The 56,687-nt window shown below is 69.2% G+C and carries 51 protein-coding genes and 6 pseudogenes (2 of these 57 running past the window's edge); 31 read left to right on the forward strand and 26 right to left on the reverse strand.

Features of this window, described 5'->3' with window-relative positions; all coding sequences use genetic code 11:
- Positions 1-925 carry the 3' portion of an MFS transporter gene (locus ACFW48_RS13140; protein WP_386313659.1) on the forward strand. Its footprint begins 263 nt before the window's first position, so only the last 925 of its 1,188 coding nucleotides appear in the window; its start codon lies beyond the left edge, outside the window; it ends in the stop codon at positions 923-925.
- A 143-nt stretch (positions 926-1,068) separates the two neighbouring features.
- Positions 1,069-1,386: pseudogene (locus ACFW48_RS13145) on the forward strand (transposase); the annotation flags it as partial.
- Between the two features lie 39 nt (positions 1,387-1,425).
- Here the strand turns inward: ACFW48_RS13145 and ACFW48_RS13150 are convergent.
- Positions 1,426-2,010 carry a TetR/AcrR family transcriptional regulator gene (locus ACFW48_RS13150; protein WP_386313661.1) on the reverse strand — a complete coding sequence of 195 codons (585 nt, stop codon included), beginning with the start codon at positions 2,008-2,010 and terminating at the stop codon, positions 1,426-1,428.
- Between the two features lie 23 nt (positions 2,011-2,033).
- On the opposite strand from ACFW48_RS13150, the gene ACFW48_RS13155 reads away from it, so the two are divergent.
- Positions 2,034-2,303 carry an antibiotic biosynthesis monooxygenase gene (locus tag ACFW48_RS13155; RefSeq protein WP_386313663.1) on the forward strand — a complete coding sequence of 90 codons (270 nt, stop codon included), beginning with the start codon at positions 2,034-2,036 and terminating at the stop codon, positions 2,301-2,303.
- Positions 2,304-3,181: 878 nt separating this feature from the next.
- Positions 3,182-5,014, forward strand: a complete 1,833-nt coding sequence (locus tag ACFW48_RS13160) for a cholesterol oxidase substrate-binding domain-containing protein (protein ID WP_386313665.1) — start codon at positions 3,182-3,184, stop codon at positions 5,012-5,014.
- 191 nt (positions 5,015-5,205) lie between these two features.
- Here the strand turns inward: ACFW48_RS13160 and ACFW48_RS13165 are convergent, their stop codons facing one another.
- The 3 genes from ACFW48_RS13165 to ACFW48_RS13175 all read right to left on the reverse strand — a co-directional run bounded on the left by ACFW48_RS13165 (position 5,206) and on the right by ACFW48_RS13175 (position 7,427).
- On the reverse strand, positions 5,206-5,427 hold the full coding sequence (locus tag ACFW48_RS13165) for a hypothetical protein (RefSeq protein WP_386313667.1): 222 nt from the start codon (positions 5,425-5,427) through the stop codon (positions 5,206-5,208).
- A gap of 222 nt (positions 5,428-5,649) precedes the next feature.
- Positions 5,650-6,582: an alpha/beta fold hydrolase gene (locus ACFW48_RS13170; RefSeq protein ID WP_386313988.1), complete on the reverse strand. Its 933-nt coding sequence runs from the start codon at positions 6,580-6,582 to the stop codon at positions 5,650-5,652.
- A 275-nt stretch (positions 6,583-6,857) separates the two neighbouring features.
- Positions 6,858-7,427, reverse strand: coding sequence for a hypothetical protein (locus tag ACFW48_RS13175; RefSeq protein WP_386313670.1), 570 nt, complete (start codon positions 7,425-7,427; stop codon positions 6,858-6,860).
- Positions 7,428-7,515: 88 nt separating this feature from the next.
- Between ACFW48_RS13175 and ACFW48_RS13180 the strand changes: the two genes are divergently transcribed.
- The 4 genes from ACFW48_RS13180 (at position 7,516) to ACFW48_RS13195 (ending at position 10,113) form a co-directional block, all read left to right on the forward strand.
- Entirely contained in the window at positions 7,516-8,106 is a 591-nt protein-coding gene (locus ACFW48_RS13180) for a TetR/AcrR family transcriptional regulator (RefSeq protein WP_386313991.1), read from the forward strand.
- Positions 8,107-8,454: 348 nt separating this feature from the next.
- Positions 8,455-8,790 (forward strand): ArsR/SmtB family transcription factor, encoded by a 336-nt coding sequence (locus ACFW48_RS13185; protein WP_386313672.1) that lies wholly within the window; start codon positions 8,455-8,457, stop codon positions 8,788-8,790.
- Positions 8,791-9,471 (forward strand): cation transporter, encoded by a 681-nt coding sequence (locus ACFW48_RS13190; protein ID WP_386313675.1) that lies wholly within the window; start codon positions 8,791-8,793, stop codon positions 9,469-9,471. It begins immediately after the preceding gene.
- 219 nt (positions 9,472-9,690) lie between these two features.
- Positions 9,691-10,113 carry a hypothetical protein gene (locus ACFW48_RS13195; protein ID WP_386313678.1) on the forward strand — a complete coding sequence of 141 codons (423 nt, stop codon included), beginning with the start codon at positions 9,691-9,693 and terminating at the stop codon, positions 10,111-10,113.
- Between the two features lie 71 nt (positions 10,114-10,184).
- On the opposite strand, the gene ACFW48_RS13200 is transcribed toward ACFW48_RS13195, so the two are convergent.
- Both ACFW48_RS13200 and ACFW48_RS13205 read right to left on the reverse strand, forming a co-directional pair.
- Complete coding sequence (locus ACFW48_RS13200) at positions 10,185-10,955, reverse strand: TrmB family transcriptional regulator (protein WP_386313681.1); 771 nt, start codon at positions 10,953-10,955, stop codon at positions 10,185-10,187.
- A gap of 384 nt (positions 10,956-11,339) precedes the next feature.
- Positions 11,340-12,056: a TetR family transcriptional regulator gene (locus ACFW48_RS13205; protein ID WP_386313683.1), complete on the reverse strand. Its 717-nt coding sequence runs from the start codon at positions 12,054-12,056 to the stop codon at positions 11,340-11,342.
- A 260-nt stretch (positions 12,057-12,316) separates the two neighbouring features.
- Between ACFW48_RS13205 and ACFW48_RS13210 the strand changes: the two genes are divergently transcribed.
- From ACFW48_RS13210 to ACFW48_RS13230, 5 genes and pseudogenes are all read left to right on the forward strand, one after another.
- Positions 12,317-13,600 carry an MFS transporter gene (locus ACFW48_RS13210; RefSeq protein ID WP_386313686.1) on the forward strand — a complete coding sequence of 428 codons (1,284 nt, stop codon included), beginning with the start codon at positions 12,317-12,319 and terminating at the stop codon, positions 13,598-13,600.
- A 49-nt stretch (positions 13,601-13,649) separates the two neighbouring features.
- Positions 13,650-15,431: a glycoside hydrolase family 3 protein gene (locus ACFW48_RS13215; RefSeq protein ID WP_386313689.1), complete on the forward strand. Its 1,782-nt coding sequence runs from the start codon at positions 13,650-13,652 to the stop codon at positions 15,429-15,431.
- A gap of 106 nt (positions 15,432-15,537) precedes the next feature.
- A complete protein-coding gene (locus tag ACFW48_RS13220) occupies positions 15,538-16,629 on the forward strand; it encodes a 5'/3'-nucleotidase SurE (RefSeq protein ID WP_386313691.1) in 1,092 nt (363 codons plus the stop codon).
- A gap of 22 nt (positions 16,630-16,651) precedes the next feature.
- Positions 16,652-18,133, forward strand: a complete 1,482-nt coding sequence (locus ACFW48_RS13225) for a carboxylesterase/lipase family protein (RefSeq protein ID WP_386313694.1) — start codon at positions 16,652-16,654, stop codon at positions 18,131-18,133.
- 60 nt (positions 18,134-18,193) lie between these two features.
- Positions 18,194-18,625 (forward strand): annotated as a pseudogene (locus tag ACFW48_RS13230) (glycoside hydrolase family 3 N-terminal domain-containing protein); the annotation flags it as partial.
- A gap of 15 nt (positions 18,626-18,640) precedes the next feature.
- On the opposite strand, the gene ACFW48_RS13235 reads toward ACFW48_RS13230, so the two are convergent.
- Positions 18,641-21,085, reverse strand: a complete 2,445-nt coding sequence (locus ACFW48_RS13235) for a polysaccharide lyase 8 family protein (RefSeq protein WP_386313696.1) — start codon at positions 21,083-21,085, stop codon at positions 18,641-18,643.
- Between the two features lie 234 nt (positions 21,086-21,319).
- On the opposite strand from ACFW48_RS13235, the gene ACFW48_RS13240 reads away from it, so the two are divergent.
- The 5 genes from ACFW48_RS13240 (at position 21,320) to ACFW48_RS13260 (ending at position 27,194) form a co-directional block, all read left to right on the forward strand.
- Positions 21,320-22,432 carry a substrate-binding domain-containing protein gene (locus tag ACFW48_RS13240; protein ID WP_386313698.1) on the forward strand — a complete coding sequence of 371 codons (1,113 nt, stop codon included), beginning with the start codon at positions 21,320-21,322 and terminating at the stop codon, positions 22,430-22,432.
- 166 nt (positions 22,433-22,598) lie between these two features.
- Positions 22,599-23,915, forward strand: coding sequence for an ABC transporter substrate-binding protein (locus ACFW48_RS13245; RefSeq protein WP_386313701.1), 1,317 nt, complete (start codon positions 22,599-22,601; stop codon positions 23,913-23,915).
- Between the two features lie 329 nt (positions 23,916-24,244).
- Entirely contained in the window at positions 24,245-25,165 is a 921-nt protein-coding gene (locus ACFW48_RS13250) for a carbohydrate ABC transporter permease (RefSeq protein ID WP_386313703.1), read from the forward strand.
- A gap of 44 nt (positions 25,166-25,209) precedes the next feature.
- On the forward strand, positions 25,210-26,118 hold the full coding sequence (locus ACFW48_RS13255) for a carbohydrate ABC transporter permease (protein WP_386313994.1): 909 nt from the start codon (positions 25,210-25,212) through the stop codon (positions 26,116-26,118).
- 95 nt (positions 26,119-26,213) lie between these two features.
- The gene (locus ACFW48_RS13260) at positions 26,214-27,194 is read left to right on the forward strand and encodes a hydroxyacid dehydrogenase (protein WP_386313997.1); all 981 of its coding nucleotides are present in this window, start codon (positions 26,214-26,216) and stop codon (positions 27,192-27,194) included.
- 236 nt (positions 27,195-27,430) lie between these two features.
- Here the strand turns inward: ACFW48_RS13260 and ACFW48_RS13265 are convergent, their stop codons facing one another.
- The 5 genes and pseudogenes from ACFW48_RS13265 to ACFW48_RS13285 all read right to left on the reverse strand — a co-directional run.
- Positions 27,431-27,580: a hypothetical protein gene (locus ACFW48_RS13265; RefSeq protein WP_386313706.1), complete on the reverse strand. Its 150-nt coding sequence runs from the start codon at positions 27,578-27,580 to the stop codon at positions 27,431-27,433.
- Positions 27,581-27,679: 99 nt separating this feature from the next.
- Positions 27,680-28,180 (reverse strand): hypothetical protein, encoded by a 501-nt coding sequence (locus tag ACFW48_RS13270; protein ID WP_386313708.1) that lies wholly within the window; start codon positions 28,178-28,180, stop codon positions 27,680-27,682.
- 343 nt (positions 28,181-28,523) lie between these two features.
- The gene (locus ACFW48_RS13275; protein ID WP_386313710.1) at positions 28,524-28,655 is read right to left on the reverse strand and encodes a hypothetical protein; all 132 of its coding nucleotides are present in this window, start codon (positions 28,653-28,655) and stop codon (positions 28,524-28,526) included.
- Between the two features lie 173 nt (positions 28,656-28,828).
- Complete coding sequence (locus ACFW48_RS13280; protein ID WP_386314015.1) at positions 28,829-28,954, reverse strand: hypothetical protein; 126 nt, start codon at positions 28,952-28,954, stop codon at positions 28,829-28,831.
- A pseudogene (locus ACFW48_RS13285) lies at positions 28,947-29,093 on the reverse strand (MarR family transcriptional regulator); the annotation flags it as partial. The gene ACFW48_RS13280 and the pseudogene ACFW48_RS13285, both read right to left, overlap by 8 nt.
- A gap of 792 nt (positions 29,094-29,885) precedes the next feature.
- On the opposite strand from ACFW48_RS13285, the gene ACFW48_RS13290 reads away from it, so the two are divergent.
- On the forward strand, positions 29,886-30,224 hold the full coding sequence (locus ACFW48_RS13290; RefSeq protein WP_386313713.1) for a MerR family transcriptional regulator: 339 nt from the start codon (positions 29,886-29,888) through the stop codon (positions 30,222-30,224).
- Positions 30,225-30,231: 7 nt separating this feature from the next.
- Here ACFW48_RS13290 and ACFW48_RS13295 read toward each other — a convergent pair whose 3' ends face one another.
- From ACFW48_RS13295 to ACFW48_RS13315, 5 genes are all read right to left on the reverse strand, one after another.
- Entirely contained in the window at positions 30,232-30,690 is a 459-nt protein-coding gene (locus tag ACFW48_RS13295) for an FhaA domain-containing protein (protein ID WP_386314000.1), read from the reverse strand.
- A 668-nt stretch (positions 30,691-31,358) separates the two neighbouring features.
- The gene (locus ACFW48_RS13300) at positions 31,359-31,715 is read right to left on the reverse strand and encodes an STAS domain-containing protein (RefSeq protein WP_386313716.1); all 357 of its coding nucleotides are present in this window, start codon (positions 31,713-31,715) and stop codon (positions 31,359-31,361) included.
- 133 nt (positions 31,716-31,848) lie between these two features.
- On the reverse strand, positions 31,849-32,607 hold the full coding sequence (locus ACFW48_RS13305; RefSeq protein WP_386313719.1) for an IclR family transcriptional regulator: 759 nt from the start codon (positions 32,605-32,607) through the stop codon (positions 31,849-31,851).
- Between the two features lie 434 nt (positions 32,608-33,041).
- Positions 33,042-33,281 carry a helix-turn-helix domain-containing protein gene (locus ACFW48_RS13310; RefSeq protein ID WP_386313722.1) on the reverse strand — a complete coding sequence of 80 codons (240 nt, stop codon included), beginning with the start codon at positions 33,279-33,281 and terminating at the stop codon, positions 33,042-33,044.
- A gap of 788 nt (positions 33,282-34,069) precedes the next feature.
- Positions 34,070-34,447, reverse strand: coding sequence for a MerR family DNA-binding transcriptional regulator (locus ACFW48_RS13315; RefSeq protein ID WP_386313724.1), 378 nt, complete (start codon positions 34,445-34,447; stop codon positions 34,070-34,072).
- A gap of 76 nt (positions 34,448-34,523) precedes the next feature.
- On the opposite strand from ACFW48_RS13315, the gene ACFW48_RS13320 reads away from it, so the two are divergent.
- Positions 34,524-35,252, forward strand: coding sequence for an SDR family oxidoreductase (locus tag ACFW48_RS13320; protein ID WP_386313726.1), 729 nt, complete (start codon positions 34,524-34,526; stop codon positions 35,250-35,252).
- 36 nt (positions 35,253-35,288) lie between these two features.
- Here ACFW48_RS13320 and ACFW48_RS13325 read toward each other — a convergent pair.
- From ACFW48_RS13325 to ACFW48_RS13335, 3 genes and pseudogenes are all read right to left on the reverse strand, one after another.
- Positions 35,289-35,585: pseudogene (locus ACFW48_RS13325) on the reverse strand (transposase); the annotation flags it as partial.
- Positions 35,582-35,794 carry a hypothetical protein gene (locus ACFW48_RS13330; RefSeq protein WP_386313729.1) on the reverse strand — a complete coding sequence of 71 codons (213 nt, stop codon included), beginning with the start codon at positions 35,792-35,794 and terminating at the stop codon, positions 35,582-35,584. The gene ACFW48_RS13330 and the pseudogene ACFW48_RS13325, both read right to left, overlap by 4 nt.
- 711 nt (positions 35,795-36,505) lie before the next feature.
- A complete protein-coding gene (locus ACFW48_RS13335; RefSeq protein ID WP_386313731.1) occupies positions 36,506-37,045 on the reverse strand; it encodes a PadR family transcriptional regulator in 540 nt (179 codons plus the stop codon).
- Between the two features lie 110 nt (positions 37,046-37,155).
- Between ACFW48_RS13335 and ACFW48_RS13340 the strand changes: the two genes are divergently transcribed.
- The 5 genes from ACFW48_RS13340 to ACFW48_RS13360 all read left to right on the forward strand — a co-directional run bounded on the left by ACFW48_RS13340 (position 37,156) and on the right by ACFW48_RS13360 (position 42,073).
- A complete protein-coding gene (locus tag ACFW48_RS13340) occupies positions 37,156-38,544 on the forward strand; it encodes an MATE family efflux transporter (protein ID WP_386313734.1) in 1,389 nt (462 codons plus the stop codon).
- Between the two features lie 457 nt (positions 38,545-39,001).
- A complete protein-coding gene (locus ACFW48_RS13345) occupies positions 39,002-39,433 on the forward strand; it encodes a hypothetical protein (protein WP_386313737.1) in 432 nt (143 codons plus the stop codon).
- A gap of 358 nt (positions 39,434-39,791) precedes the next feature.
- A complete protein-coding gene (locus tag ACFW48_RS13350) occupies positions 39,792-39,920 on the forward strand; it encodes a PmrA (RefSeq protein WP_386313739.1) in 129 nt (42 codons plus the stop codon).
- 247 nt (positions 39,921-40,167) lie between these two features.
- Positions 40,168-41,076 (forward strand): zinc-binding dehydrogenase, encoded by a 909-nt coding sequence (locus ACFW48_RS13355; protein WP_386313740.1) that lies wholly within the window; start codon positions 40,168-40,170, stop codon positions 41,074-41,076.
- Between the two features lie 79 nt (positions 41,077-41,155).
- Positions 41,156-42,073, forward strand: coding sequence for a cupin domain-containing protein (locus ACFW48_RS13360; protein ID WP_386313743.1), 918 nt, complete (start codon positions 41,156-41,158; stop codon positions 42,071-42,073).
- A 79-nt stretch (positions 42,074-42,152) separates the two neighbouring features.
- Here the strand turns inward: ACFW48_RS13360 and ACFW48_RS13365 are convergent, their stop codons facing one another.
- The 3 genes and pseudogenes from ACFW48_RS13365 to ACFW48_RS13375 all read right to left on the reverse strand — a co-directional run bounded on the left by ACFW48_RS13365 (position 42,153) and on the right by ACFW48_RS13375 (position 45,157).
- Entirely contained in the window at positions 42,153-42,494 is a 342-nt protein-coding gene (locus ACFW48_RS13365) for an NUDIX domain-containing protein (RefSeq protein ID WP_386313745.1), read from the reverse strand.
- A gap of 433 nt (positions 42,495-42,927) precedes the next feature.
- Positions 42,928-43,227 (reverse strand): annotated as a pseudogene (locus tag ACFW48_RS13370) (NUDIX domain-containing protein); the annotation flags it as partial.
- A gap of 46 nt (positions 43,228-43,273) precedes the next feature.
- Positions 43,274-45,157 carry an ATP-binding cassette domain-containing protein gene (locus tag ACFW48_RS13375; protein ID WP_386314002.1) on the reverse strand — a complete coding sequence of 628 codons (1,884 nt, stop codon included), beginning with the start codon at positions 45,155-45,157 and terminating at the stop codon, positions 43,274-43,276.
- 412 nt (positions 45,158-45,569) lie between these two features.
- Here ACFW48_RS13375 and ACFW48_RS13380 point away from each other — a divergent pair.
- Positions 45,570-45,888, forward strand: a pseudogene (locus ACFW48_RS13380) (IS5/IS1182 family transposase); the annotation flags it as partial.
- Between the two features lie 136 nt (positions 45,889-46,024).
- On the opposite strand, the gene ACFW48_RS13385 reads toward ACFW48_RS13380, so the two are convergent.
- Positions 46,025-46,954 (reverse strand): NAD-dependent epimerase/dehydratase family protein, encoded by a 930-nt coding sequence (locus tag ACFW48_RS13385; RefSeq protein ID WP_386313748.1) that lies wholly within the window; start codon positions 46,952-46,954, stop codon positions 46,025-46,027.
- A 26-nt stretch (positions 46,955-46,980) separates the two neighbouring features.
- The gene (locus tag ACFW48_RS13390) at positions 46,981-47,952 is read right to left on the reverse strand and encodes a ScbA/BarX family gamma-butyrolactone biosynthesis protein (protein ID WP_386313751.1); all 972 of its coding nucleotides are present in this window, start codon (positions 47,950-47,952) and stop codon (positions 46,981-46,983) included.
- Between the two features lie 530 nt (positions 47,953-48,482).
- Here ACFW48_RS13390 and ACFW48_RS13395 point away from each other — a divergent pair.
- Both ACFW48_RS13395 and ACFW48_RS13400 read left to right on the forward strand, forming a co-directional pair.
- Positions 48,483-49,139 carry a response regulator transcription factor gene (locus tag ACFW48_RS13395; RefSeq protein WP_386313754.1) on the forward strand — a complete coding sequence of 219 codons (657 nt, stop codon included), beginning with the start codon at positions 48,483-48,485 and terminating at the stop codon, positions 49,137-49,139.
- A gap of 124 nt (positions 49,140-49,263) precedes the next feature.
- Positions 49,264-49,923: a ScbR family autoregulator-binding transcription factor gene (locus tag ACFW48_RS13400; protein WP_386313757.1), complete on the forward strand. Its 660-nt coding sequence runs from the start codon at positions 49,264-49,266 to the stop codon at positions 49,921-49,923.
- Positions 49,924-50,002: 79 nt separating this feature from the next.
- On the opposite strand, the gene ACFW48_RS13405 is transcribed toward ACFW48_RS13400, so the two are convergent.
- Entirely contained in the window at positions 50,003-50,362 is a 360-nt protein-coding gene (locus ACFW48_RS13405; protein ID WP_386313758.1) for an ArsR/SmtB family transcription factor, read from the reverse strand.
- A gap of 203 nt (positions 50,363-50,565) precedes the next feature.
- Between ACFW48_RS13405 and ACFW48_RS13410 the strand changes: the two genes are divergently transcribed.
- The 3 genes from ACFW48_RS13410 to ACFW48_RS13420 all read left to right on the forward strand — a co-directional run.
- On the forward strand, positions 50,566-51,774 hold the full coding sequence (locus ACFW48_RS13410; protein ID WP_386313761.1) for an MFS transporter: 1,209 nt from the start codon (positions 50,566-50,568) through the stop codon (positions 51,772-51,774).
- A 450-nt stretch (positions 51,775-52,224) separates the two neighbouring features.
- Positions 52,225-55,950: an ACP S-malonyltransferase gene (locus tag ACFW48_RS13415; protein WP_386313764.1), complete on the forward strand. Its 3,726-nt coding sequence runs from the start codon at positions 52,225-52,227 to the stop codon at positions 55,948-55,950.
- A 64-nt stretch (positions 55,951-56,014) separates the two neighbouring features.
- Positions 56,015-56,687, forward strand: the 5' portion of a protein-coding gene (locus ACFW48_RS13420; protein WP_386313767.1) for a hypothetical protein. Its footprint extends 806 nt past the window's final position; 673 of the gene's 1,479 nt are visible here — the first part of the coding sequence; it begins with the start codon at positions 56,015-56,017; its stop codon lies beyond the right edge, outside the window.

Here is a 56,687-nt window from a genome sequence, read left to right on the forward strand (position 1 = left end):
CCTGAGCGGCTCCTACGGGCTTACTCTGTTCTTCGTCGCCGTCTCCGGAGTCGGGGTGGCCGCCTACCACCCGGAATCCGCCCGCGTGGCCCGACTGGCCAGCGAAGGCAGCCACAGCGCGATGGGCTGGTTCTCCCTCGGCGGCAACATCGGCTTCGCGCTCGCCCCGCTCATGGTGTCGGCCGCGATCGGACACGGCTCCCTGCACTGGACACCCGTACTCGTCACCCCGGCGCTCGCCGGCGCCGCCCTGTGCGTGCCCGTCCTGCGGATGCTCGCCCGGCCCCAGGTCGGCACGTCCGAGACGGAGGCGCCCCGGAGCGCGGACGATGTGGCCTCGTTCGTGAAACTGTCCCTGGCGGTCGTCTTCCGCTCCATCGTCTTCATCGGCCTGAGCACCTTCATCTCCCTCTACGCCCAGCAGCGCACGCAGGGCAGCACCACCGCGGGAACCATCGCCCTGTTCCTGCTGTTCCTGGGCGGCGCCGTCGGCTCGCTCCTGGGCGGCTTCCTGGCCAACCGCTACGACCGCGTCCGTGTCTCCCGCTGGTCCTACCTGCTCTCGATCGCCGCCGTCACCGGAGTGATCTACACACCCGGCCCGGTCATGTTCCTCTTCGTAGCCCTCACCTCCGCCGGCCTGTACGTCCCCTTCTCCCTCCAAGTCACCCTCGGCCAGGACTACCTGCCCTCCCGCATCGGCACCGCCAGCGGTGTCACCCTCGGCCTCACCGTCAGCATCGGCGGCCTCATCAGCCCCCTGCTGGGACACCTGGCCGACTCCACATCCCTCCGGACGGCCCTCACCCCCCTGATCGCGATGCCCGCCCTGAGCTGGCTCCTCTTCCGCACCCTGCCCGAACCCACCGCCCCCGAGCCCCGAGCCGCCGCACCCGCGCCCGCCTCCGCACGGCAAGACGCGTAGACCTGCATCGACCAGTGACCACGTACCTGACCCGCGGGCGGACCAGGACGTGCCCGAGCATGGATCTTGCCGTCAGCCGGGGCGAACTGACGGATACGGCGTGGGAACGGATAGCGTCCTTGCTGCGGGTGTTGACGGGCGAGGACGGCCGTGGCGGGACCACCGGCAACGTCAACGACTCCACCACCTTCGACACCGTCATGGGCACCTTCAGAGCGCCCCGGGCAGGCACTGGGCGACCACGATGCCGACCCGACGCGGTCATGGCGGACAGGGCGTACTCGTCCCGCACCATCCGCCAGGCACCGCCCGGGCGGGGGATCCGGGCGGTGATACCGGAACGCACGGAACAGCAGGCCAACAGCGTTCGGCGCGGACAGGCCGGCGGCAGACCACCGGCCTTCGACCGTGAACTCCGCAAGGACCGCAATGTGGTCGAGCGCTGCTTCGCTCGCCTCCGTCACCACCTCGACGGAGTGATCGGACCCGCCCTGATGGGTCTAATCCGGCGCCTGTCGTGTCAGAAGGGGCACCGCGATACCGTCGACGATCCGCTCGATGGCCTCGTTGGACACGGGCTGCAGCGTCATGAGGACCTCGTGCCGGAAGAGATCGAACGGCAGCGAGACAAGACGCGGTTCCAGGAGGGAGGCGTCCACTTCGCCGCGCTGGACGGCCCGCTGGACGATCGTCTCGGCTGCCGAACGCTGGCCTGCCAGTATCTGCTCGCGGAGCCGCTCCGGGTTCGATCCCGTGTCCGCGAAGTACCCGTCGAGGAGGATCGCGGTCGCCACGAGCAGGTCGGTCCGCGACGCGTTGGCCGCCTGCATGATCGCGATCAAGTCGCCGCGGAGTGTTCCCGTGTCAGGGACGTCGATGACTCGCTGGGAACTCGCGTGCGTGATGGCCGTCTCCACCCTGAGCGTCTTGTTGGCCCAGCGGCGGTAGATCACTGGCGTGCTCGTGCCGGCCCGCTTCGCGACCGCCTCCAGCGTGAACGCCGCATACCCGCGCTCGGTCAGCTCGGCCCACGCGACCCCCAGCAGGGCATCCTCAAGATTCTTGCCCCGTCTGCGCTGCTGCATCGCCCCTCCCTGCAAGGTTGTTTGTGCACCAAATCCACGCCAAGGACGGACAGGAGCATGAGGCCCGCGACTCGCTGCTCCACGCGATCCAGACCTCCGAGAAGCCGGGCCTGGTCAGCTCCGCCGAGTACGAGGACCTCAATGGCCCTGGAGCCTTCTACGCCGTCCAGGTCCGGGAGAACGCAGACGCATTCCGCGCGCACATGGAGGACGCCGCCAAGTCCGGTATGAACGAGGGGATCCAGGTCCTGCGCGAGCATCCCGAGACCGCCGTACTGCGCACCACCGCCTGATCACGCGCCTCTCGACCGACGGGTACCGAGCAGCTCGCACTTCGATGGCCGATATGACGGGACATCCCCAACGCCCCGCTGACGCCAGAAGGGCGTCGCGCTGGAAGCCCTGAACATCCTGCCGGACGGTCTCACTGCGTCCCTCCACGGACAGGAGCGGGAAGACATGGCTCTCGTCCGACGCCTGGCGGGCGCCCTCGCCGCCGGACGGCTCATCTGGAACGGCTGCCACCGGCGTCGCCGTGACCCCCGCGATGCACCACGGAGGGCCGTGGCCGGCGAGTACGTCCCCCTCCACACAAGCGTCGGCAGCAGAGCCGTCGCCCGCTGGATGCGGCCCGTGGCGTACCAGAACATGCCGGAGGAACTCCCGCCCGAGCCCCTCCGGCGCCGACAGCGGGGCGTCCCCCACCGAGCGGACGGTAGCTCCCGACTGAATGTCCCGGCTCATCCGGTCAGGCCGGGCTCGAACGAGCGGTGCCTCTCGGTAGTTGCGGCTACCGCTGGGCCGCAGACGGCGCACCCGGTGGAGATGCCGACGCGCATCTGCCGGTATCCACAGCCGGCCCTGAGCCGGGGCGGACCCCGCTTCGCACCATCCGAAACCGACGCCCTCAACCTGCGCGCCCCCCGTGGTCGATGTCGGCGCCGACGCGGGCGGACCGGAACGGCCCGAGGCGGCCGGGTACACGGGTGGCACCTGATCACTACCAGGGAGGGCGATTCGCGGGACATTCACTCGATCGCGTAGATCGAACGACCATATGACTACAGGGTTCCTGGTTACTGGTTAGCGTGCGTGCGTGCGTGCGTGCGTGCTCGGTCGGCCCGGCCGGGCCGGTTCGGGGTTGAGGCGGGACCAGGGGAGGTGCTCGGGGATGACGGACGAATCTTCGGTTCAGGGCGGCGGGCTGTCGCGGCGCAGGTTGCTCGCGTCGTCAGTCGCCGCGGGCGGCGCGGTCTGGCTGCTGCGCGGGGTGGTCCGGCCAGGCAGCGCCTACGCCGACGCGCCGTCGCCGTCCGGCTTCCCGGCCGGGATCGACGTCTATCGGCGCGTCTACGAGAACTGGTCCGGCGAGATCCGCGCCGACCAGTTGTGGACGTGCGCGCCACACACCCCGCAGGACGTGCTCGACGTCGTGAACTGGGCCCACGGTGCCGGCTGGACGGTACGCGCCCAGGGCAAGCGGCATGGCTGGGCTCCCCTCACGGTGGCCGACGGCACACCCGCCGCGGCCCGGGTCGTCCTGGTGGACACCACCGCTCACCTCACCGGAATGTCGCTCGAGCGACAGGACGCCGACGGGTCGGCCCTGGTCCGGGTCCAGGCCGGGGCCTCGCTGGAGAGGCTCCTCGCGTTCGCCGGCGGGCACGGACACGGGGTCGTCTCCGCACCGGCACCCGGGGAACTGTCGGTCGGCGGCGCGCTGGCCATCGGCGCGCACGGTACGGCCCTCCCCGCCACCGGCGAGAACCCGTCACCCGGCCACGGCCACGGCTCGTTGAGCAACCTGGTCACCGAGCTGACCGCGGTCGTCTGGGACGACGACGCCGGGCGGTACATCCTGCGGACCGTCGGCCGGGCCGATCCCGACTGCGACGCGCTCCTCACCCACCTCGGCCGTTCGCTCGTCACCGAGGCCGTGCTGCGAGTGGGCGCCGACCACAACCTGCGCTGCCGGTCCTTCCTGGACATCCCCGCCACCGAACTGTTCGCCGCCCCCGGTGCCCCGTCCGGCACCAGAACCCTGGCCGACTTCGTGGACAGGACCGGCCGGGCCGAGGCGATCTGGTTCGCGTTCACGGACAAGCCCTGGCTGAAGGTCTGGAGCGTCGCCCCCGACCGGCCGTTCGCCGCCCGCGCGGTCGACGGGCCGTACAACTACCCGTTCTCCGACTCGCTTCCCGAGCCGGTGGCCCGGCTCGCCGGAACCCTGGTCTCGGGAGCCTGGGCGAGCGCACCGCTCTTCGGGCAGGTCCAGTACCTGCTGGCCAAGGTCGCGCTGACCGGTGACATCACCGACGTCCTGCTGTCGGGAACCCTCGTGCGGGACGTGCTGACCGGCGACGTGCTCACCCACCTGCTGGCGGGCGGGCTGCGCTCGGACCTGTGGGGAGCCTCCCGCAACCTGCTGCAGTACGTGCGGCCCACCACACTGCGCGAGACGGCCAACGGCTATGCCGTCCTCACCCGCCGCGCCGATCTGCAGTGGGTGGTCAGCCGGTTCGCCGACTTCTACCGCACGCTGCTCACCGAGTACGCGGCACGCGGCGAGTACCCGGTCAACGGCCAGGTGGAGATTCGGGTGACCGGCCTGGAGGACCCGTCCGTGTGCGGCGTCCCCGGCGCCCGGCCGCCGTTGCTGTCCGCCCTGCGGCCGCGCCCGGACCGACCGGACGTCGACACCGCCGTGTGGATCGACGTCCTCTCCTTGCCGACCACACCCGCCCTGCACCGCTTCTACCGGGACATCGAGCAGTTCCTCCTGGCCCTGGACGGGGACCGGGCGACGGTACGTGTGGAGTGGTCGAAGGGCTGGGCCTACACCGACACCGCCGCGTGGTCCGACCCGGACGTCCTCACGCGGGCCGTCCCCGCCGCCCTCCGCGCCGGGGGCGGTCCTGGCTGGGACGAGGCGGTCGCCATCCTGAACCGGCTCGACCCCCATCACGTGGTCTCCAGCCCGTTCCTAGACGCACTGCTGCGCTGAGCGGGCAGGCGGGTGATCCGGCAACGATCGCCGGGGCGGCATTGCTGCTGCCCGTCCCGACGGCACGCCCCGTTCGGACGGCGGCAGGGCTCGGGGCCGGCGCCTACCCGACGGTCCTCGGACTCGGCGCGCTGGTGTACGTCGGCGCCGACGCCACCGGCAACGGCCTTGTCGAGGCGCGACGGACAACGTCACCGTGCCGGGGTGGGGGCGAACCTTGACCGTGCCCTCACGGGGGTGTTGTTGCCCTGGCTGATCCGCTTGCAGATTCCGTCGCCGGCGTCCGTGGCGAAGAGCAGTGTGTTGATCAGCGTCCCGCTTTCCTGGAAGACGCGGCGGTGACCGTACTCGGAGTACCGGCCGTGGACGGTGCCGTAGCCCTCCAGCCAAATCCACGAGGCTGCCCCAGTCACCCGGCGAGTCCGCGACCAACTTGTCTACCCCAACCGAAAGTAGAGATCGGCCCGGGCGGCAGCCCGGTGGGCCATGTCCGCCTGCTTCCCGGGCCCATCACCGATGTCAACCAACAAGTTGGAACGAGCCGGGCAAACACCGGGGCCCTGGGGTTGGAGCGCCTTGCGTGACGAGTTCGGCGACGCTTGTCACCCCCGCAGGGCGGACCAGGCCGCCCAGTCTCAATCGTCTTCGGTGATGAAGTCGGTCAGCGCGGCAGCGACGGCATCGGGCTGTTCATCGGGGATGAAGTGTCCTGCGTCCGGCACGACGGTCCCGGTGGCGTGGTCTGCCCACGGCCTGATGGAAGCCGCCATGTCGGGGATGGAGCCGTGGCTGCTGGAGACTCCGAGAACCGGGACCGTCAGGCGCTGTTGTTCCAGCGCTTCGTGGTTCTTCCGCGCCGACTCGGCGGCGTCCCGGTAGTAGGCCAGGGATGCACGGAGACCGCCGCCGGCGGCCACGGACGCGGCGTATTGCTCAATTTCGGCGTCGTCGAAGGTGTCGGAGGAGAGGGCCTTGACCTTCAGGAACCAGCCGACGTACTCCCGTTCGCGGCCAGCGAGCAGTGTCTCGGGCAGGCCGGGCACGAGGTGGAAGGCGAAGTGCCAGGTCCTCCACGCCTGTTCGGGGTCGGTCGGGATGGCGTCAGGGAGTGTGATCCCCGGGATGCCGGCGTCGAGCAGTGCCAGGCCACGCAACTGGCTCTGGTACTTCAAGGCGAGGGAAAAGGCGACCCACGCGCCGATGTCGTGGGCGACCAGCCAGTATGTCGAGACTCCGAGCGCCTTGACCGCGGCGTGGACGTGCGCAGCGACCGTGTGCGTGTCGTAGCTGATGTGCGGGCGTTCGGAGTGGCCCTGGCCCGGCAGGTCGAGCGCGATGACATGGAATCGGTCGGCCAGGTTCGGCATCACCTTGCGCCATGCCCACCAGGTCTGCGGGAACCCGGCGAGCAGCACGACGGCTGGACCGTCCGGCTGACCGCCTTCAACCGCGTGAAGCCGGACGCCGTCGGCGTCGACCCAACGGTGGGTGAAACCGGCCAGGTCGGGCAGCGGCAGGTCGCGGACCGGGTTGGCGGAGACGCGGGGGGCGCTTGCGGGGTCATTCATGGTTCTCCTCCACTGGTGTGAGGTGTGTTGACGGTCTGCTGAAGGTGTCAGGTGCGCTGGTTGATTCGGTGCCGTCGGCCGAAGGCGAGGCCCACGAGCGCGGTGGACGGCGACGAGCGCGGCGGGCATGGTGCTGGAGCCCCGTGTCCCGACGGCCTGTGCGTCGGTAACGCTCAGACCATGTCGGAACAGCGTTCCGACCGCCGCGCCAGCGAAGACAGGGCCGACGATCAAAGGCGGCGCGGAGTGGGTCCACAGTGCGGCCTCGATGACCATCATCTCCACGGCCAGGAGGGCCGTTCCGATGTCGCGTCGCGAAAGGACCGAAGGCGTGACGATCCGCGCCAGCAGCGCGCCGATGAACAGCGCGCCGACGCCACGCCGATGACGGCGAAGTCCGACACGCCCAGGTCCTCGCGCAGGAACGCAGGCGCCAGCGAGGAGAAGAACCCGTTGACGCCCGAGGAGGCCGCGACGAGCACGCCGCTGGCGACGAACGCCCCCGCCCGGCTTGCTCCGTTGGGAAAGACCGGGCGACGACGCCGAGACTTAGGCCGCCGATGGTGGCCGTGGTGCTCAGCACGGCTGCCGTCCTGCGCCCGCGCACGAGTTCCGCCATCGCCGACGTTGCCGTCGCGGTGATGAGCCCGGTCGCCACGCCGCTCAGCACACAACGGCGGTGAGCGGCCGAAGCCGAATTGCGAGGCTCGCAGCACGTACATGGGGATCGTCAGTGTTCCGCCCGCCATGACAACGATGTAGACGAACGCGATGGTGCCGACCGCGAGCACGCGGTGCGCCTGTCGCTGTGCTGTGAGGTCTGCGGGGTATCCGGCCATGATCACGCGTTCACCCTAACCCATCTTGAACTGGTCAGTTCAAGATGGGAGGATGGTCTCCACCAAGAAGGCAGAGCAGGAGGGAGGTGCCGGCATGGCGGGCAAGAAGCAGTTCGACATCGGCACGGCGCTCGATGCCGCGATGATCCAGTTCTGGCGGGCCGGCTACGCGGACACGTCGGTGGACGACCTGTCCCGGGCGACCGGACTCAACCGCAGCTCCATCTACTCCTCCCTCGGTGACAAGGACACGCTCTTCATGCGCTGCCTGGAGCGCTACACCACGCGTTACGGAGGCAAGTACGACGCCGCGTTGTCCTGCGCCGCCGACCGGCCCCTGGCAGCCGCGCGGGCGTTCTTCGACATCACCCTGGAACGCATCGCGGACCCCGGTCTGCCCGACGGATGCCTGGTGGCCCAAACCGTCATGGCAACCCCAGTGCTGAGTGCGAGCGTCGCGGCGCGTGCACGGGAGGCGATCGGCCTCCAGCACGCCCGGCTACGCGCCGCGCTGAAGGCCGCACGACTGCACGACGAGGCGGCCGAGTCCTTCGCGACCCACCTTGCGGCCGTGAACCAGTCCCTCGCCGTCATGAGCAGAGCCGGAACGAGCATGGAGCAACTGCGCGCCATCGTCGACGTGACCATCGACGCACTTGCGCGGACTCTCGTCGCGAGCGACTGAGATTTGTCCCTGCAAAGCGGACTTCGCCGTCTGCCTGAGCGGAACCCGACATGCGTCAGGGTGCGCGTCAGGGCCCGGTGTTCGCCCGGCTCGTCCCAGCTTGTTGGTTGACGTCGGTGATGAGCCCTGGAAGCAGGCGAACACGGCCCCCTGTGGATCATGGAGTTCTCCACCCTTCAAGATCCGCGAAGGTGGCCGTGCTCGTTCCGCCACCCATCCCCGTCGCTGCTCCGGTTCGCCCGCCCGCGCCCCGTCAGGAGCGTGAAAAACAACGCCCACGCTGTCGAGGTGGCCAGATGCTCATAATCCACAGTTTTCTGAATTCAGGTTTCGATGTACTCTCAGGGCGTGCTGACGCTCGCTGCTGACATCGAGGTGCTGGCGCGGTTCGGCCGCGCCCTCGCCGACCCCATCCGCTGCCGAATTCTGCTCGCCCTCCGCCAGGCCCCCGCCTACCCGGCCGACCTCGCTGACGCCCTGGAGATCTCCCGCACCCGGCTTTCGAACCACCTGGCCTGCCTGCGCGACTGCGGCCTGGTCGTCACCGCTCCCGACGGCCGACGCACACGCTACGAGCTCGCCGACGAGCGTCTGGGACACGCGCTCGACGACCTGCGGGCAGCCGTCGTCGCCGTCGAGGCAGACAAGACCTGCTCGGACGCGGAAAAGAAGGGCTGCTGCTGAATGACCGCGATATCCCTCAGCCCCAGCTCTGTCCGCCGTGACACGCTCACCCGGCGCATACGCCTGCTCGTCGCCGCGACCATCGCCTACAACGTCATCGAAGCCGTGGTCGCGATCACCGCCGGCACCCTGGCCTCGTCCACCGCCCTGGTCGGCTTCGGACTCGACTCCGTCATCGAGGTCTCCTCCGCCACAGCCGTCGCCTGGCAGTTCTCCGCGCACGACCCCGCCATCCGCCAAGCCCGTGAGCAGCGCACCCTGCGGATCATCGCCGTCTCGTTCTTCGCGCTTGCGGCCTACGTAACCATCGACTCCCTCCGGGCGCTAACCGGCACCGGCGAAGCCGACCACTCGATTCCCGGTATCGTCCTCGCCGCGCTGTCCCTAGCGATCATGCCGTTCCTCTCGGCAGCCCAGCGCAAGGCCGGCCGCGAGCTCGGCTCCGCCTCCGCGGTCGCCGACTCCAAGCAGACCCTGCTGTGCACCTATCTCTCCGCCGTTCTCCTGGTCGGCCTGCTGGCCAACCTGCTGCTGGGCTGGTCCTGGGCTGACCCGATCGCCGCCCTCGTCATCGCGGCCATCGCCGTCAAGGAGGGCCGGGACGCCTGGCAGGGCAGAGGCTGCTGCGCGCCGACCGTCCCCATGGCGCCCGACACTGGCGACGGCTGCTCCTGCTGCTGAGCCGCTGCCCTTCGGCGGTGTCACCGCCGTCCAGACCAGCAAGTCAGACCCACCAACGCGGACCGGACTGCAGGTCATGAACCGAACTGCACAGCGGTGTCAGTGCCAGCCCGTAGGTTGCGCAGCATGACGCATTGGATACACGGTCCGCTCGGCTGGATACATGGTCAGATCCCGAAGGAGGAGGAGACCAACGTCGTCTTCTTCCGGGGAATGTGATTGGACGCGATCACGCGAGGGCTCCTCAGCCAGTTTCGCCGGCCCCTCGCGTACGGCAAGGGCGCCGACTGGAGCCTGATGATGCACTCCATGCTCAGCTGGGAGGATGGCGATTACAGCATCACCAAGTACGGCCGACTGAGCCTGCCTGGCAGTGAACTCGCCGTGTTCGTGACTGAGCCGTGCCTGGTGAAGGCTCACGGCCCCGATTTCCAGTACTACCGTGACGGACGGCTGCACACGAGCGTCAGCTTCGAGGACCTCGGCCGCGGAGTGGGGGAGGAGCCTGACTTCCTGCTCCCTGCTTTCACAGATGCCCATCTGGTCGGCTCCGCTGCGGACCTCGATCGCAAGAACGTCGAGGAACGCGCTGTGCAGGCGATCACACGCTTCCTCTCCCTCCCCGACCTGGAACTGCCGTGAACCACCTCGGCAGCCCTCGGCGGACTGCGGGCACTTCAGGACTATCGGATCGAGCGTGTCCCGGTCGGCCTTCAGTGGGAGCAACGGAGAAAGGTGCGGTACCCCCGCCCCGCGCCACTCACAGCCAGCCTCGTCTGACGGTGATGACGCCGGCCTGAAAGCGGTTGGAGGCGCCGAGTTGCCGCGCGGACATCGGTGAGGTCCAGGGAGAGCGGCATGAGGGACAGCCTGCGGTCTGCGACGGCGAGCTTCACCCTCAGACCGGGCAGTACCCGTGCCTGTTCACCCTGATCCATCAGGTGTTTGATGTCGTCGAGGACACCGGGCCGTTCCAGTGCTTCGGGGGCGTAGACGGCGCGGTAGACCATGCCCTCGGCCAGGACGGTCTTCTCCACGGGGTTGGCAGTGGTGGGCGCGTAGGGCGGCCGGTCGAGGGTGCAGACCTCCTCTCTTGCTTCCTGTTGAGGCCGCACGAACCAGCGGCCCAGGGCCTCGCTGCCTTGGGTAATCTCCACTTCCTCCGCTTCGCCGTGTTGAGCGGCTTCGAACAGGCGGGCCGGCTGGTTCGCGGCACCGCGCACACGGTCCAGTTCGGCGTTGCGGGAGCGGATCAGAGCGTCCACGGTGTGGTGCGGGCCGATGGTCGCATGGCGCAGTCGGCGACCGGAGAGGCGGCCGACGAGTCCGCGGTCGTGCAGCCGGCCGAGCGCACGGGCGACTCGTGCCGCGGACGTGTTCAGTTCGGTGGCGAGCTGGCCGGGAGCCGCCGCCCGTCGGGGCAGCAACCCCCGGTAGGCGTCCTCGTCGAAGCCACCGTGGACCTGGCCAACCCGCTTGGGCACGTAGTCCCTCCAGCGTGTCGTGATACCCGCGTTGAGCGAGGCGGGGACGCCCTGTTCGTCGGCACCGAACAGGGCGGTGTCTACCGTCTGGAGCCCGACCGCCGACAGGAGCCGCGGGCGCGACCGGGGCGGCCGTTGCATCCGTCCCGACCGCGGTTTCCTGGCCGAGACCGCCGGTCGGCTCGTCGGCGAAGAGGATGTCGGCCTCGCAGGCGAGTGCTCGGACTCGGACTCGCGCTCGGGCTCGCGACCGTCCGCTCAGTCGTCCGGGCGCACCCCGGAGCCGTCACGGCAGAGGCGAACCCCTCCGGGGTCTGCTCGTCCGCGTGACAGTGCCGTCCGCGCGCCCCGTGGGGGCCGCCGCCGGCGCACCGCTTTCAGGAACTACCTGCCGCTGAATGCCTCCGCCGCACCACCTTGACCTCCGCCGCCGGTGGGGGGCGCCGTGGGCGGCAGGTCCGTGCTGGTGGTGGAGATCGACCGGTACAGCCGGTCCAGGTAGGCGCGCAGTCGTTGCGCCATGTCCGTGGACTCCGGGCTGAGGGCCCACTGGAGCTGGATCCCGTCCATGACGGCCATGACTTCCCGGGTCACCTCGTCGCAGTCGGTGCGGGGGAGGAGCTCGCCCGTGTCGACAGCGGCCCGGAGGGTCCCGGAGAGGTGCGTGACGACTTTGCCGTAGCGGCGGGTGAAGAAGGCGTGCGCGGGGTGGCCGGGTTCGCAGGACTCGCCGACCAGGGCGTTGAACATGCGAGTGCGGCCGGGGCGGCGGCTGTTGTGGTCGACGAGCTCGATCAGACGCAGGAAGCAGTCCGCGGCGGAGTCGAACTCCGAGGAGAAGAACTGCTCGACGTCGTTCTCCTCGCTCCGCTCCAGGACGGAGACGAGCAGGTCCTCCTTGCTGCGGAAATGGTGCAGCAGGCCGCCTTGCGTGACACCGACGTCCTTCGCGATCCGGGCGAGCGAGGAGGCATGGAAGCCCCACTGTGCGAAGTGCTCCACGGCTGCGTCCAGGATGCGCCGTCGGCGCTCGTCACCGACGGCGTAGGAGCCGCGCGCCATGGCGCCGCTTCCGCGCCGACGGCTGTTCGTCCGATCCATGCTGATCACCGTAGTCGAGCGCCGGGGCAACCCATAGCAGTGTGATTCAAGCCACTTTTTGAAAACCTACTACCCAATCGGATTTCGTGATTGCCTGTGCTCGCCCACACGGCGTGGGAGCCGCCCCGACGCCGCGTCAGCGACACATTCCGGTGTTCGGCAGCACGAGCCGCCTGCGCCGCCCACGTCCCGCGCTACCGCCGGCGGCGACACCCTCTCTGAATCTCCGCCCGTGAGAGCCGCCACCCAGGAGGCCGGATATGAGCAGTTCCAGACCCGAGGCGCACGACGCACCTGTGGGAGAGGTCGCGGAGAAGTCCGACGAGGCGTCGGTGCCGCCGCGCACCTCCACGGCGCTGGGCGGTCTCCTGTCTCTGCTGGCCATCGGTCACACGGCGATGTTCATGGTCTACATGGGCGTCGGCCAGGTGCTGCTGCCCGTCCAGATCGAGGCGCTGGATCCGGCGGACAAGGTCGCCAACCTGGGACTGGTGTCCGGCGTCGCCGCCGTGTTCGCGACCCTCTTCAATCCGCTGGCCGGACTGCTGTCCGACCGCTCCCGACGGCGCAACCCGTGGATCCTCGGCGGCGGACTCGCAGCACTGGGTGCCCTCGCACTGCTCGGTGCGGTGCGCAGCATCCTGCTGGTCACCATCGGCTGGTGCCTGGTCCAGGCGATGATGAACGTCTACCAGGCCGCCATCACCGCCGTGGTCCCCGACCGGGTGCCCATGGAGCGGCGCGGCCTCGCCTCCGCCATGGTCGGCATCGGCATGCCGATCGGCTCGATCATCGGCGTCACGGTCGCGACGGTCTTCGTCCCCCACGACGTGCGGACCGGTTACCTCGTCCTCGGCGCGGTCATCGCCGTGACGGCGGCGCTGTTCACGGCCATGGTCCGGGAAGAGAAGCTGCCCGTGATCGAGACGGTGCCCCTGGGCCGCCAACTCTCCGCTTTCGGCTCCGCCATGAAGGCGGACGACTTCCGGTGGGCCTTCATCGGCCGGTTCCTGATGATGCTCGGCTACTTCGCCGTCATCCTCTACCAGCTGTACATCCTCCAGGACCACATCGATCTGCCCGAGGGGCTGTCCCCGGCCGGCGCCGTCGCGATCATCTCCCCGCTCGGCTCCGTCTGCATGCTGCTGTCCACCGTGGTCGGCGGTGTGCTCTCCGATCGCATCGGCCGCCGTAAGCCGTTCATCGCGATCTCCTGTGTCTTCACCGCGATCGGCATGGTGATCCCGGTCGTCACCCCGACCTGGGCCGGCATGCTCGCCTTCTGCGTCCTGACCGGCCTGTCCTTCGGCTGCTTCATGGCGGTGGACACCGCGCTGGTCACCTTGGTCCTGCCCAGCGCGGACGACGCCGCCCGCGACATGGGCGTCCTGAACGTGGCCAATGCCGGCCCCCAGATCATCGCCCCGTTCATGGCCTCGCTGGTCGTCGCCTCGCTCGGCGGCTACACCGCGCTGTTCGTCACCGGAGCCGTGATCACGGTCCTGGGCGCCCTCGCCGTCGTCCCGATCCGCGGCGTCCGCTGACAGCGCCGGCGCCCCCGGCTCACCCGCCCGCCGCTACCAGGAGAAACCCATGCCCCCCGCCCGACGCAACGACGGCCACCCGTACCAGGACCCATCCCGCACGGTGGACGAACGAGTCGCCGACCTCCTCGTCCGGATGACCCTGGAGGAGAAGGCCGGCCTGCTCTTCCACACCATGCTGCCGCTGCACCCCGACGGCCGGCCCGTCGAGGCCGGTGACGAGGGCCCCGTCCCCGCGGACACCAGCGGTGCGATCCGCACCAAGCTCATGAGCCACTTCAACCTCTTCGGCACGGCCGGGCCCCGGCAGATGGCGGAATGGCACAACACCGTCCAGGAACTCGCCGCCGGCACCCGCCTCGGCATTCCGGTCACCGTCTCCACCGACCCCCGCCACTCCTTCACGGCCAACATCGGTGCCTCCATGAACGCCGGGGCGTTCTCCGCATGGCCCGAGCCGACCGGCCTGGCCGCCGTCCGCGACCCCGAACTCGTCCACCGCTTCGCCGACATCGCCCGCCGCGAGTACCTGGCGGTCGGCCTGCGTGTCGCCCTGCACCCGCAGATCGACCTCGCCACCGAACCCCGGTGGTCGCGCCAGGCGGGCACCTTCGGCGCCGACGCCACCCTGACGAGCGAGCTGGTCCAGGCGTACATCCGCGGCTTCCAGGGCCAGGGGGACACGCTTGGTCCGCACAGCGTGGCCACCATGGTCAAGCACTTTCCCGGCGGCGGCCCCCAGAAGGACGGCGAGGACCCCCACTTCGCGCACGGCAAGGAGCAGATCTACCCCGGCGGCATGCGCGAGCACCACCTCCAGCCGTTCGAGGCCGCCATCGCCGCCGGCGCCTCGCAGATCATGCCGTACTACGGGCAGCCCATCGGCACCGACTGGGAAGAGGTCGGCTTCGGCTTCAACCACGGCGTCGTCACCGGCCTGCTGCGCGAGCGGCTGGGATTCGAGGGCATCGTCTGCACCGACTGGGGCCTGCTCACCGACCAGGAGATCTTCGGTGAGCTGCACCAGGCCCGCGCCTGGGGCATCGAGCACCTCACGGTCGCCGCACGCGCGGCGAAGGCCATCGAGGCGGGCGCCGACCAGTTCGGCGGCGAGGCATGCCCCGAGGTCGTGGTCGAGCTCGTGCGTTCCGGCCGGATCAGCGAGGAGCGCCTCGACGTCTCCGTACGCCGCCTGCTGCGCGAGAAGTTCCTGCTCGGCCTCTTCGACAACCCGTACGTGGACCCGGACCTGGCCGAGGAGATCGTCGGCGACAGCGAGTTCCGCGCCGCCGGAGACGCCGCCCAGCGCCGCTCGCTGACCGTCCTGGTCAACCGCGACCGGACCCTCCCGGTCACCCCGGAACGCCCGAAGCTGTACGCCGAGGGCGTCGACGCCACCGTCGCGGCACGCTACGGCGACGTGGTCGGCGATCCGGCCGACGCGGACCTCGCCGTACTGCGGCTGCACACCCCGTACGAGCAGCGGGACAACCGCTTCGAGTCACTGTTCCACTCCGGACGGCTGGACTTCGACGAGGACGAGCTGGGGCCGGTCCTGCGGCTGCTGGACACCGTGCCGACCGTCGTGTTCCTCAACCTCGAACGGCCCGCCGTCGTCCCCGAGATCGCCGAACGGGCCGCCGCGCTCATCGCCGACTACGGCGCGGGCGACGCGGCGCTGCTGGACGTGGCCTTCGGCCGCGCCCGCGCCGAGGGACGGCTGCCGTTCGAGATGCCCCGCTCGATGGCCGCGGTCGAAAGCTCCCGTCCGGACGTGCCGCACGACACCGACGACCCGCTCTTCCCCTACGGAGCCGGCCTGGACCTCTGAACCATCGGTCCGCTCAGTCCACCGGGGGCGGCGCCGCCTGACCCGGCGCCGCCCCCGGTCCCCGTCCCACCCATGGTCCCCGTCCCACCCATGAAGGAATCCGCTCATGGTCTTCACCCCGCGCAAACTCCTCGTCGCCGCCGTGACCGGTGCCGTCCTGTCGACCCTCGGCGTGGCCGCCGCCGACACCTCGTCACCCTCCGCGTCGAAGGACCACGCCCGCTCCTCCCCGCCGCTGGCCGGCCTGCGCGTGCTGCTGTCCAACGACGACTCCATGCGGGCCGCCGAGGCATCGCACTCCGACGGCCTCGGCCTGTACGAGATCCGCAAGGCACTGTGCGACGCCGGAGCCGACGTCGTCGTCATGGCGCCCTGGCAGGTCCAGTCCGGCAAGGGCACCGCCGTCACCAACGGCGGCACCCTCACCCTCACCGAGCGCACCCACCTGCCCGCGGACTACGAGAACGACTGCTCCGGCACCCCGTCCGGGTCCCCCGTCTACGGGATCTGTCTCTCCGACGCCCCCTGCGCCGCCGACACCCCGAGCGCCACCCCCGCCGACACCGTCAAGTTCGCCCTGCGCACCGGCCTCGCCGCGAAGGCCGGCTGGACGGACGGCCCCGACCTGGTGGTGACCGGCATCAATTCCGGCCCCAACGTCAGCGCCCAGGTCAACGACTCGGGCACGGTGGGCGCCGCCGTCGCCGCGGTCGACCAGGGCGTGCCCGCGGTCGCCTTCTCCTCCTCGGGCGACGCCTCCCAGACGTATTTCCCCGTCGCCAACTACCGAGCGCACGCCCGTTTCGCCGCCGCCTTCCTCGCCGGGATGCGCAGCCGCGACCTGTTCACCGACCGCTTCGCGGTAAAGGTCGACTACCCGGACGTCAGCACCGGCCGGCAGGCCAAGCGCCCGAAGTGGACGGACATCGGACACGGCCAGGTCGTCTGGCACGCCTACCAGCTCCAGCCGCACACCGGCAACGACAGCTACGACATCACCTTCGGCGTGTGCGAGAACCGCCCTGGCGACCGGTGCACCGAGACCGTCGGGAACGCCGACTCCACCGCCCTGCTGAAGAAGGGCCACATCACCGTCGCCCCGGTCACCGCCGACCGCACCTACGGCGTCCGGACCGAGAGCAGGAGAGAGCTCAACAGGCTGCGGCACTACGTCACGCACAACGCCCCCCGCTCCTGATCCGCCTTTCATGGAGTCTTTCGTGAGCCACGACACCACCGCCACGACGTCCGTCGTTCTCCGGACGCCGCACGGCCCGGTACGCGGTGAGCGCCACGCCACCGGAGTACGGTTCCTCGGCATCCCCTACGCCCGACCGCCCGTCGGGAAACTCCGGTTCGCCGCACCCGTGCCGCCCGACCCGTGGACGGACGTCCTCGACGCCACCTCCTACGGACCGACCGCACAGCGCAGGCCGTTCGCCGAGGTCACCACCATCCCCGAGCCGACCATCCCCGGCCCGGCCACGCTCAACCTCAACGTCTTCACCCCCGACCCCTCATCCGCCGCCGGCCTGCCGGTCCTCGTGTGGATCCACGGCGGAGGCTTCGTCGCCGGCTCGGCCGCGAGCCCGTGGTACGACGGCGGGTCCTTCAACCGGGACGGCGTCGTCCTCGTCTCCCTCGGCTACCGACTCGGCATCGAGGGCTTCCTCCACCTGCCCGACGCGCCCGACAACCGGGGCGTACGCGACTGGATCGCGGCCCTGGAGTGGGTCCGCGACACCATCGGCTGCTTCGGCGGCGACCCCGCCAAGGTCACCATCGCCGGCCAGTCGGCGGGCGGCGGCGCCGTCCAGACCCTGCTCGCCACGCCCACCGCCCGGGGCCTGTTCCGGGCGGCGATCTCCGCGTCCGGCGCCGTGATGGAGCCGCAGGACCGGTACACGGCCGAGGCCGTCACCGCACGGTTCACCCAGCGCACCGGCGTCCCCGCCACCGCTGCCGCGCTCCAGCGCATGACCGACGCCGACCTCCTCGCCCACCAGGACGCGCTCACCGCTCCCGCACCCGGCCGGCGGCGGCTGCCCACGCTCACCCTCGCCCCCTTCGCCGACGGCGAGCTGATCCCCCAGGCGGTGCCCGACGCCCTCACCATCGGCGACGCGGGCGCAGACGTACCGCTGATGGCCGGTTTCACCGCGCACGAGTTCAACGGCATGCCGCAACCCGGCCTCACCGACGCCGACCTGCACGGCATGCTCGCCGCCCTCGGCCTCGACGAGCAGCGCACCCGGCTCTTCCTCGACACGTACGCCGACTGCGCGAGTGAGCCGGGCGCCCTGTGTGGCCATGCCCTCACCGACAGGTTGTTCCGCGCACCGGCGCTGGCCATCGCTGAAGCCCGGGCGCGGCGCCAACGCCCCACGTGGCTCTACCAGTTCCTCTGGTCAGCCACCGCCCAAGGCCCGGCGTACCACTGCGCGGACCTGCCGTACGCCTTCGACCTCCTCGAAGCCGAGGGTGTCACCGCCGCACTCGGCGAGAGCCCGCCGCAACACCTGGCCGACGCCATGCACGCGGCCTGGGTCGCGTTCGTCCGAGACCTGGACCCGGGACCGTCATGGCCGCGCTACAGCTGTGAGGACCGCGCGACCATGCTCTGGAACGACCCACCGCGCGTCCGGCACGATCCGCTGCGCGCCATAAGGAAGATCTGGGCGCGGCCCCAGCCGTCGCGGTGATCCGAGGCGGACCACGCCGCACGTGGGTTTCTCTCCTTCGCACCTACCTGGAGTTGACGCATGACGACTGATTCCGCGCGCCTCGACATCCCGGCACTGCTCGCCGAACTCACCCCCAAGGAGAAGGCCGCGCTGCTCGACGGCTCGGACTTCTGGCGCACCCAGCCCCTGGAGCGACTCGGCATCCCGTCCGTGATGCTCGCCGACGGACCGCACGGCCTGCGCAAGCAGCCCGAGGCCGGCGACCACCTGGGCCTCCTCGACAGCGTCCGGGCCACCTGTTTCCCGCCCGCGGCCGCGAATGCCGCGCCGAGCACGTCTCCGTCCTTCTCGGCCCCGGCATCAACATGAAGCGCTCGCCGCTGTGCGGCCGTAACTTCGAGTACTTCTCCGGAAGACCCCCTCCTGGCCGGCGAACTCGGCGCCGCCATCGTCAACGGCCTGCAGAGTCAGGGCGTCGGCGCCTCGCTGAAGCACTTCGCCGCGAACAACGGCGGTCTGAGCTCGTCATTCGGTCCTGACCGTGACTTTCTGGGTGGCGCCCGCCTCGCCGGTGAGATCGCCGAAGGTGAGGGTCAGGTTACGGCCGGGTACGGCCCGCTCGACCGTGCCGGGTCGCGAGAGGACCGCGGTGACCCGGTGCCGCCACGTCACGGTGAGCGTCGTCAGGGTACGGGTCGGGTCGGAGACGCAGACGGCCGCGGTCCCGTCGCGCCGGCGCCGGATCAGTACCGAGCAGGGGGCGCTGGCGGTGAGGTCGCCGACCGTCCCGGCGGTCCAGAAGTTGACGGCGGTGACCCCGAGGGAGGGTACGTGGACGCCCTGGGCCTGTGCCGTGTTGGCGAGCGTTCTGAGCAGGCCCTGTGCGCTCACGGCACTGGCGGCAGTGCGGGCGGCGCCGGCGCCGGGCAACACGACGTAGGCGTAGGTGCCGTCGACCGGATCGGTGCCGTGGTCGACGTACAGGGTGAGATAGCGGTCGGTGAAGGCGGTCGTGGAGGAGCCGGTCTTGATGTCGCTCCATCGGCCGCTGCGCTCCTCGCGCAGTGCCGTGACGCGGCCGCCTGCCGGGAAGACGTAGCCGCCGTGGCCGGCGATGTGCGCCCAGCTCGGATCGGTCAGTGTCTCCGTCCAGCCCGGCGAGGCGGGCTTGCGGCGGCCGTCCACGGTGAGGGCGTTGGTGCCGGTGGGGCCGAGGCGGCGGTTGTCGACCACGGTGTCGACTGCCTCGCCGTCCGAAGCGGTGATGCCGGCGCCGAGACAGACGATCCCCTCGTCCAGGAAGAACCAGGACTTGCGTGCTTCCAGTGTCGAGGCCAGGCCCTTCAGGTGCTGGCCCACCGCGGCGTACGTGCCGTCGGTCGTGCCGCCGACCCATTTCACCGCGGGGCGTTCAGCGCCCCACTGGCCGCCCTGACCGTCGGCGAGCCTCTTCCGGGAGGCGGTGATGCCGGGCAGTCGGTTGGGGTCCACGGTGGCCCAGAACGTCTGTGAGTACTGCTCGTTGGCGTAGTCGTCCCCCCACCAGGAGAGCCAGCCGGCGCCGGTGTGGTAGCCGCGCAGATTCTCTCCGTTGCCCCACTCGTAGTGCGCGATGCGATCGGACGCCATGGACAGACAGGCCGCCCATCCGCGGCGCCGGTGCACCGCTCGGTCCTGGGAGGGGAAGAGGCGGTGTGCGACCGGCTCAGGCAGGGGCTTGACCGCGGTGTCGGCCACGACGCTCTGGAGCTGGGCGAGTTTGTAGACACCGAGCATCGGGTTGGTGTGCGGAGGGCTGAAGTAGGCCCGCTGGATCCATCCCTTCGCCAGGGCACGCCAGCGCGCGTTCTGCTCGGTGCTCGCGGCCGCGCCCAGGGCCACGATCGAGGCGATGATCGAATGGCCGCGCAGGTGGTCGTCGTTGGCGCCCCTCGGATCACCTGGCGGCAGTCCCCGCGCGATGGCGCGACCGGAGACGGCGTCCATGCACAGACCGTTGTAGAGGAAGGGCGCCCAGGCCTGTTCGACGGCGTGGAAGTAGTTCTGCCGGGCGGGGTCGGTGACCTCCCAGGGGGAGCCGGCGAGCAGCGCGAGCAGCAGGCTGAGGCCGGTGAACAGGTCCGCGCCGTACGATCCGGCGTAGGGCACCCAGGTGTGCTGGACGAAAGAGCCGTCACGGTAGAGGCCGTCCCCGGAGGTCACGTAGGGGAAGACGGGAGAGAGCGCCCCGGCCGCGACGGTGAGCCGGTCGGCGTCCTCACCGACCAGGCCGCTGAGCGCGATCGTCCGGCACAGGTCGACGCGGTTGGCACCGGTGGAGGTGCCCGTGTAGGACGCCACCGCGCTGTCCGGCACGAAGCTGCGGACGGCTTCCGTGATCGTGGCGATCAGCTCGGCGTCCAGGTGGTCGTAGAGGATGACCGCCGCGTCCAGCAGCGCCTGGGGGCCGCCGATCTGCCAGTTGTACCAGTTGCCGTAGCGGGCCTGGCCCGCGTGGTAGACGTCGCTGACCGCGTGCCGGATGCCGGTCACGACGTCCTGAGCGAAGGCGTCGTCGCCGGTCAGGCCGGTGCCGGGCTGGGCGTAGGCCTCGGCCATGGAACGCAGCCGCTGGAAGGTGAGCTGGATCTGTGCGGAGTAGCTGTACGACTCGGTGTCCGTGTCGGGCTCCGGGTCCAGCCACACCATGCCCGGCCACAGGGAGCCCGGCGCGGGCCGCATCGTGCTCCTCCAGTCGGCGGCGCTCGTGCCCAACTGCGCGAGTTTGGAGGCGAAGGGCTCCGCGGTGGGGCTGAAACCGGAGCCGAGCACCAGCCCGCGCCAGGTGGTTCTGAGGTTCTCGAACTCGGCGGGCGCGGCGTGGGCGGAGCTGGCCGGGATCGTCGCCGAGGCGGTTCCGGCAAGACTCAGCGCGGCGGCAGCACCGCCCGTCGCCTTGACGAATCCGCGGCGGGACCAGGGTGTCGGCATGATGTCTCCAAGGCTGGAGGGAGGGGAGGGGAGAGGAGGGGCCCTCGCCCCGACGAGGGAGAGCTGACTGGCGGCAGGCCGGAGCGGGGGAAGCGGGAAGCACGGTGAAGGAGTGCGGGTGGGTGGTTTCTAGCACGATGTGTGCAAGATGCTCAATACGTAAGGCACGTAAGATTCGATCAGTAGAGTACGGTAGAACGCGCAGCAATCGGGGGTTCACCGGGAGGACGACGGATGCGGTCTCATGTCAATCAGCGCCATGAACGGGTGCTGGAGATCGTGCGCAGACGGGGCAGTCTCCGGGTCACGGAACTGGCGGGGGAACTGGGGGTTTCCGCCGTCACCGTGCGGCGCGATGTCGAGACGTTGGCCGAGCAGGGGCGGCTGACCAGACTGCATGGCTCGGTCTCGTGGCCCGAGCCGCCGCGGCCGGTCGGGCACGCCCCCGAACTGACGGCCTCCGGCGCGGAAGCGTCCGTACCACCGGCGTCCGCCGCAGTCGTCCTGGGCATGGTCGTGCCCAGCATGGAGCACTACTTCGCGGAGTTGGTCAGGGGCGCCCAGGACGCCGTCGCCGCGCGCGGCGGCCGACTGGTGCTCGGGATCGCGCACTGGCGATCCGAGGAGGACACCGCACAGATCGGGCGGATGCTCGACGGTGGCGTCGACGGCCTGTTGCTCCAGCCCAGTTGGGAACGCGGGGTGCCCAGCTCCGCGCAGGAGGAACAGCTGCTGGCGCTGGGGGTTCCGGCCGTCCTGGTGGACCGGCGCGTCCCTCTCGGGGGCCGGCTGGCCGGTTTGGACAGCGTGCGTTCCGACCACGTGCTCGGTGGTGCCGCCGCCGTCCACCATCTCGCCGGGCTGGGGCACGACAGGATCGCCCTGCTCGCCCAGGACAACCCGACGTCACCGCAGGTCCGGGAGGGGTACGAGGCCGCCGTCGCGGCCCGTGGCCTGTCAGTGCCGCCGATCGTGACGGTCGATCCGGAGGACCCGGCCGGCCTGGAGGCCGCGGCTCGGCTGCTGCACCGGTCGGTGGCGGACGACGGGGTCACCGCAGCGATCGTCCACAACGACCAGACCGCGATCGGCGTCGTGCAACGGCTGCGCGAATGGGGTCTCTCCCTCCCGGGCGACGTATCGCTTGTGGCGTACGAGGACGAGATGGCGGCGCTGGCCGATGTGCCGCTGACCGCCGTGGCCCCGCCGCGGTCGGCCGTGGGGGAGGCGGCCGTCGAGATGATGTTCGCCCGGCTCGGCGCCGGCCCGGGTGCCTCGGCGCCGAGCCGGCACGTCTCGCTGGTACCCCGTCTCACGGTGCGGGCGTCCTCAGCCCCGCGGGGCTGAGCCCTCCGTCTGGCAGCGCGGAGCGGAGCAGGCATTCGCTGACTTCCTTACTGATTGTTTTGATCGAATTGGTTGTTTGCTCTTGACGGGCGATCGTTCTGCGCAAATGATGACCGCAATCGCCTCCGGTCGCTGAGGCGCCTTGCTCATCGAGGAGCCAGTGCTCATGAAGCCCGCCCATCGCATACCCCGCCTCGCCCTCACGGCCTCCCTGGGCTGTCTGGCCCTCCTCGCCACCGCCTGCGGCGGCGAGGGCGGCGGCACGTCCGGGGCGTCGGACGGTGAACCGGTCACCCTCACCATGTGGTCCTGGATGGTCGGCACCGAGGAGGTCGTCGACGAGTTCAACGCCACGCACAAGGACATCAAGGTCGAGTACACCGAGATCACCGCCGGGACCGACGGCTACTCCAAGATCGACAGCGCGATCAAGGCCGGCAGCGCACCCGACGTAGTGGGTATGGAGTACGCGATGCTCCCCGAGTTCGCCAGCCAGGGAAACCTCGAGGACCTGACCGAACACTCCGGCAAGCTGGTCAAGTCGTTCCCCGAGAGCCTGCAGTCGCTGGTCACTCCGGGCGGCCGTACTTGGGGCGTCCCGTTCGACGTCACCCCGCAGCTCCTCTACTACCGGACCGACCTGTTCGAGCAGGCCGGCGTGGAGGTTCCGGCCACCTGGGCCGAGTTCGAGAAGGCGGCGGAGAAGATCAAGGCCGCCGACAAGGGGACCCGCATCCTCAACGTCCCCAAGGGCGGCGACATCCCCTTCATCAACGGACTGGCCTGGCAGGCGGGTTCCCAGGGCTTCGGCGTCGAGGGCGACGCCTGGACGGTGAACATCGACGACAAGCCCGCCCAGAAGGTCGCCGGGTTCTGGGACGGCCTGGTGAGAGACGGCCTGGTGCTCAACCACCCCGCATGGAGTGAGGAGGAGAGCACCGCCAAGAAGAAGAACCAGGTTGCCGCCTTCATCGGCGCCCCCTGGAGCGGAGCCGGTCTGATATCCCAGACACCGGAACAGAAGGGCAAGTGGGCCGTGGCGCCGCTGCCCACGTGGGACGGCACGCCGGCGACCGGAACCTGGGGCGGCACCTCCTTCGCCGTACCCAAGGGCAGCGAACACACGGAAGCCGCGACGGAGTTCATCAAGTGGCTCACCACCGACCCGGCAGCCATGAAGGCCCGACTCGCCGATGCCGAGGCACCGAGTAGTGTCCTGCCCGCCGACCCCGGCCTGCAGAAGGTGGCGGCGACCGAGTTCGCCCGAGCCGCCGACGGCTACTTCGCCAACGACCTCTACCAGGTCGCCGCCGAACAGGTGGACACCGTCGTCACCGGTTGGACCTGGGGCCCGGTGCAGGGCTCGGTGAACGAGGCGTTCGAGAGCGCCGTGGCCAAGGGCGGCTGGTCGGCCGGCTTCGAGGCTGCCCAGCGGGCCGCGCTGAAGGCGCTCGACGACCGCGGACTGAAGACCGCCGGCTGAGCCGCGCCCGGCGGCCGCCGAGTACCGCCTGCCGCCGAATACCGGCGACCGGCGAAAACCGCCGACCGCGATCCGGGCCCGGCCCGGCGCGGGTGGCTGCCGCGGAGATGCCATGCCGACTCCGCGGCGAGTCACGTGAGCGCCGCCGACGACCGGATCGCATCTCCGCGCAGCGCGCCACGCAAGTCCGGTAGCGAGCCGGCCACACCACGACAGGTATGTGCACCTCCGCGGCAGACCACCCCCGGTCCCGACCCGTCCGGCCGCCTCCCCCCCGATCCGACACTGTTCCGGTCCCGCCGTGCCCGGCGCCCCGGTCAGGAGAATCCATGACAGTTCCGGCTCCATCCCCTGCCCGCCCCCCGGCCGGGCGCGCCCAACGGCGTGCCGCCGCGGCCTACCTCGTGCCCTTCTTCGTCCTCTTCACGCTCGTCATGGTTGCCCCGATCGGCTACGCCATCTGGACGAGCCTCTTCGCGGAGCGGTCCTCCGGCCTCGGCTTCGGAGGTACCGAGAGTGTCTTCGTCGGCCTCGGCAACTACGCCGACGCACTGGGCGACACGGCCCTGCGCGCCTCCTTCGTCCACGTCATCGGCTACGTGGCGGTCTACATCCCGCTGATGACGTGCGCGGCGCTGCTGCTTGCCCTGCTGCTGGACTCGACCGTCGCACGGGCCAGGCGGCTGTTCCAGCTCGCCCTCTTCCTGCCCTACACGGTGCCCACCGTGATCGCCGCCATCATCTGGGTCTACCTGTACTCCCCGAGTCTCAGCCCGGTGATGGACTGGTTCGGCTCCGTGGGCCTCAGCGTCGACTTCTTCTCCGCGCCCCTGGCCATCCCCTCGGTCGTCAACATCGTGACCTGGCACTACGTCGGATACAACATGGTGATCCTCTACGCCGCGCTCCAGGCGATCCCCCGGGAGACGCTCGAAGCGGCCACGATGGACGGCGCCGGAGCCATCCGCACAGCGCTCCAGATCAAGGTTCCCCACATCCGTTCCGCCCTGGTCCTCAGCCTCCTGTTCACCTGCGTCGGCGCCATCCAGCTCTTCAACGAGCCCTACATGCTCACCACACAGTCGGAGGCCATCAACCGAGACTGGTCACCGGTGATGTTCGTCCACAAGGCGGCCTTCGTCGACCACCAGCCCGGCCTCGCCTCCGCGGCGGCGATCCTGATCGCGTTGACGGCCGGCGCCCTCTCCTACGCAGTCACCAAGCTCGGCAACCGCTGGAAGGCAGCATGACCACCCACACCGTCACCGGGCGTCCCGCCCCCCGCACCGGAGGAATGGGAGGCGGCCCGAAGGCGCGGAGGCGTCCACCCGGCCCTCGCCCAGGAGCCCGGAAGCGCGTCCGTCCGAGTGGCTCATGGACCTCGAAAACCGTCGTCAACGGCCTCCTCATCCTCTTCGCCTGCTACACCCTGATGCCCCTGACCTGGCTCTTCGTCGCCAGCACGAAGTCCCACGGCGATCTCGTCGGCACCGGCGGTTTCACCTTCGCCGACTTCAACCTCTTCACCAACCTCGGTGATCTGTTCTCCTACGGTGACGGTATCTACGGACGTTGGCTGCTCAACAGCGTCCTGTATTTCGGCTTGGGCTGCCTGGCCTCCACCTTCGTCAGCACAGCCGTCGGTTACGCCTTCGACAAATACGACTTCCGGCACAAGGAGAAGCTGTTCGGCCTGGTGCTGCTGGGCGTCCTCGTCCCGAGTGCCGTCCTCGTGCTGCCGCAGTACCTGCTGGCCGGCAAGGCGGGCCTCGACAACACCTACTGGGCCGTCCTGGTTCCCCTGCTGGTCAACCCCTTCGGCGTCTACCTCGCCCGAGTGTTCTCCGAGGGGTACATCCCCGACGAGGTGATCGAGGCCGCCCGCATGGACGGCGCGGGGGAGTGGCGCGTATTCCGCTCGGTCGGCCTGCCGATGGTCGCCCCGGGCTTCGTCACCCTGTTCCTCTTCACCTTCACATCGAGCTGGAACAACTTCGTCCTGCCGCTTTACATGCTGAGCGACGACAAGCTCTACCCGGTCACCCTCGGCCTGGCGATCTGGAGCAAGTCCTCCCAGCAGAACCCGGAGTTCTACATGCTGACGATCGTGGGGGCCCTGATCTCGGTCCTTCCCCTGATCATCGCCTTCGTCTGCCTCCAGCGTTTCTGGCGCTCCGGACTGACCGCGGGCGCGGTGAAGTGACGATGACCGACAGGCACACCGCGGCGCCGGCCGCGTCCGAACTGCCCCGCCTCACACCCGGCCCCCGCCCGCGGCGTCCCCGCACCGTCCTCGCGATGTCCCTGGAGACCCGCGACGCCCTGCGTGAAGAGGGCGCCATCGACCTGCTCGGCGAGGCGGCCGACCTCGATCCCGACCTGTTGGTCACCGACTTCGCGGACCCGTCCGCCGCCGAGGCCCTCACCAGGGCGGAGGTCCTGCTCACCCACTGGGGCTGCCCGCCGCTGACGGAGCGGGCCCTCGCGGCGATGCCCCGGCTGCGAGCAGTCGTCCACGCCGCCGGATCCGTCAAGCACCATGTGACCGACGCCGTGTGGACACGCGGCATCGTCGTCTCCAGCGCGGCAGCCGCCAACGCGCTGCCGGTCGCGGAGTACACGGTGGCCACGATCCTTCTCGCGGGCAAGCGGATCCTGGAGAGCGCCCGCGCCTACCGTGAACAGCGCGCCGCTTACCCCCTGCTGCCCTACTTCGCCGGCCACGGCAACTACCGGCGCATCGTCGGCATCGTCGGAGCCTCTCGTACCGGCCGCCGTGTGATGGAACTGCTGCGCCCGTTCGACTTCACCGTCCTGGTCCACGATCCGTATCTGGACGACGCCGGTGCCGCCCTTCTCGGGGCGCGGTCCGTCGGCCTCGACGAACTGACCCGGCGCAGTCATGTCGTCTCCATCCACGCTCCGCAACTACCCGAGACACATCACATGTTCGACGCCAGGCGGCTGGACCTGCTGCCCGACGGCGCCACACTGATCAATACCGCACGCGGCTCCCTGGTCGACACGGACGCACTCATCACCCACCTGACGTCCGGCCGCATCCACGCGGTTCTCGACGTCACCGACCCCGAGGTGTTGCCGGCCGAGTCACCGCTGTACCGGCTGCCCAACGTGCTCCTGACCCCGCACATCGCGGGATCGCTGGGCAGCGAGCTCGGTCGCATGGCCGACTACGCAGCCGCCGAGATCTCCCGCTACGCCCGGGGCATGCCCTTCGCCCACAGTGTGGGACCCCAGGACCTGGCCCGGACGGCGTGAGGCTGCTGTTCTGACGATCGGCAGTCCGGGGCAGCGGGACCATCGCGCGGTGGGCAGCGCTGTGGTCTGCGACGGCCTGGTCGAGGGGGCGGGTGCCGACCACGGGGCCCCGAGCGCCGGCCGCGGCGACCAAGGCCGCGACCCGCTCCTCCAGCGTCTCGATCTTGATGCGTGCGCTCAGGTGGCGAGTGCGACGACGGCGTCGAGCAGGCATTGCCCGCCGAACATCACGTCGCTCACCCCGGCGTGCTCGTCGACCCCATGCCCGCCCGCAGGCGCAGGGCGTGGACGGCGGTACGCGGCTGTTCGGTGGCGCTGAGGGCCGGGGCCTCGGGGACGGCGGGCCGGATGCCGGTCTTGGGCCGGAGCTTCTCCGACTCCCACACGGGCCGCATACTTCCGGGTCGGCCCCGGAGGTCTGGGCGAACCTGCGGGTCAGCTCCCAGCTCCAGTGAGTTCCCGGGTGATGACCCTGTCGGCGGTCTTCATGCCTTGCCCTGGAAGGCAGCGCCGCAGTCGTAGTCGTTCACCGCGTCGAAGGCGGGACGGTTGCGCTCGCCGTACACGGGATCCACGACATCACGCGTCTTGGCGCCCGACTTCAGATGGCTTGCCGAGGTATCGATTGCCTTGAGCACCGTACGGAAGTGTTGGGCGATGTCCGGCGGCGCGCTCGCCTGCATCCTCTCGCCCATGTCGGCGATCAAGGTGGCCTTCCTCCGCAGCTCTTCGAAGTCCAGCGGCTCCCCTTCGATCGCCGCACCGACTTCGGCGCTGTAGGCGATGACGCCGACCTGGAGGGTCGGCAGATCCAGGCAGAAGGCCGAGGTCGCCGTGGCGCTTGGCCGTGGGGTCGGCGTGCTGGACGAGGCCGGGGTCGATGCCGGTGGTGAGGCCTTCGGGGAAGCGGCCTCCGGGGAGCTCGAACAGCCTGCCATCGTCGTTGCGGCGGCGATCGCGAGGATCCATCTGCGTGGAGCTGTCATGGGCGCAGAGTAGACAACGGGGCCCGGGAGGGGTCCCAGAGTGGAGGCGTCATGCTTCGTGAGCGGCTGGCGACGAGCCTCTTGTCCGGCATCGCAGGTATTCGTCATGGCTCATAACCGCGTGTGGCTGCTCGTGCCCTCTTCTTTACTGGGGGGAGAGAGGGCGCGGGAGTTGAACAGGTTCAGCGCCACGTCACTGCCATCGGTGCTGACAACCGACCCGGACCGGGGCGGTAGATCCGCACCCGTATGGAAAGGCGACCGCCTTCACGCAGCCGGTCCGGCGTGCCTCCAGCGCCCCGCGAAGCTGCGGGGGCTGCCCTTATGCTTCGTCGCCGGTCACTCAGCGTGCCTCCACCCCGGCGTCCAGCGCGGCGGCGATCATCTCCCAGGCCAGACGGGGCTTGGTCGCGAACCGCACTTCGTCGGGTATCCCGGCATCGTCGCGGCCCTCGGGATTGGATTGGCGCACCATGACTGCTCGGGCAGGTAGAGCCGCCGGTCGACCAGCGCGCGTCCCCGGCTGGTGGCGTAGGCGAGGAATACTCCCACCTGGGAGTTCTCACCCCGCCTGGCAGTTGCCGGTGCACTGCCGCCGCGCGCCCGCCGGGCCACGGCCCTTCTCCACGAGGCCGGTCTCGTCCACGATCAGGACACCGCCGTCGGTGCCAGGTGTTCGACGGCGTAGGCACGGATGTCGTCGCGGGCGGCGTCGGGCTCCCAGCGGGCGTAGCGCGGCATCCGCTGCCCGTCATCGATCCTGAGCCCATTCACGGTGGAGCAACTGGTCCACGACTCTGGCGATCCCATGCGGCCCGTCGGCAAGGTGCGTCAGCTGAGCGGCGACCTCCGCGCGGCTCGGCGCCGCGGGGCCGCCGTTCACGCGGTTGAGCACCCAGTGCTGGGGCTGCGTGCGTCGATCTTGGCCAGGTGGTGAACCGGAACGTCGCTTGAGTGCCCTTCTGCCCCGTCCCGGCAATAGCTGCCGGCTTCCCAGGGGCCGGGCCACGATCGATGCGTGGACCGGCTGGAGCAGGGCCGCCCGTACGGGCCGCACGCCTTCTGCGCCCGGCTTCGCCTGTCGGCTCGAAGCGGCTGTGCCATGCGCCGATGGTGGCCCTTCGTCGAACTCGGACGGTAGTGAGATGTCCCGCCCTACCTGCACGGATGGCATGGATACAGAAAAACGGTCACCCGTTTGGAGTGAAATCTGTAGCGGCTGATGTAGACATGTGGCCGTCGTTGGGGTTAGTGTCTTGTTGTAGCCAGGAAGTCAGTGAGGCGCGGCAGAGACGAACTGCCCGCATGCAGAACAGTGGTTGTGGCACGGCAGTGGAGTGGCAGGGCTGGAGGTCCCCAGGGTCCTGCCGCTGGCCGCCGGGCCGGGCGGCCTACCAGGGCCGCTGGCAGTATGCAGTGCCCAGCAGTACCGAGAGGTGCATCAGAGGGAAGAGAGAAGGAGGCGGACGCCATCAGGATCGCCCGGGCGAGAACGGTTCTCCCGGGTACCGCAGGCCCCGGAACGGAAGGTGGTCCCACGGTCACGCATCAGCGATCCCTCAGCTGCCCGCCCCCCGACGGGGGACGGTGCGGAAACAGAAGGCCGGCAGTGCAGTAAGCCGGCAGATGGTGTTGCAAATCCCTCGGGGCCTTGGTGTCGTACGGCACCAAGGCCCCTCGACGCGTTCCCCGACCAGAGGTGCCAATGACCGCAGACAACCCGTTCAACCATATCGACGACGACGACTACCCCGCCTACACCATGGGACGAGCAGCCGAGATGCTCGGCACGACCCCCGCCTTCCTGCGGGCCATAGGTGAAGCCCGGCTGATCACGCCGCTGCGATCCGAAGGCGGCCACCGCCGCTACTCCCGTTACCAACTGCGCATCGCAGCCCGCGCCCGCGAACTCGTCGACCAGGGCACTGCCGTCGAAGCCGCCTGCCGCATCGTCATCCTGGAAGACCAACTCGAAGAAGCCCGGCGCATCAACGAGGAACTGCGACGCCGCCCCGCTGACCGCTCCGGCAAAACCGACGCCTGACCTGGCCTCACCTGCTCGCGGACGATGGTTGGGCCGGATTGTTCCTCGCGGGTGTTCGGCAGAGGCAGGAGGGTGAAGGGCCCTCCGAGCGGGTATCTGTCCACTGTCCCTGCCCTAGATGTCGACCGGACAGGGAATGGGCTTGAAGCTGCCGCTGATCACCAGTGGGACAGGTCAGGCCCGTGGCTACGAGCCGTCCACGTGCCGGAGCGATACGGCTATGGACGCGGAACCGGACGGCTGTGTCACCTGGTGCGGGACACAGGTCGACAGCGACAGGGCCGGCAAAGGTGTAACCCTGTTGGGCGGCGTGGCGACGCACTTCGGCGGCAAGGACTGGTGCCACCGGCAGAGGACTGGCGGAGATCAACCGATGGATCTCCGGCAGTAACTCGATGACGAAGGCGTTGGGTACCACGACGTTTCGCCGGCCGACAATCAGCGTGTTGTCGTCGCACTGCCGCAGAGCGTGGCCAAGGCTTCGCCCCGTTCATGCTTGACCGGCAGCAAGCGGATCCACACCTTCGTGGCCCATCGCTCCATGACGCGTTCGCTGGTTACCAGGAGTCCCATTGGGGGCACCTGCCCCACGGTTCGCGGGGCAGGCTCACTCGCAAGGGTGCACTTTCGCAGCCGTAGCCCGTGCCGCGGAGCGTCCCGGCAGAGCCTGGACTCAGCCAGTGGCGGCGGCCCTTTTCGATCTTTCGGCGTCGCCGAGGCGGCAACCTGAGCGGCGGTTCGAGGGGCGAGCAGTCCGACACCGCCGGCCCGGTCCCTGTCGCGCTGCCCGCCCGTGGCGCCGGGGCCTCGGGGCGCAGGCACAGACAGCGGCGTCCGGCGGCCTGCAGGCTGGCGACAGTGTCAGTTCATGACCACGACACTCGCGCAGTGCCGCACGCGCAGTGCCGACATCCGCGGCAGCACCATCCCAAGTCGTCGAGCCAGTAGGCGCCCGTCAACTCAGCAAACACCCCACTGCTTCTTCGATCCATCGCGGCTCGTTCGACGACGAGCCGACCAACGGGCCGCCGGCGACGCCAACCCGCAACCTGCCCACTCCTGCGAACTCGCCGAGTGCACAGTCACCGCGCACCGGTCGACAACATGCGCCGGCCTCGTGGTGCCAGCGCTTTGTCAGCGTCGTAGGCATGGCCAGTCGGCAAGTCCTTCCTCGCTGGGAGGCTGCCCGGTGGCCTGCTCGACGGAGTCGTGGAACGAATAGGCGGGCCGTAGACCGCCGAGGGAGAAGACGCGCAGGAGCCGTTTGTCGGCGCACGCGATCCGCAGCGACCCGTGACGGGACTGGATGCGCTTGGTGACAGCGACGATCATGCCGAGCCCCCTGGAGTCCAGAAACGAGGCGCCGCACAGATCCAGAACGAAGTGCCGGTGGCCGTCGGCGAGGAGCCTGCCTATCTCGTCTCGCACAAGGGGGGAGAAGGAGATGTCGAGCTCGCCGTTGGCCTCGACGACCGTCCAGCCGTTCGTCACGTGGCAACCGACCCACCCGTGCGGTCCTGCGACGTCCTGATCCCACACGTCCTTGCTCCTATGCGCATATGACCGATTTGTTCATTTCATCCAGGAGACGGGCTGTGGGCGCGGGGGCGCAAGGGCCTGGTTTTCAGATGGTGAGCGAGAGCCGTCGGGTGACCCGCTCGGCTGTGGTGACCAGCGTCGTCATGGCACCTTCGAAAGAGGTGGCGCGGTCGGCGCCCAGGGAGATGCCGAGCGCGCCGATGGTGTCGCCCTGGCGGACGGGCACCGCAATGCACGCGGTGCCGAGGGAGTACTCCTCGACGTCGGTGACTGCAGGGCCATGAGTCGTGTCGTCGAGGCGTCGTAGCAGCTCGGCACGGTGCGTGATGGTGCGAGGGGTGAGATCGTTCAGCGTGTGGCGGGAGAGGTAGTCAGCGCGGGCTTCGTCGTCCAGCTCGCGCAGAACGCACTTGCCGAGCGCCGTGGCATGCCCTGCGTCCTCGAAGCCGACCCACAGATCCACACGGGGGGTTTTCGGCCCGTCCACGATCTCCGCAACCCGGATCTCGCCTTCCTCGTAGAAGGTCAGATAGGCCGCGGCCGACAGGCCGTCCCGCAGCTCCGTGAGCGTCGGACGGGCCCTGCTGAGCGCCGTCTGATCGCGGCTTCCCCCGTGCAGCGCGCCCAGCTTCTCCCCGAGGATGAATGTGCCGTCGTCGAGTTTGCGTACGTAGCCGTCGTGCACCATCGTGCGCAGCAGATGGTAGGTCGTGGCCAGAGCCAGCCCGGTCTCGCGCGCCAGCTGCTTGGCCGGTACGCCGCCCTCGTGCGCGCCCACGGCCTCCATCAACCGGAAGGCTCGCTGCACCGACGAGATGAGTGTGGGGCCTTCCTTACCACCCATGCCTCCACCTTGCTTCGCCGTACACGTCCCGGCAAGTCAGAAGGGACGCCCGACGCAGCGACCTCCGCTCGTAGCGGAAGCCGATCGGGCGCGGGGCAGTGGGTGATCACCATGGCCTGGTGATCACGCCGTTGCGCTCAAGGGAGGCGGTGGCGTGGTCCAGGCTCGGGCCTCGAGGCCGCCAAGGGCGAATCAAGAATCAGAAGGGGGTACGCGGACGCGGGAGCCGACGCGGCCGAGGTCCCGCAGGGCCAGGAGCACTGCGACGTTGGTGGCCACCTTGGGGAGTGTCGGCGACCGAGGTCAACCTGGCACGCAGTGAGCAGATCAACGGCCAACTGATCTGCCCAGAGGACCGCAGTCGATTATCCCAGCCGGCGGCAGCCGCTCATCGACGCCCGTGGCTTCGACGGGCAGACGCCCTGCGGGGCGGGTCACGGTGCGGTCGCCGCGACCCGCGGACGGCCTGCGGCCTTGACAGCCGGCAGCGGTAGTGCGAGGGCGCTGGCCAGTTCGGACAGTTCCTCGTCGGTCGGGCGGACGGGCCCCTTGGCGCCGTCCTCGGCGAAGGCCCGGATGCGGGGGGTGCGGATGCCGGTCTTGTCGGCGACGTCCTGCGGCGTCAGGTGGCGGCGACGCATCGTCTGTTGCAGCAGCTTAGATAGGTCGTCCATTGGTCTCTCCTGCCCACCCCGTGCGTTCTCATGCCGAGGGCAATCCTCCCTGGGCCGTCTGGCCTGGCTCGGTGGGTCAGGAAACCCGCGTGCCGTGCGGCATCCATCTGGACCGTGCTATCGGGGCAGGACTGCTCGAACGGTCATGCCGCTGGACCCCGTTGCTACGGTGACGGTCTTGGCCAGGCTGCGCACCATGGGCCGGCCAAAGCCGCCTGTGCCTCCGGTGAGGTCGGGTGTCCGCTCGCACGGCGTTCGGGGATCCGCGTCGGTGACGACGACTGCGATGCCATCCGGATGGGCTTGTAGGTGAAGGGAGCACCATGCCCCTCGTCGTGCCGTACGGAGTTGGTGACGAGTTCGGACACCACGAGTTCGAGGCGCGCGGCAGCCTGATGAGGGTCGACCGCCGGGCGGAGCGCAGCCACCCATGCGCGGGCAACGTCTCGCGACTGCGCGACGACTTCCGGCCTCTTGGCAAGAACCACCCGGTCTGGCAGTCCCGTGTCCCTCCGCGCGGAGTACGTCCGCATAGCCCCCTCCTCGGACGGGGTGGCCTCTGCCCGAGAGGCGCGCTTACCCCGAAGCGCACCCTGCAACGCACCGGCCGTCCCTGCGCTGATCCCTGTCAGCCCTTGACGTCGCTACGGTGCGCGCATCGCGGAGCAACCAGGTGGGTTGAACCTCTCCGTGGAAGAGGTCATCGAAGCCCGCGTGGCCTGCAGCGGCTACAGCCCCAACCAAGACAGCGAGGCCAGATCGCTGATGAGACGTCTGGCCGACCGCGCCTACGGGTGCGTGTCCGTGATCGCGATGACCTCGTCGAGGTGGTCCAGGGCGGCCTGCAGGTCGTCGATCTTGGCCTGGATGCGCTCGCGCTCGGTTCGCAGCATGGCTCGTTGCTTGGCGTCGGTGTGCCCGGAGTCCCAACACGGCAGGAGTTCGGTGATCCTTCGGCTGGTGAGGCCGGCGGCGAACATCTGCTGGAAGAAGCGGACCAGGGGGATGGCGTCCTGCCGGTACAGACGCTGGCCGGACGGGCTGCGCTCCGCGATGAGCAGCCCTTGCTGCTCGTAGTAGCGCACGGCGCGCACTGAGACGCCGGCACCTCGTGCCACCTCGCCGATGCGGATCAACCGCTCGGCTGCGGCCACTGTGACAGTCATGGTGATTCCTCTCACCCCTGGCCCTGACTACCGGCACTTGCCTCTGACGCTAGCGTCAGGTTTTAGCGTACCGGCCATGGATATCAACAACTCCGTCGCCCTTGTCACCGGAGCCAACCGCGGCCTGGGCCGCGCCTTCGCCCAGCGCCTGCTCGAACGGGGCGCCCGCAAGGTCTACGCGACGGCCCGCCGACCGGAGACCGTGGACCTGCCCGGGGTCGAGGTGCTGCCCCTCGACATCGCCGATCCCGCATCGGTGAGGGCCGCCGCCGAGGCCGCCCCGGACGTCTCGCTACTCATCAACAACGCGGGAATCAGTACGGGGACCGACCTGGTGACCGGTTCGCTGGACGCGGTGCGGCACGAGCTGGAGACGAACATGTTCGGCCACCTGGGAATGATCCGGGAGTTCGCGCCGGCGCTCGCCAGGAACGGCGGGGGCTCGATCGTCAACGTGCTCTCCGCCATGTCGTGGTTCGGGGGCAAGGGCGCCAATGCCTACCACCTGACCAAGGCCGCCGCCTGGGCCATGACCAACGGCGTCCGCCTGGAGCTCGCCGAGCAGGGCACGCTCGTCACAGCGGTACACCTCGGCCTGGCCGACACCGACATGGCGGCGGGCTGGCCCGTGGACAAGATCGCTCCGTCGGACCTGGCCGACGCGGCGCTCGACGGTGTCGAGGCGGGCTCCGCCGAGGTCCTCGCCGACCAGTGGAGTCGGGACGTCAAGTCCCGTCTGCCACTGAAGCCGGAAGAGTTCAACGCCGCAATGGACCGCGCTCTGGCGGCGCTGATGGCGGCATGAGGGCCCCTCGGGCCGCACGGACTTCGGTCGGGGTCGGGTACTGAAGGCGACGTTGGAGAGCCATCCGCGTCGCAGGAGGGACCAGATGCCTTCGACGGGGTTGAGGACGGGTGCGTAGGGCGGCAGGCAGTAGGTGGTCAGCCACTCCCGGGCTGCCGCCCACTGCCGCAGGCCGGCGGCTCTGTGGACGTTGAGGTTGTCCCGGACCAGGACGATCGGACCGCCGAGCTGCTGGTGGGCGGCGATCACCAGGTCCCGGTAGTCGCGCCGGGAGAAGCTTTTGCGCCCGTCGCGTCGGCCGTCGTCTCTGCGCGGCCGGTGCGGCGGCCTCATGGAGAATCCGGCTTCATCCTCGTGTAGGTCAGGTGGAAGCGCCGGCCGATCACCGTTCTGACCCGCGTCAGCGTCCACCGCTGATCCTCCCAGGGATGCGCGGCCGGACCCTTGGCCAGCTCCGCTTCCAACTGTGCGAACTGCTTTCCGCTCAGCCTCGGAAACGATGCCGGCCCCTGCGGCCGCAGCGACGGCATCGGGCTGTTCACGAGGCCACGCACCCCTGGAATAAACAACCGCCGACGGCGCCGGTCGCAACGTGCGCCTCTCTCGTCATGCGAGCAGCCTCCAGCGCGAGCTCACCAACACGCCGAGTACACCGCCAAACCGTAACGACAACGAGTTGTCGGGGTATCAGTCGATGGTGCCCGTCACCGTAGATACAGCCGACTGAGGCGTCGAGGTTGCACGTGCTGAGTACTACCCGTACTCATGCTGCCTTGGCTCAGGAAGCGCGACATCAAGTCGTGCCTGCCTGGAAGCGTATTGCTACCGCCGCCATCGCCGTCATCCTCCTGTCAGCCTGCGGGAAGAGCGCGGACGACCTCTTCTCCAACCTCAACGGCACCCAGCCGTCAGACTCCTCCGACACCAGTAGGCCCAACAGGATGGGCCCGAATCCTGATAGCCCACCGCACCACGCTGACAACAAGCGGGCTCAGCGTCCTCATCCGGAGACCGGTTGCATGCCTCCAGCGTCCACGCACTGAGCTGTCGGTACTCCTACCTGGATGTTCACTCCGCCACGGCGAAGCCATGACCTGCGTCCATCGTGCCGAAACCGCCGCCTTCCGCTAGGAAACCGAGGCCCGTGATCCAATGACTCCGCGTCCGCGCCGGGGCCGAGCTGCCGGGGGGGCGGGCTGACATTGCAGCGCCTGCTTGCCCGTGGTTGGTTCGGCGGAAAGCAGGCGCCGCCATCAGTCCCGTCGGTGCTCACCCTCCAGGCTGCCGATGGCCTCGGCCAGCCACTTCTTTTCCTCAGTGCCGGTGGCGCGAGCGATGCGCAGCATGCCCTGCTGGAAGAGGCTGGGCGCTTCCTCGGCTCGCACGGGCTCGCCATCGCGGTAGAAGAAGCTCGCCGGGATGTTGAGGAAGGCCTGCCTCCGACGCAACACCGCAGCCTGCTCGGCACGGTCCGGGAGATGGTGCAGGAAGGCGAGCAGAGTGAAGAAGCGCTGTCCATCAGTGATTTCGGCCTCCTTGGGGTGCCGCAATCGGGCCAGCAGTTCGGTGCGGCCCGCCTCGGTGAGGGAGAGGATCCGGCGGGGTGCGGCACCGCTTCCAGGCTCGGTGTGCTGCTCGACCAGACCCGCTTTCACGAGCCGGGAGATGGCCGGATAGAGCGCCCCGTCACTTACTGGGCGGATGTGGCCGCTGAGGCCCTGGATACGAGCTTTCACCTCGTATCCGTGCAAGGACTCCTCGAAGAGGAAACCCAAGATTGACAGCTCCAGCATGACCCGAGCTCCTTCCTGTCCTTGCCGGCACGCTTGCCCGCCCCGTCCCGCCATGTTATCTCTTTTCGCTGTACCTCGAAACGAGGTACAGCGAAAAGAGGGGTGCGGTCATGGGGGAAGCAGAACACCGGCGCAGGCTGGTGTCGCTCGCGTATCCGGTCTACTTCGAGCTTCTCGCGGGGGTCACGGCCGGGATCATCAACATGGTCTGGGTGGCGCGGCTCGGTGGTGGAGCTGTCGCCGCGGTGGCTGTTGCCACGAATGTCGAGAACCTGTTGCTCGGCGTCATCCTCGTCGCCGGCTCGGGCACGACTGTGCTCGTCGCACGAGCGAGAGGAGCGGAGGATCCGGCAGCGATGCGCTCCGCCGTGCGCGGCGGGTGGGTCCTGTGGGCGCTCGTCACACCCTTGGTCGCCATTGGTGGATACCTGTGCCGCGAACCGCTCGCCCACCTCGTACTCGGCGGCAACGGCGGCGACTCACTGCTTCTCGCCACTGGCTATTTCTCGATCGCACTGCCAGGAATCGCGGTGTTCTTCGCCACCAACGTCGTCGACGGCATCCTCAAAGGTGCGGGAGACACCCGCACCCCGATGAAGCTCGCGATCCTTGCGAACGGACTGATTCTCGGGCTGGATCCCTTGTTCATCCTGGGATTCGACCTCGGGGTGCGCGGGGCGGCGATCGCCACAGTGCTGAGCCGGACTGTCGCGCTCATCTGCGGTTTCGTGGCGCTGCACCGCAACGGCGTGCTGCGACAGGCAGCCCAGGCGGCCCCGCGCCGGGCCGGTTCGCTCAGCGCCGATGCGCGCAGGACGGCTGCGACCGGGCTTCCTATGTCGGCCGACTTCGTCGCACGGATGGCGGGGGCGCTCGCGCTCGTCACCATCGTCGCCCGGATCGGCGTCAGTGAGGTCGCCGCGTACGGGATCGCGACGAAGGCGATGTACGTCGCGACCATGGCCTTCTACGCGATACGCCAGGCCGCTTCCATCCGCACCGCTCATCTGCTCGGTGCCGGACGCGACGAGAGGCGGGCTATCGGACGACAGGCGTTGCTCCTCGCCGGGTCACTCGGGCTCATTGCCCTGCTGACACTGCTCGCCGCCGGACCGTGGGTCATGCGGGCTTTCGGCAGCGAGGGAGAGGTCGCTGAGGCGGGGGCCCTCTATCTACGTTGCCTGGGGCCATACTTGGTGCTTCTCGCTTGCTTCATCGCGCTGGGCGGCGTGTTCGAGGGCAGCGGTGGCAGCCCGGCTCTCGCGCGGATCACCGTGTGCGGCGTAGCACTCCAACTCGCGCTTGCGTACGGCCTGTCGGGCTTGGGGCTGCCCGGCATCTGTCTGGCCATGGCGCTCGCCATGGCACTTCAGTGCGCGGCCATCGCCAGGATGTACCGGCGCACGGAACATCCGCCAGCCACTGACTGCGACAACAGTCGGCTGAAGATCTCTGTCACAGAACCCGACAGTTCTTCCCCCGACAAACGACTTGCCTAATGAAGCGGCTGGAGTCTCCGAGCGTCGGCACGTGTGAGTAGGGGCGGCCGGCGCGGATGCAGGCGATGGCAACCCGGGTGTAGGGGACAAGGTCGTCAGGGAGCATGGCGGGATTCCAGAACTTCCACTGGGTGCACTTGTCCGGCTCGCGCAGTTCGGGCTCGCCGGTCCAGGTCCGGGCGCGGGTCCGGCTGCTGAATAGCGCCTTGTTCACGGCCGTCTGCTACCTCTCCGGCACGCGCCCGGGAGAAGTATTCAACCTGCGCCGCGGCTGTCGCAGTCACGACGCGAGACAGGTGAACTGCAGGTCCACGGAAACCGTGGCAAAGGCTTCGACCGTGCACCGGACAACGACGACATCCAGGACCTGTTCTCCTGCTCGCCCCGGGCCGCGCCACCACGCCACCGCGACATCGCGCCACCACGCCAGTGCGGCGGAAGACGGAAGGGGCATGGTTTGACGAATCGACGCGTCCGAGACCGAGAAGCCGAGCGTGCGGCGTTGCGCAATGCTGCGGACCGCCGCCTTGCCGGCACTGCACTGCGGTCGGAGACCGGGAGGCTCACGGCCATCGAGCTGCTGCGCGAGTCCAGCATGAGGCGAGACGTCGCCTACGGCGACCACAGAGACCTCATGGAAGCGTTTGAGGCCCGCGTCAAAGCTCAGAACGCGACACTGGCTGCCATGCAGGAACTCACCGACCGCTTCGGCGAGGTGAAGCTGGCGGCCGTCACGACGAGGCTCGCGAACGAGCAAGCCCTCAGCGCCGCGCTGCGGCGGATCGTGGCCGAGCTCGACTTGGAGCTCGCGCACACCCGGGAGCAACTCGAGCAGTCGGGGACCGTCACCCGTCTTCCCGCCGCTCGTCGGCGGAACCGGTCCGGGTGAGGCTCCTCTCCGGGAGGGCCAGCATGTGTGCAATGGCGGCCGTGGGGCCGGGGCGGGCCCAGGTGCCTCCGACCCCGGTGACCAGGGGCGGGTGGCGGTTTGTCGTGGTAGTCGAGGGCCTTGGCGATGACGGGGGCCGGGGCCCTGGAGGACGAGTTGGCGGATCGCGGAGGTCCTGCCGCGCTGTGGCGGGACGCCGATCTCCCGCAGGTGGGCTTGGGGACTGCCCGGATTCATGGGGGGGCGGAATCGGTGATTGTGCTCCCCTACCGCCCCATCGCGGTCACCGACGATCCGGCGCTGCCGGAGGCGTCGGCCAAACGCGCGGCTGCCCACGTGGGGCGGCACCTCCACCCCGATGCTCCTGGCCCGCTCCCGCCACGCCTCCGTCCCCTTCCTGGAGCGGTATGCCCGCCCCGGCGTCGACGCGGTCGCCCGGCACGTCGCCCAGCGCGACCCCGCCGCCCGACGGAAGCGGAATCGCTGACACCTCAAGATCATCACATTGTCGGGTGTGTCTGCCCGTCGCGGCGCCATCCACCGGATGGGCGCAGGGCTCGACGCGCCGTGAGCCGCACTGACACAGATCGTCAACTGATTGATTCTCACGGGGCTGGTAGCTGTCCCGGTCCTGCGTAGGGTTCCAAGAAGGCGGCAGTGCGGCATTTGCGCACTCGATCTGTTGCCGCGCCGAGTGTTCAGGCACATCCACGAGAGAAGGAAACACACCCCCTATGCGCGCCCTTGTGGTCGATCACAGTGAGGCCGGACCCGTCCGGTTCGCCGATGTCGATGAGCCCGAACCGTCCACCGATGAGGCGTTGGTGGAGATACGGCACATCTGTCTCAACTTCGGAGAGCTGAATTACGTGCACCAGTGGCCGGCCGGCGCTGTGCACGGTCACGACGCGGCCGGCGTCGTGGTGCGCGCCGCATCCGACGGCTCGGGGCCGCCCGAAGGTACGCGCGTCGCCGTGGGAATGGCTCCCCACGCGTGGGCGGAGCGGGTGGCAGCCAGCACCGCCTCGCTCGGCACCGTCCCCGAGGCCGTGGACCTGGCCGACGCCGCCGCGCTGGGGATCGCCGGGGTCACCGCATTCCGAGTGCTGCGCAAGCGTTCCCTGCTGGCGCGCGACGTGCTGATCACCGGCGCCAGCGGGGGCGTGGGGCACTTCGCCATCCAGCTGGCGGCGTTGGCGGGCGCCCGGGTGACGGCACTCGTCGGTTCGCCGGAGCGGGCCGCCGGACTCCGTGAACTCGGCGCCGACAGGGTCCTGACCGACTTGGCCGAGACCGGCGACCGGTTCGACCTCGTCCTGGACACGGTCGGCGGGCCGCTGGTGGCCCAGGCGTGGAGTTCCCTCGCCGAGGGCGGCACCATCCACCTGGTCGGTTACTCATCGGGGCAGGAAACCACGTTCCCGCCAGGGGCCTTGTTCGGCTTCGGTGAGCCCCGCAGCATCGCCACCTACGGCGACATGACGCCCACCGGCGGGGAGCTGAAGGACCTGCTGGGCCTCATGGCCGCCGGGAGGCTCTCGGCACCGGTCGGACTGCGAGGCGACTGGCAGGACGTGGGCGACGCCGTCCAGGCGCTGTTCGCGCGGAAGGTGCACGGAAAGGTCGTTCTTGACGTGGCCTGAAGTTGTGGACGAGGGCACATGCGTCGTCGGCCGATCGGCCGACGGTAGGCGGTTCGCGGCGGTGGACGAGAATGGACCCATGGATGTGCTGGCGGAGGTCTTGCGTGTTTCGGGTGCGCGTGGGGCGCTCGGGGTCATGCTGAAGGCCGGAGGAACCTGGGGCCTGTGGCTGGACTCTTCTCCAGGAGCGGCACTGCACGTGGTGTCCCGCGGCACTATGTGGCTCCACGTCCCAGGCGAGAATCCTCTTCAGGTGCAGGCCGGAGACGCCGTCCTGGTGTCGCCGGGCACCGCACACGGGATAGCCGGCGGCGCCGGCGTGAGGATGGGCTCCTGCGACCGGGAAGAGGCGGCCCGGGCTTTCGGCGATGGCCGGGCCATGAGGCTGGGCTCGGCGCCGGTGCAAACGGAAGTGATCGTCCTGCACTACGAGCAGGACCCGGAGGTGCGCACATCCGTGCTCACCTCCCTCGCTCGGCCGATGCACGTCACAGCCCGGGAGAACGCGCAGCTCAGAAGGACCGTCGAACTTCTCGCTGCTGAGCTCGCACAGCCGCAGATCGGCACCACCGCCGCCATCAACAGCATCGTCGACCTTCTGCTCGTCCAGTTCGTACGCGCCTGGCTGGCCCGCCACCCGCGGGAGCAGTCCGGCTCATGGCTGGGAGCGATGCGTGATCCGGTCGTGCGCGACGCTCTGGCATGTGTCCACGCCCGACCGGGACACCCCTGGACCACGGAGACCCTGGCCGCCGCGACGAGCGTCTCCCGGGCGACGCTGTCCAGGCGTTTCCGGTCCGCCCTCGGACAGACGCCGGGCGCGTACGTGACGCAGTGGCGCATCGACCTGGCCTCCGTCCGGCTCCGCGATACCGATGAGCCGGTCGAGTCGATCTCCGGCGCGGTCGGATACGGCTCTCCGCACGCTTTCAGCCGTGCCTTCAGACGTGCCCGAGGCACGGCCCCGGGCGAGTACCGTTCTCGACTTCGCAAGTGATCCGGGCTCGGGAGAGGGCAGCACCAGTCAGGTGCCGTCCCTCCCCGTGCCACCTGGCGGGGCGAGCGGTGGGCAGGGGCTACCGCTCCCGGGCTGTCTCCGCGGCGAGCTGGGTTTGCCGGGCTCCTGGCGGGCTACATCCCAGGGGGGCGGCTGTCTGGGCGGGGGTGGCGAGCAGGCGGGCGAAGGGGTGACCGGTGGCGGGGTCGACGGCCGCCGGCCCGGTGGCGGTGACCCCCGGGAGGCCAGACGGAGCCCGGCGTTGGGCCCCACCCCCGCCGTAGACCTCACCGGTCTCGTCCAGCACCCAGCCCAGTCGCACTGGGTCGGTGAGGGTGAGCTGGGCTTCCTCGGCGGCTTCGCGGTGGAAGGTGTCCTCGGGCGTCGTGTCGGTGTTCTCCACGGTGCCGCCGGGCAGCATCGGCAGCGCGCCTCGGGGGCCGGGGCGGAGACGAGGACGACCCGGCCGTCGGGAACGAAGCACCACGCCCAGGCTTGCTGCACGGAGAACCGATCGGGCACAGGAGCACGGTTGAGGGGGCTGTCCCACCGGGGCCGGTAGCGGACGTGGACGTCACGGCGGTCCAGCGGCGGGGCGTCGAGGAGGAGCCGGCCGTCGGCGAGGTGGGCGGTGGCGGTGTTCCCGAGCCGGGCCAGTAGGCGGCGAGCATGATCTGCCCGTCCACGGGACGCAGCCGCTGTACCGCGTCCCGGGTGTCGAGGAGGGCGAACTCGGACGGCCCCTCGCGAGGCACTCGGATCGCCATCGCCCGGTCGGGGGCGAGGGTTTTGCCGTCGAAGACGTAACGGATCTCTTCTGGGCAGGGCGTGCCGGGCTTGATGCCGGGGTGGTGCGGCGAGAGGGAGTGGACGGCGAGCACGCCCGCCAGGGGCAGGTCCGGCAGACCCCGTACCTCGGTGATCCCGCGTCGGCAGGCGACGTGCGGGTGTTCACCGGGTCCGACGAGTCCTCCAGGCAGCAGCCACCGGTCGTCCTCGCGGTAGGTCGGGCGGACCAGCAGGACGCGGCCGACCTGATCGGTGACGATCGCGGCGGCACCGAGCCACACCGCGTGCCGGGATGCGGCGTATCGCGCTGACGAGAGGGCAGCCCGCGGCGCAATGTGATCCGAAAGGGAGGCCGGAGAGGGCACGTGGCTCTGCCTTTCAGGACGTGAGTGTCTCGATTCCGTGGGTGGGTCAGCGGTCCTTGGCCAGGGCGACGAGGTCGGCGAACTGACCGCCGGCGTTGACCAGGTCGTCGTACGTGCCCTGTTCGATGACGCGGCCTTTGTCCATCACGAGGATGTGGTCGGCGAGCCGGGTGTTCTCCAACTGGTGGGTGACGACGATCGTGATGCGCCGGGGTGCGAGGCGCTTGATCTGCGTGAAGATCGCATGTTCGCCGCGGGCGTCCATCTGGGAGGTGGGTTCGTCCAGGATCATAAGTGGCGTCTGCCGGTACAGCGCGCGGCCACATACGAGCCGCTGCCACTGGCCGCCCGACAGTTCCGAGCCGCCGAACAGCTCTCGGGCCAGGAGGGTGTCGAGTTGGCGGGGCAGCTTCTCGATCTCCTCGCGCATGCCGACGGCGTCGATGGCGTCCCACACTGGCGCGTCGTCGTGGGTGCGGGGCTGGCCCAGGGTGATGTTCTCGCGGGCCCGCAACGGCCAGCACGCGAAGTTCTGCGGGACGAGTGAGGTGCGGCTCCACACGGCGTCGGGGTCCGCGTCGGCGAGATCGATGCCGTCCCACAGGACGCGCCCTTTGTCGGCGAGTACGATCCCGGTGATGAGTCTGGTCAGGGTGGACTTACCGGAACCGTTCGCGCCGACGACGGCCAGGATCTCCCCGCGGCGCAAGGTCAGAGAGACTCCTGCGACGGCCGGATCCTCCTTGCCGGGGTAGTGGTAGACGGCCTCGTCGATACGGATCTCGTCGACCCGCTCCGGAATGGTCAGCTCACCCCGCTTCGGGGCGCGTTCGCGTGCGAGGTCGAGGAACGCCTGCATGTCGGCGAGGTAGAGCGAGGTGTGGAACAGGGCGGCGCCGTTGATGACGACCTGGGAGAGCGCGGCGAGGGCGGTCTGGACAGCGACCACCGCGGTGGCCGCGACGGGCAGCGCGATACGGCCGGTGATGGCGAGGCCGGCGAGGGTGGCCCAGGTGCACATCAGGAAGAAGCCGCCCAGGGCGCTGGTGGACAACTGGATCCGCAGCATCTGCGGCGCCGCATCGAGAGTGCGTCGGTCGATGCGGTCGGACAGGGCTTGGTACCAGTAGATCTGGTAGCCGGTCATGCCGTTGGCGCGGATCTCGTCGCCGAAGCGGGCGTGGGTGGCCCAACTCCGCATCATGACCCGTACGTTGCGGTCGCCGAGGTTGAGGAAGTGCGTGCGGTAGTCGACACGGGCCGACAGCACGGCTCCGACGCCGGCCGGCAGCACGGCCAGGAACAGCACCGGCAGCATCAGCGGGTGCAGCGCGGTGATGACCCCGCCGGCGGCGATCATACGGATCAGGGCGGACATGAACCGCTGTGCGTCCTGCACCATGAGTCGGGCGCGGGTCACGCCGATCTCGGCCGCCTCCTGCCGGTCGGCGAAACCGTCCCTCCCGTAGGCGGACGACTCCACACGCAGCACGGCGGAGACGAGCGCGACGTCGGCTTCGGTGGTCAGCAGGGGCGTGATGCGTCCGTCCGCGTACGACGACACGAGACCGCAGACACGGCCGGCGCCCGCGGCCAGGGTCACCACGATCAAGGCGGGGACCGCGCCGTGCAGACGTTCGGAAACGGTGCCGCTGCCGAGGACGTGCGTCATGGCGCGGGCGGTGGAGGCCAGGACGACAGCGGCGGCGACGCCGGTGAGCACCTGGCATACCAGGAGGAGAACGGAGCCAGCCCTGTCGACGGCCCACGCTTTGCGCGCGGTGTGGGCCAATACGGAGGGCAAGCGTCGGCACATCGCCCCAAAGCTGGCGTCCTCCAGCGGGTTCTTGCCGAACTTGCCCTCGAAACTGATGGTGGCCGGCGGGGGAGGGGGAGGCGTCTCGGGAGTTTTCGTCGAGGCGGCAGTCACAGTCACCTGGTCCCTCCATGAGGTCGGCGCCGTACCTGGATGGCTCGGCAGTGCACGGCTTAACGACGCTGACAGGGATTCGAACGCGCTCGATTCTGGACGGCTTGGACCCCTTGCGCCGCACGGTCTGTACGCCCCTCGGCCTGCTACGTCGCGGCTGCGGGGTGGCCCACGATGGCCGAATCGCCGACGCTTGAAACTCCTGTTGCGGATGAGATTTCAAGCTGCCCGGCCGCCCGGAGCCGGCGTGATGCCCGCTGTGAACGGTGTCGCCCAAGCGACCAAGTGACCTGCCGCGTCTCTGCCGTCGGGGAGGCGGAAGCCACGCAGTCTCGGGTGGTTACGGGGGCGGGTCGAGGATGGCGGTGCGTGCGGCGAGTGCGAGGGCGCTTCGGGCCCGAGAGACAAGCCGGCGTACCCCTCCCGCCGCGACCGCCGCTACTTGCGACCACGGCAGATCAAGCACACCATCCCCGAACCGAAGAACCAGCGGGCCGACCGTCAGTGCAGAGGCAGCAGGGGTGGCCGGCCCGCCGGCTTCGACAAAACGATCTACAAGTCGGGAGCGAAGTCGAGCGAGCGATCAACGCACTCAAGAACTCCCGGCCGTGGCCACGAGGTTCGACAAGCGCGCCTACATCCTCCACGGCACCATCACCCTGGCAGCGATGCGACTCCGGCTCCGGCCGCGATCCGCCGGGCGGGCCCTTGCGTGCGCTCAGGGCCGATAAGGCTCGTTTCCTCCTACGGCGCGAGCCCTGTCGGATGCGGAGAGCAATCGCACAGGACATCATCGACAAGTTCTGTGCCTGGGCCGGGCGGAGGCGTCGCCGTCGAGGTGATCGCCGGCGACCCTCCCTTCACCGCTCAGGCGGCGAGCAGCGTTCTGCGGTACCACTCGGACGACTCGGGGAAATCGGTTCTGAAATCCGGGCCGGGGGTCAGACGCAGGTCGCGCCAGAGTGGGGCTCCGTTGAACCAGTGATCGGTTGTCAGCATGTCGAGCCCGTGTGACGACTGGCCGTCCGCCGCGAGGTGCGCCTGGGCCCGAGCCACTGAGATGTCCCGTTCCGGCCAGGGGAGCGAGAAGCACGTGGCCACCGTGCGCAGCAGGGTGGCCACGGTCACGGGTGCCGGGTGGGTCGCGTGGTACGTGGAATCCGTCAAATCGGCCGCGGGCGCGAGACCGGCGCTGACGACCAGGCGGGCCAGGTCCCGTACGGAGATGACCGACATCCGGGCGGTCCAGCCCTCGACGGTGCCGGGCAGTGTGCGCAGCATGCGCGTCAGACTCGGCACCACCCAGGTGTCGCCCTCGCCGTAGACGAGGTGGGGGCGCAGGACGATCCCGCCGGCGTCGAGGATGGCGTCCTCGGCCGCGGCCCGGGTGAGAGAGGTGGGCGAGCCCGGGTTCCGGACGAGCCGGCTGGGGTCGGTGTTGCGGAAGGTTCCCCGGCCGTAGACGGACGCCGTGCTCACGTACAGGATGCGGGACACCCCCGCCCGACGGGCCTCGTCGACCAGGGCTCTCGTCCCGCGCGCGTTGACGGCTTTGTTGGCCTCGAGCGCTCCGCCAATGTGCGAGGCGCAGTGCAGGACGACGTCCACGCCGTCGCATATGCCGTGCAGGGATGTGGGGGTGGCGAGGTCCGCCGACACGGTCCGGTGTCCGGGGCCGGGGGCGGGTACAGGTCTGCGGTGCGACATGAGGGTGAGGGGTATGCCCCGCAGCGTGGCCTCTTGGACGACATGGCGTCCGACCAGGCCCGCGGGGCCGGTGATGAGAACGGTGGGCACGTGGCACTCCCAGGTGGTGCGGTGGATCAGCCGGCCGGACGTCGGAGCACAAGATCGGAGGTGAAGACCTGCTCCCCCTGCTGTGTGCCGCGCACGTGGACGCGGAGTTCCTCGGCCGTCTCGGCGCGTTCGACGTGGGCCTCTATCCAGCATGGGACATCGAGCTCGGCGTAGCGGATGAAGTTGCTTTCGAGGCCGACGAGGAGAGCGTCGGGCTGCCGGGTCGCGGCGCGGGCGGCCTGTCGGGCGGCCTCGATCAACAGCATGCCGGGGGCATGGTCGACCGGGTGGTCGAAGAAGATCGCGTGGTCGGTGTCGACGCGGAGTTCCCAGTGGTTCTCGCGGGCGGACGCCGAAGGGGCGAGCACGACGTGCCGCCGGTCCGTGTGACCCACGTCGGCCGGGTCGACCGGTGCGGGTAGCGCGCGGCCCGTCGTGGTGGGGCGCTCGCCGCGCAGTCGTCTGTGGACGGCCGGGCTGGTGCAACTGAACCGGGCACCGCCGGTTGCCACGGGGAGTCCGTCGCGCCGGACGGTGACGTCGTAGCTCATGCCCGAGATGGATCCGCCTCGACGGACGATGTCGTGGCACGTGGTGTGCAGTCCGACATCGGTCGGGGTGGAGCTGGTGGCGAATGCGGCGGGGGTGGCGTCGAAGTACATGTCCCACATCAGGAACTGATGGCCGAACGGGACTCCGTACTCGGTATGGGCCAGCAGTGTTCCGGCCTGACGGACCGACTCGATCAGGAGCGTGGGGTCCTGGTGACCGTGGGCCGGGGCGAAGAGCGCGTGGCTCCGGGGCCACTGCGCTCGGACCACGAAGGCGTCGGACGCGTCGGCTGCCCCGGCCGAGGCCTCCGTGTCTGTGTCCCAGCCGGTGAGGAGCACTTCCGCCACGGAGGCCCGGTGAACGTATCCGCACGGCACCGTGGTGGTGAGCAACGGGCTCGGCACCGGGGTGCTGTCGATACGGGGAACTTGGGCCGAAGTCAGCATGCGTGGCTTCCTGTCTGCTTGTGGGCAGGGGCAAGCCAGACAGCGCATCCGGGCCCCCGAACCGATTGAACGCGTGCAGCTGAGAGGCTAGACCAACCTTGCCTGTTTCAAGGTAAAGGCTTCTCTAAAACATATAAGGGCGCTTGGTTCACGCTCGGCTCACGCTGCGGTTGCCGTCGCGTCCTGCGCCCGCTCGAAGGTATCCGCAAGTTTTCGTCAGACGGAAGCGGGTGACAAGTCCGCTTTTCAGTGCTTACTTCATGGTTTTTTCACGGCCCGAACGGTCAAACCCGATAGCGGACCGCTCGGTCGGGAGTGCGTTGACAAGCCGACAACCCTGCCTGCTAACGTGCATCGTAGTGAGCGGTGTTCGATGCGGCGCGCTTCAGGGGGAGCAGATGAATCGTCAGGTCGTGGGTTCCGTCAGACCACGCGTGGAGCCCTGTGATCCGCAGCTGGCCGTCGTGCCGCTCCACGGCTTTCCACCCACGGAGGAGTCGGCCCTGACGGGAGCCGACGACCAGAACGGGGTGCAGGTTCTCGTCGTCGAGAACGAGAAACGGGCAGCGGACGCCCTGGTGCAGGCGCTGCGGAGGCATGGATATCTGGCCAGGAGCGTGGATACCGGCGCCATGGCACTGCAGGCACTTCAAGGCATCGACATGGTTCTCCTCGGCCTCGACCTGCCCGATCTCGACGGGCTCGAGGTGTGCCGCCGGATTCGGGCGGCCAGCGATGTCCCCATCATCACCGTGACCGCGCGCGGAGCCGAACTCGACCGCGTGCTCGGCCTGCAGGCCGGATCGGACGACTACGTCGTCAGGCCCTACGGCTTCCGGGAGTTGCTCGCCCGGATGGAGGCCGTGCTGCGCAGGGTCCGTCCCCAGCGCCATGCGGCGCAGGTCATCACGTACGGGCCGTTGCGCATCGACCCGGGGACCCGCGAGACCCTGCTGGACGGTAAGCGGGTGGAGCTGACGCCCAAGGAGTTCGACCTGCTTCATCTGCTGGCGTCCCAGCCCGGTGTCACTCTGTCCCGGCGTGAACTGATGAGTCAGGTGTGGGACGACGACTGGTCGCACGGGCGCACCATCGATACTCACGTCAGCACGCTCCGCAGCAAACTCGGCTCGAGCAGCTGGATCGTCACCGTGCGGGGGGTGGGCTTCCACCTGGGGCGTCCGTGACTCAAAGCAGCTCAGTCGCGATCCGGGCTCGTGCCGTCCCGCGGCGCATGCAGTACGCGCACACGAATACAATGCAGACAGGTTTGTTTGGTTTCGAGCGGGCGAGTACGAAGCGAGGACTGGAATGGCGCAACAGGAACGAGGCATCAGGTCGAGACGATCAATCCTGGAGGCCGCCGCTGACGTGTTCGGGGAGCGGGGGTACGACGCGGCGAGCACGAACGAGATACTCGCGCGAGCGGGTCTCACCCGGGGCGCTCTGTACCACCACTTCCCCTCGAAGGAGGCGATTGCCGCAGCGCTGGTGGAGGCGCAGCGTGAGGCTCTGGTGGTACCGGACCGGACGCTGAAGCTGCAGGCGGTCATCGACCTCACGTCGGCTTTCGCGCGCCGACTGCAGTACGACACGGTGCTGCGGGCCAGCGTCCGGCTGACGGTCGAGCAGTCGTCCTTCTCATGTTCGGCGCAGGCGCCCTACAACGTGTCGGTCACGCTGATCGAAGGCCTGTTGAAGCAGGCCGGCGAGCAGGGCGAACTGCTGCCGGGGACGGATACGTTGGAGGTCGCATCGACCATCATCGGGTCGTTCACCGGCTTGCAGGTGATGTCCCAGGCCTACAGCAACCGGCAGGACCTGCTCGATCGGATATCCGCACTGTGGCGGCTCATCCTGCCGGGACTCGTCACTCCGGGGCTGCTCCCGCGCCTGCGCACGACCGCCCTGCCCGAGGCCGATGAGCCCGCGGGCAGGGCGTCCGAGGACGGGGGAACGGCTTCGGTGTGACGGAGGGGGTAGGCGTCGAGCCGGCCTGGAGCACCAAGCGATAGAGGCCCCAGGCCTGCGTATTCCAGCGGGAACGGTGTCAGGCGAGGTCGACGCTGCCGATGCTCTGTCCGATCTCCTCGATGAGCCGCGTGATGCGTTCCTCGTCCCGCCGGTAGTGGGTCCACTTCCCGACGCGCGTCGAGCGGACGAGGCCGGCGCGTTCGAGTACGGCCATGTAGGCGGAGACGGTGGACTGGGCGAGTCCCGCTTTGGCCTGGATGTGGCTGACGCACACACCGACCGTGCGTGGGTCCGTGATGTCTTTGTTCACCGGGAAGTTTTCTTCCGGGTCGCGCAACCACTGAAGTATCTGGAGCCGCACCGGGTTGGCGAGTGCCTTGAGCGGTTCGAGCAGGGGCGCGACGTCGGCCGTCGTGGGCATGTCGTGTGTCGTCATGGGCCTTCCGGGGGCGGGCGTGGAGCCGATTCCGATTCATCGACGATAACCGATACGTTGCGCCGCCGGGGGCCGCCGGCGGCGCGGATCCGTCAGCGGACTCGTCTTGACATCTCATATCGATGTTCTGCGATACTTCGATCTGTTCACGTTCGGCAAGGCGCGGTCCCGGACCGCATGCCACTGCAACGGAGGGATTTCACATGCCTATCGGGCTCATTGCCCTGGCACTGGGGGGCTTCGGTATCGGCCTCACCGAGTTCGGGATCGTCGGCCTGCTGCCCGAGGTGGCAGGCGACTTCGATGTCTCTGAAGCAGTCGCCGGGTACCTGGTCTCCGGCTACGCGCTGAGCGTCGCCATCGGTGCCGTCGGCCTGACCGCGGCGGTCGCCCGTCTCGACCGCAAGAAGGTCCTGGTCGGCCTGATGGTGCTCTTCATCGGGGGCAACCTGATCTCCGCCATCGCCCCGACCTACTCACTGCTCATGGTCGGCCGGATCGTCGCGGCGCTGTGCCACGGAGCGTTCTTCGGAGTCGGCGCGGTCGTCGCCTCCGACATGGTCGCCGAGAACAAGAAGGGCAGCGCCATCGCGCTGATGTTCGGCGGTCTGACCGCCGCCAACGTCCTCGGCGTGCCGCTGGGCACCTTCCTCGGCCAGCAGTTCGGCTGGCGCTCCACCTTCTGGGCCATCACGGTCATCGGTGTCATCGCGCTGATCGGCATCCAGGTCCTGGTCCCGCGGGCCGGCACGGACGGCCAGGCGAGCCTGCGCAGCGAACTCGCCGTCTTCCGCCGCGGGCAGGTCTGGGTCTCCCTCGCGCTCAGCATTCTCGCCTTCGGTGGCGTCATCGGCGGCTACACGTACATCGCCTTCACGCTCACCGAGGTGTCCGGGTTCGCCACCAGCACCGTGCCGTGGCTGCTGGTTCTGTTCGGTGTGGGGACGTTCATCGGCAACTTCTTCGGCGGCAAGGCCGCCGACAAGTCCCTGAACGCCGCACTCATCGGCATCCTGGGCGCCCTCGCCGTCGTCATGAGCCTCTTCGCCCTCACGGCGGAGAGCAAGATCGCGACCGTCGTCGCGCTGCTGCTGATGGGCACGATCGGCCTCGCTGCGTCGCCCGGTCTGATGGTGCGCATCATGAAGTACGCCGAGGACGCGCCTACCATGGCCTCCGGCGCCAACGTGGCGGCCTTCAATGTCGGCAACGCGCTCGGCGCTTGGATCGGCGGCCTCACCATCGCCGCCGGGTACGGGTTCGTCTCCCCGCTCTGGGTCGGCGCCGGCCTCGCCCTGGCCGGACTCGTCGTCGTCTTGACGGGTTCTCTGGGTGGCCGTTCCACCGCCTCCAACGCTGTTTCGACAGGCGCTGCGCCGCGGGTGGAGCGGGCCGAAGTCGGCGTTCAGTAGGCGCACGACCGCACAGCTCAGGGGCGCGACCGTATAGCTCCGAAAAATTCAAGCAGCAGGGCCGAGGGACCTTATGGGCTCCTCGGCCCTGCTCTTTTTGAGTTTCATTCCGGATAGTGCGCCAAGGGAGCGAAAAAGGAGTTGACGCTGGTCGTCGCAAGCCCGCCACCAGTAGTGTTGACACTTCTCTAACCTTTCTTAACGGTCTCTTGAAAGCTTCCAGATTTTTCCTTCAGATCCGTGACAGACCCTGAATTGTGTTTCATTGAGGCGGGTCAAGCGGTCGGGCAGTATTGCTTTCACAGCCCGATGGAAAACGTCGGGCGCGTTCCCGATGAGTTTTCTCGGGAATGTCATTTTCCGCGCCCAAAGGCGAGCGCGTGAAGCACCTCGTCGGTAAAACGTAGGTGCCTTCTTCTCCGCACATCCCAACCCGAGAAGGTGACGCACGTGCCCCGCTCCACCTCCCAGGCCACCCCGCCCCTGGCCGGCAGCGACCGGCCCGCACTCGTCGAAGAGGTCCTCAGCACCAAGGACCGCACACGCATCGCCGGGTTCTTTCCCGGCCTGGGAAGCCGGGCCGCCTACCAGAACCTCGGCCGTTCCCTCCTCGACTCCGAGGTCCCCGAGGTCGCCCGTATCTACCAGGACGCCGCCCGCGCCCTCGGCTTCCCCGGCCGGCCCGATCTGCTGCTCACCGCGCCCGAGAATCTCCCCGAGGGGAAGATGGAGCGGCAGGGCTATGTCGGAGCAGCCCTGCTGGTGCACAGCCTTGCCCTTGACGCCTACCTGCGGGACCAGGCGGACAGGAACGGGACGCCCGTCAGCTTCATCGCGTACACCGGCGAGAGCTTCGGTATCCTGACGGCCGCGGTGGCGAGCGGCTCCCTGTCGGTCTTCGACGGTGTCAAGATCGCCCAGGCGTTCACGCCGCTGATGCTCCTCGCCGCCGGCGCCCGGAGCACCGACGAGGCGTTCGCCCGGAGGATCGCCTGCTACCTCCCCGGCTCGGTCCGCCGCACACCGTTGATACCGGAGCCGTCCCACGTGGTCGCGGTGAAGGCGCGGGACGCGGAAGCCCTCGCGGCAGCCCTGGACGCCCTGCGCGTGGCGTACCCGCTCGCGGATGTCGAGGTGCACAAGACCTATGCGCCGACGCAGGCGAACATCTACGTCCGCTCCGGCGTCAAGGCTGAGTTCGACCGGTTCGTCGCCGCCTTCCCGCACGTGACCACCGAGAACCTGAAGGACCCGACCGTCTTCCTGGCGCACTCCGCGCGGATGCGGCCCGCCCGCCAGGCCCTGGAACAGTTCCTCGACCGCAACCAGGTCGGGTTCGCCGAGCCCCGTATCCCGGTGGTGTCGAACCACACCGCGTCACTGCTCACCACCGCGGCCGACGTCCGCCAGGGCATTCTGGCCATGACCGACCAGGTCATGACGTCCCAGGACACCTGCACCGTTCTGAGCGGCCTCGACGTGGACATGATTCTGGAGCTCGGTCCTGGCAACAAGTCCGTTCAGCTGCTGAAGGACAACAACGTCGCCACCCCCGTCATGGCCTGCACGGGCCGCGAGGACACCCAGCGGTTCCTGCGCGCGGTCACCGTGGTGGACGGACTGATGGCCCAGCTGGAGAAGCTGCATGCCGCCGGGGAGCGGCCGGAGAACGGGCTCCGCCTGGAGAACGGGCACTACGACTCCCTGCGCGACCTGTTCCGCCTCGCCGCGGAGAGCGACTTCTGCGACGAGTACTTCTCTCACATGTTCGGGCGCGTCATCACCGCGGAGATGCTGTGCCCCGGTCGGGAGGGATCGCCCGCGTTCTACCGGTTCCTCGAGGTCTTCCAGCACACGCGGAACCACCGGCAGCTCATCGCCGTCGACCGGGGTGAACTGGTCACCAGGGCGCGGCTGAAGAAGAGGATCATCAGCGATGACCCCGCGCTGCTCGGCAAGGCGTATGTCGAACTCAGCGTCATCGACCACGCGGGCGACGCCGAGACGCGGACGAGCGACACCGACCGCCCGGAAGTGGTGGTCGTCCACTTCGACGGGCTCACCAACCTGGACGAGGACCGTCTCGTCCGCAGGACCCAGACGCTCCTCGAGACCGAGCCGGAAGCGCTCCAGCGGTACCAGCAGATGCTCGAAGACCTGCGCGTCGACGACGCCAGCTCCCGGGTGGACCACCGCGTCGTCTATCCGTACCTGCTGTTCCACACTCTCGCCCGGCACCGGCCCGTGCTGTTCGCGCAGAGCGACCACTACCTGGAAGGCGGCGACACAGCGGGCTGGCTGACCGCTCTGGCCGTCTCCGGCGCGGTCTCCCTCGCCGACGTGATGGCCCTGCGCACGGCGAGCCCGCGGGAAGAGGCCGTGGAGCGGTTCCTGGACAGGATCGCCGGGGCCGAACTTCCCGTGATCTCGCCCGAGGGCGTGCCGATCCAGTCCAGGAAGGACCTGCGGGACGCCAGCAGCGCCGTACTGCGGGGGAGCGCCCTCAGCACCGAGGTGCGGCGGATCCACCTCAACGGCAACTGTCAGATCATCGCCCTCGGTTCGGACCTGGACGCCGCCGCCGTCGACGCGGGACCGTGCCACAGGCACGTCGTCCGCGTCACGGATCCGGCCGAGGCCCGGCAGAAGGGGCCCAACCCCGCGCTGGACGAGTTCGAGTACTCCTGCGTCCTGGCCCTGACCCATGAGAACGAATGCGTCCTGGACAACGCGCAGAGCCGCAGGCTCCTCCCCAGCACGGTCTGCGCCTACGTCAACATCGACGAGTCGATCGTCAGCTTCGGCAAGGGTGGCAGCGAGTCCATGACGATCTTCGTCAGGAAGGAGGGCGAGGAGCACATCACCGTCCGGAAGATCCTGAGCGAAGCCCTGACGACCGCGCGGTGGGACCCGGACGGGGCCGGTGTGATGCTGCCGCCGTTCGTGAAGGCCAAGAGGCAGGCCGAGTTCCTGCAGGGCCTGCCCGAATCGGTACGCGGCTACTTCCCCGAGGTCTACACCGTCCTGGAGCGGGACGTCCCCGTCCCGCCCCATCTTCGCCACGACGGCCGTACGGTCGACAAGGAGGTCATCTACGAGATGAGCTACGTGGCGGGAGACGAAGTCAGCCGCTTCGTCGAGAAGCAGGTACCGCCGCCGGCCGTGGTCGCCCGCCTCTACGAACTCATCATCCGCGTGCTGAACGAGGACGTGCACGGCGTGGGCCGTGTCCCGGCGCCGGGCGAGACGCTGGACATCTCCTACTTCAGGAAGATCGAGGACCGCCTGGACCTGTGCCGCCGCACAGCGCCCCGTACCTTCGACGCGCATCTTCTCGACACCGAGCGGATCGTCATCAACGGCGTCTCCTACCTCAACTCCTCGGCCCTGCTGAAGCGGTTCCGGGAAGCGCCCGAGTATCTCGCGATCCTCGAACCGGCCTTCCATTCGCTCGTCATGGGCGACACGAACACCGAGAACGTCAAGGTCACCGACGTCGAGCCGCTGCTGCACGCCCAGCGAGTCATCGAATCGGGCGCCCCGCGGGAGGAGATCACCGCGGCACTGGAAGCCATCACTCCCCTCTCGTTGGGGATCAAGTTCCTCGATCCGCGGGCCATCGGGTTCAAGGGCGAGGGCAAGGACGTCCGTGACGATCCGATGTACGACAACAAGCCCTGGCACAACTCCATCGGCCACTACGACGAGATCCACTGCGAGCAGTTCACGATGACCGTCGACACCGGTGAGGGGAAGACCCCCAGCGTGGACATCGCGTTCCTGGACGGCAATCCGTACCAGCGGGCGTACCGGGTGCGCGACGTGGTGGCAGGCGGCGGCACGGTCGACACCGAGGCGCCCGACGGCATGGAAGACCACTTCGCGTCCGTGATGACCGCCGCGCTCCGGTTGGACGACCCCGAGTCGGCCTACCTGCGGGACGACCCGTATTGGCTGATCCGGTTCGTGTTCACGATGGGGCAGCACTTCACCGCCATGCCGCCTTTCCACTTCCAGATGGAGCTGGACGGCACGGTCATGGACACCTACCAGACCCAGCGCCGCCCGGTGGCGATCTACTGCGAAGGCATCAAGTGGCTCAACTGGGCCCTCCAGATGCTGGACGGTTCGAGGCGCGAGTTCCTGGGCCTTGAGGTGCCCCCTGTGCCCCGCTAGTCGGCCCCCGTCAGCCGGATCCGTCAGCCGGATCCGTCAGTCAGCACTACAGAAGGCTCTTCACATGACATCCGCTTCGTTCCCTGTCCCGGTGGACGGCCTGCGTCACCTGTCCAACGAGACCCGCATCCTCGCCACCCCCTGGAGTCGCATGGTGCGCGGCATCGGCCTGGGCCAGTACCCCATCGCGTACGACCCCGAGGGGGCCGCGCGGATCCGGCACACCTTCGATCTACTCGCCGCGAAGGGAGTCGAGCGCAACGCCTACACCCGGTTCTCCCGGCTGCTCGCCGACCTCGTGCTCGACATCGTGGACCCCGGCGCTCTGCGCCGCCCGGTCGTCGAACAGGACATCGGCCCGATCCTGGACGCCGTCCGTGCCGAGGAGAACCCGTACTTCCGGCTCATGGCCGGCTGCATCCTGATGGACGCCTTCGCCAAGCTGGGCCTGCACAGGTCGTTGCTGGTCAACGCCGAGACGGACTTCCCCGGCGAGATGCTGGCCGTCGTCGACACGATCGAGCCAGACCGGATCAAGGACGAAAACGCCGGACGGCACGGCCACTACGAGAAGCTGTCCGCCTGGTCCGCGGTCTTCCTCGCCCTGGGACAACTGGGCCTCAAGGACCGGCTCGTGGCCGGGCGGCGCAACCACATCCGCGAAGCGCTCGGCCTGCTGGAGAAGATCCCGGCCCCGTTCTTCCGCGGGCGCGGCGGCGCCACGCTTCTCTCGGTCA

This window comes from Streptomyces sp. NPDC058812 (assembly GCF_042744565.1).
GTDB lineage: Bacteria > Actinomycetota > Actinomycetes > Streptomycetales > Streptomycetaceae > Streptomyces > Streptomyces thinghirensis.

Excerpts from the sequence above, each read along its gene's own strand:
- ACFW48_RS13150 (WP_386313661.1), bottom strand. The coding sequence starts at position 2,010 with ATGCAGCAGCGCAGACGGGGCAAGAATCTTGAGGATGCCCTGCTGGGG.
- ACFW48_RS13160 (WP_386313665.1), top strand. The coding sequence starts at position 3,182 with ATGACGGACGAATCTTCGGTTCAGGGCGGCGGGCTGTCGCGGCGCAGG.
- ACFW48_RS13170 (WP_386313988.1), bottom strand. The coding sequence starts at position 6,582 with ATGAATGACCCCGCAAGCGCCCCCCGCGTCTCCGCCAACCCGGTCCGC.
- ACFW48_RS13180 (WP_386313991.1), top strand. The coding sequence starts at position 7,516 with ATGGCGGGCAAGAAGCAGTTCGACATCGGCACGGCGCTCGATGCCGCG.
- ACFW48_RS13190 (WP_386313675.1), top strand. The coding sequence starts at position 8,791 with ATGACCGCGATATCCCTCAGCCCCAGCTCTGTCCGCCGTGACACGCTC.
- ACFW48_RS13205 (WP_386313683.1), bottom strand. The coding sequence starts at position 12,056 with ATGGATCGGACGAACAGCCGTCGGCGCGGAAGCGGCGCCATGGCGCGC.
- ACFW48_RS13210 (WP_386313686.1), top strand. The coding sequence starts at position 12,317 with ATGAGCAGTTCCAGACCCGAGGCGCACGACGCACCTGTGGGAGAGGTC.
- ACFW48_RS13215 (WP_386313689.1), top strand. The coding sequence starts at position 13,650 with ATGCCCCCCGCCCGACGCAACGACGGCCACCCGTACCAGGACCCATCC.
- ACFW48_RS13220 (WP_386313691.1), top strand. The coding sequence starts at position 15,538 with ATGGTCTTCACCCCGCGCAAACTCCTCGTCGCCGCCGTGACCGGTGCC.
- ACFW48_RS13235 (WP_386313696.1), bottom strand. The coding sequence starts at position 21,085 with ATGCCGACACCCTGGTCCCGCCGCGGATTCGTCAAGGCGACGGGCGGT.
- ACFW48_RS13240 (WP_386313698.1), top strand. The coding sequence starts at position 21,320 with ATGCGGTCTCATGTCAATCAGCGCCATGAACGGGTGCTGGAGATCGTG.
- ACFW48_RS13245 (WP_386313701.1), top strand. The coding sequence starts at position 22,599 with ATGAAGCCCGCCCATCGCATACCCCGCCTCGCCCTCACGGCCTCCCTG.
- ACFW48_RS13250 (WP_386313703.1), top strand. The coding sequence starts at position 24,245 with ATGACAGTTCCGGCTCCATCCCCTGCCCGCCCCCCGGCCGGGCGCGCC.
- ACFW48_RS13255 (WP_386313994.1), top strand. The coding sequence starts at position 25,210 with ATGGGAGGCGGCCCGAAGGCGCGGAGGCGTCCACCCGGCCCTCGCCCA.
- ACFW48_RS13260 (WP_386313997.1), top strand. The coding sequence starts at position 26,214 with ATGTCCCTGGAGACCCGCGACGCCCTGCGTGAAGAGGGCGCCATCGAC.
- ACFW48_RS13270 (WP_386313708.1), bottom strand. The coding sequence starts at position 28,180 with ATGACAGCTCCACGCAGATGGATCCTCGCGATCGCCGCCGCAACGACG.
- ACFW48_RS13275 (WP_386313710.1), bottom strand. The coding sequence starts at position 28,655 with ATGGTGCGCCAATCCAATCCCGAGGGCCGCGACGATGCCGGGATACCC.
- ACFW48_RS13290 (WP_386313713.1), top strand. The coding sequence starts at position 29,886 with ATGACCGCAGACAACCCGTTCAACCATATCGACGACGACGACTACCCC.
- ACFW48_RS13305 (WP_386313719.1), bottom strand. The coding sequence starts at position 32,607 with ATGGGTGGTAAGGAAGGCCCCACACTCATCTCGTCGGTGCAGCGAGCC.
- ACFW48_RS13310 (WP_386313722.1), bottom strand. The coding sequence starts at position 33,281 with ATGGACGACCTATCTAAGCTGCTGCAACAGACGATGCGTCGCCGCCAC.
- ACFW48_RS13315 (WP_386313724.1), bottom strand. The coding sequence starts at position 34,447 with ATGACTGTCACAGTGGCCGCAGCCGAGCGGTTGATCCGCATCGGCGAG.
- ACFW48_RS13320 (WP_386313726.1), top strand. The coding sequence starts at position 34,524 with ATGGATATCAACAACTCCGTCGCCCTTGTCACCGGAGCCAACCGCGGC.
- ACFW48_RS13335 (WP_386313731.1), bottom strand. The coding sequence starts at position 37,045 with ATGCTGGAGCTGTCAATCTTGGGTTTCCTCTTCGAGGAGTCCTTGCAC.
- ACFW48_RS13340 (WP_386313734.1), top strand. The coding sequence starts at position 37,156 with ATGGGGGAAGCAGAACACCGGCGCAGGCTGGTGTCGCTCGCGTATCCG.
- ACFW48_RS13350 (WP_386313739.1), top strand. The coding sequence starts at position 39,792 with ATGCTCCTGGCCCGCTCCCGCCACGCCTCCGTCCCCTTCCTGGAGCGG.
- ACFW48_RS13355 (WP_386313740.1), top strand. The coding sequence starts at position 40,168 with ATGCGCGCCCTTGTGGTCGATCACAGTGAGGCCGGACCCGTCCGGTTC.
- ACFW48_RS13360 (WP_386313743.1), top strand. The coding sequence starts at position 41,156 with ATGGATGTGCTGGCGGAGGTCTTGCGTGTTTCGGGTGCGCGTGGGGCG.
- ACFW48_RS13365 (WP_386313745.1), bottom strand. The coding sequence starts at position 42,494 with ATGCTGCCCGGCGGCACCGTGGAGAACACCGACACGACGCCCGAGGAC.
- ACFW48_RS13390 (WP_386313751.1), bottom strand. The coding sequence starts at position 47,952 with ATGCTGACTTCGGCCCAAGTTCCCCGTATCGACAGCACCCCGGTGCCG.
- ACFW48_RS13400 (WP_386313757.1), top strand. The coding sequence starts at position 49,264 with ATGGCGCAACAGGAACGAGGCATCAGGTCGAGACGATCAATCCTGGAG.
- ACFW48_RS13405 (WP_386313758.1), bottom strand. The coding sequence starts at position 50,362 with ATGACGACACACGACATGCCCACGACGGCCGACGTCGCGCCCCTGCTC.
- ACFW48_RS13410 (WP_386313761.1), top strand. The coding sequence starts at position 50,566 with ATGCCTATCGGGCTCATTGCCCTGGCACTGGGGGGCTTCGGTATCGGC.